64 protein-coding genes and 1 pseudogene (1 of these 65 running past the window's edge) are annotated in these 54,977 nt (G+C 45.4%); 38 read left to right on the forward strand and 27 right to left on the reverse strand.

The window, feature by feature from the left end; all coding sequences use genetic code 11:
* Positions 1 to 373 precede the first annotated feature (373 nt).
* Positions 374 to 607: a transposase gene (locus tag Q4Q52_RS12940; protein ID WP_006083078.1), complete on the reverse strand. Its 234-nt coding sequence runs from the start codon at positions 605 to 607 to the stop codon at positions 374 to 376.
* A gap of 935 nt (positions 608 to 1,542) precedes the next feature.
* Between Q4Q52_RS12940 and Q4Q52_RS12945 the strand changes: the two genes are divergently transcribed.
* Complete coding sequence (locus Q4Q52_RS12945) at positions 1,543 to 2,232, forward strand: OmpA family protein (RefSeq protein ID WP_311990848.1); 690 nt, start codon at positions 1,543 to 1,545, stop codon at positions 2,230 to 2,232.
* Positions 2,233 to 2,382: 150 nt separating this feature from the next.
* On the opposite strand, the gene Q4Q52_RS12950 is transcribed toward Q4Q52_RS12945, so the two are convergent.
* On the reverse strand, positions 2,383 to 2,508 hold the full coding sequence (locus Q4Q52_RS12950) for a hypothetical protein (protein WP_311990786.1): 126 nt from the start codon (positions 2,506 to 2,508) through the stop codon (positions 2,383 to 2,385).
* Between Q4Q52_RS12950 and Q4Q52_RS12955 the strand changes: the two genes are divergently transcribed.
* Positions 2,494 to 3,330, forward strand: a complete 837-nt coding sequence (locus tag Q4Q52_RS12955; protein WP_311990787.1) for a molybdate ABC transporter substrate-binding protein — start codon at positions 2,494 to 2,496, stop codon at positions 3,328 to 3,330. The two genes, Q4Q52_RS12950 and Q4Q52_RS12955, sit on opposite strands and share 15 nt — an antisense overlap.
* A gap of 112 nt (positions 3,331 to 3,442) precedes the next feature.
* Here Q4Q52_RS12955 and mgtE read toward each other — a convergent pair whose 3' ends face one another.
* The 11 genes from mgtE to Q4Q52_RS13010 all read right to left on the reverse strand — a co-directional run bounded on the left by mgtE (position 3,443) and on the right by Q4Q52_RS13010 (position 11,962).
* On the reverse strand, positions 3,443 to 4,807 hold the full coding sequence (gene mgtE / locus Q4Q52_RS12960; protein ID WP_115335537.1) for a magnesium transporter: 1,365 nt from the start codon (positions 4,805 to 4,807) through the stop codon (positions 3,443 to 3,445).
* Positions 4,808 to 5,146: 339 nt separating this feature from the next.
* On the reverse strand, positions 5,147 to 5,422 hold the full coding sequence (locus tag Q4Q52_RS12965) for an HPr family phosphocarrier protein (protein ID WP_106649412.1): 276 nt from the start codon (positions 5,420 to 5,422) through the stop codon (positions 5,147 to 5,149).
* Positions 5,409 to 6,263, reverse strand: coding sequence for an RNase adapter RapZ (rapZ, locus tag Q4Q52_RS12970; RefSeq protein WP_006083072.1), 855 nt, complete (start codon positions 6,261 to 6,263; stop codon positions 5,409 to 5,411). Before rapZ ends, Q4Q52_RS12965 begins: the two co-directional genes overlap by 14 nt.
* Complete coding sequence (gene ptsN, locus Q4Q52_RS12975) at positions 6,260 to 6,703, reverse strand: PTS IIA-like nitrogen regulatory protein PtsN (protein WP_006083071.1); 444 nt, start codon at positions 6,701 to 6,703, stop codon at positions 6,260 to 6,262. The genes rapZ and ptsN overlap by 4 nt, the downstream gene beginning before the upstream one ends.
* Positions 6,704 to 6,705: 2 nt before the next feature.
* A complete protein-coding gene (gene hpf, locus Q4Q52_RS12980) occupies positions 6,706 to 6,993 on the reverse strand; it encodes a ribosome hibernation promoting factor (RefSeq protein WP_006083070.1) in 288 nt (95 codons plus the stop codon).
* A 28-nt stretch (positions 6,994 to 7,021) separates the two neighbouring features.
* Positions 7,022 to 8,500: an RNA polymerase factor sigma-54 gene (locus Q4Q52_RS12985; protein ID WP_311990788.1), complete on the reverse strand. Its 1,479-nt coding sequence runs from the start codon at positions 8,498 to 8,500 to the stop codon at positions 7,022 to 7,024.
* 107 nt (positions 8,501 to 8,607) lie between these two features.
* Complete coding sequence (gene lptB, locus Q4Q52_RS12990) at positions 8,608 to 9,339, reverse strand: LPS export ABC transporter ATP-binding protein (protein ID WP_006086073.1); 732 nt, start codon at positions 9,337 to 9,339, stop codon at positions 8,608 to 8,610.
* A complete protein-coding gene (gene lptA, locus Q4Q52_RS12995) occupies positions 9,336 to 9,890 on the reverse strand; it encodes a lipopolysaccharide transport periplasmic protein LptA (protein ID WP_261272392.1) in 555 nt (184 codons plus the stop codon). Before lptA ends, lptB begins: the two co-directional genes overlap by 4 nt.
* Complete coding sequence (gene lptC / locus Q4Q52_RS13000) at positions 9,877 to 10,437, reverse strand: LPS export ABC transporter periplasmic protein LptC (RefSeq protein WP_220591973.1); 561 nt, start codon at positions 10,435 to 10,437, stop codon at positions 9,877 to 9,879. The genes lptA and lptC overlap by 14 nt, the downstream gene beginning before the upstream one ends.
* Positions 10,434 to 10,985: a 3-deoxy-manno-octulosonate-8-phosphatase KdsC gene (kdsC, locus tag Q4Q52_RS13005; RefSeq protein WP_028759542.1), complete on the reverse strand. Its 552-nt coding sequence runs from the start codon at positions 10,983 to 10,985 to the stop codon at positions 10,434 to 10,436. Before kdsC ends, lptC begins: the two co-directional genes overlap by 4 nt.
* Positions 10,985 to 11,962 carry a KpsF/GutQ family sugar-phosphate isomerase gene (locus Q4Q52_RS13010; protein WP_107946538.1) on the reverse strand — a complete coding sequence of 326 codons (978 nt, stop codon included), beginning with the start codon at positions 11,960 to 11,962 and terminating at the stop codon, positions 10,985 to 10,987. Before Q4Q52_RS13010 ends, kdsC begins: the two co-directional genes overlap by 1 nt.
* A 643-nt stretch (positions 11,963 to 12,605) precedes the next feature.
* On the opposite strand from Q4Q52_RS13010, the gene mlaF reads away from it, so the two are divergent.
* Genes mlaF through murA form a run of 7 tightly spaced genes read left to right on the forward strand, consistent with a single transcriptional unit; the run spans position 12,606 to position 17,237 of the window.
* Complete coding sequence (gene mlaF, locus Q4Q52_RS13015; RefSeq protein ID WP_063882287.1) at positions 12,606 to 13,424, forward strand: phospholipid ABC transporter ATP-binding protein MlaF; 819 nt, start codon at positions 12,606 to 12,608, stop codon at positions 13,422 to 13,424.
* Positions 13,421 to 14,206, forward strand: a complete 786-nt coding sequence (gene mlaE, locus Q4Q52_RS13020; protein WP_006083062.1) for a lipid asymmetry maintenance ABC transporter permease subunit MlaE — start codon at positions 13,421 to 13,423, stop codon at positions 14,204 to 14,206. Before mlaF ends, mlaE begins: the two co-directional genes overlap by 4 nt.
* A gap of 56 nt (positions 14,207 to 14,262) precedes the next feature.
* A complete protein-coding gene (gene mlaD, locus Q4Q52_RS13025; RefSeq protein ID WP_006083061.1) occupies positions 14,263 to 14,736 on the forward strand; it encodes an outer membrane lipid asymmetry maintenance protein MlaD in 474 nt (157 codons plus the stop codon).
* Positions 14,737 to 14,747: 11 nt separating this feature from the next.
* The gene (locus Q4Q52_RS13030; protein ID WP_006083060.1) at positions 14,748 to 15,410 is read left to right on the forward strand and encodes a phospholipid-binding protein MlaC; all 663 of its coding nucleotides are present in this window, start codon (positions 14,748 to 14,750) and stop codon (positions 15,408 to 15,410) included.
* Positions 15,407 to 15,691 (forward strand): lipid asymmetry maintenance protein MlaB, encoded by a 285-nt coding sequence (locus Q4Q52_RS13035; protein WP_006086066.1) that lies wholly within the window; start codon positions 15,407 to 15,409, stop codon positions 15,689 to 15,691. Before Q4Q52_RS13030 ends, Q4Q52_RS13035 begins: the two co-directional genes overlap by 4 nt.
* A 19-nt stretch (positions 15,692 to 15,710) precedes the next feature.
* Positions 15,711 to 15,968 carry a BolA family protein gene (locus tag Q4Q52_RS13040; protein WP_006083058.1) on the forward strand — a complete coding sequence of 86 codons (258 nt, stop codon included), beginning with the start codon at positions 15,711 to 15,713 and terminating at the stop codon, positions 15,966 to 15,968.
* A 9-nt stretch (positions 15,969 to 15,977) separates the two neighbouring features.
* Positions 15,978 to 17,237, forward strand: a complete 1,260-nt coding sequence (murA, locus tag Q4Q52_RS13045; RefSeq protein WP_006083057.1) for a UDP-N-acetylglucosamine 1-carboxyvinyltransferase — start codon at positions 15,978 to 15,980, stop codon at positions 17,235 to 17,237.
* Positions 17,238 to 17,369: 132 nt separating this feature from the next.
* On the opposite strand, the gene degS is transcribed toward murA, so the two are convergent.
* Together degS and degQ are read right to left on the reverse strand one after the other, a co-directional pair.
* Positions 17,370 to 18,452: an outer membrane-stress sensor serine endopeptidase DegS gene (gene degS / locus Q4Q52_RS13050; protein ID WP_311990789.1), complete on the reverse strand. Its 1,083-nt coding sequence runs from the start codon at positions 18,450 to 18,452 to the stop codon at positions 17,370 to 17,372.
* 115 nt (positions 18,453 to 18,567) lie between these two features.
* Positions 18,568 to 19,920, reverse strand: coding sequence for a Do family serine endopeptidase DegQ (gene degQ, locus Q4Q52_RS13055; protein ID WP_006083055.1), 1,353 nt, complete (start codon positions 19,918 to 19,920; stop codon positions 18,568 to 18,570).
* A gap of 412 nt (positions 19,921 to 20,332) precedes the next feature.
* On the opposite strand from degQ, the gene zapE reads away from it, so the two are divergent.
* The 8 genes from zapE (at position 20,333) to rlmB (ending at position 28,254) form a co-directional block, all read left to right on the forward strand.
* The gene (zapE, locus tag Q4Q52_RS13060) at positions 20,333 to 21,445 is read left to right on the forward strand and encodes a cell division protein ZapE (RefSeq protein ID WP_311990790.1); all 1,113 of its coding nucleotides are present in this window, start codon (positions 20,333 to 20,335) and stop codon (positions 21,443 to 21,445) included.
* 290 nt (positions 21,446 to 21,735) lie between these two features.
* A complete protein-coding gene (gene rplM, locus Q4Q52_RS13065) occupies positions 21,736 to 22,164 on the forward strand; it encodes a 50S ribosomal protein L13 (protein ID WP_012088240.1) in 429 nt (142 codons plus the stop codon).
* 14 nt (positions 22,165 to 22,178) lie between these two features.
* Positions 22,179 to 22,571, forward strand: a complete 393-nt coding sequence (gene rpsI, locus Q4Q52_RS13070; protein WP_006083052.1) for a 30S ribosomal protein S9 — start codon at positions 22,179 to 22,181, stop codon at positions 22,569 to 22,571.
* Between the two features lie 153 nt (positions 22,572 to 22,724).
* Positions 22,725 to 22,913: a DUF2065 domain-containing protein gene (locus Q4Q52_RS13075; RefSeq protein WP_311990791.1), complete on the forward strand. Its 189-nt coding sequence runs from the start codon at positions 22,725 to 22,727 to the stop codon at positions 22,911 to 22,913.
* A 72-nt stretch (positions 22,914 to 22,985) separates the two neighbouring features.
* Positions 22,986 to 24,281, forward strand: coding sequence for an adenylosuccinate synthase (locus Q4Q52_RS13080; RefSeq protein ID WP_006083050.1), 1,296 nt, complete (start codon positions 22,986 to 22,988; stop codon positions 24,279 to 24,281).
* 112 nt (positions 24,282 to 24,393) lie between these two features.
* Positions 24,394 to 25,050: a flagellar protein MotX gene (motX, locus tag Q4Q52_RS13085; protein ID WP_011847814.1), complete on the forward strand. Its 657-nt coding sequence runs from the start codon at positions 24,394 to 24,396 to the stop codon at positions 25,048 to 25,050.
* Between the two features lie 39 nt (positions 25,051 to 25,089).
* Entirely contained in the window at positions 25,090 to 27,513 is a 2,424-nt protein-coding gene (gene rnr, locus Q4Q52_RS13090; protein WP_311990792.1) for a ribonuclease R, read from the forward strand.
* Positions 27,514 to 28,254 carry a 23S rRNA (guanosine(2251)-2'-O)-methyltransferase RlmB gene (gene rlmB, locus Q4Q52_RS13095; protein ID WP_106649431.1) on the forward strand — a complete coding sequence of 247 codons (741 nt, stop codon included), beginning with the start codon at positions 27,514 to 27,516 and terminating at the stop codon, positions 28,252 to 28,254.
* A gap of 144 nt (positions 28,255 to 28,398) precedes the next feature.
* On the opposite strand, the gene Q4Q52_RS13100 is transcribed toward rlmB, so the two are convergent.
* Positions 28,399 to 29,841, reverse strand: coding sequence for an MFS transporter (locus Q4Q52_RS13100; RefSeq protein WP_311990793.1), 1,443 nt, complete (start codon positions 29,839 to 29,841; stop codon positions 28,399 to 28,401).
* A 240-nt stretch (positions 29,842 to 30,081) separates the two neighbouring features.
* Positions 30,082 to 30,825, reverse strand: a complete 744-nt coding sequence (locus Q4Q52_RS13105; protein ID WP_012088245.1) for a YdiY family protein — start codon at positions 30,823 to 30,825, stop codon at positions 30,082 to 30,084.
* Positions 30,826 to 31,037: 212 nt separating this feature from the next.
* Between Q4Q52_RS13105 and rpsF the strand changes: the two genes are divergently transcribed.
* From rpsF to rplI, 4 genes are read left to right on the forward strand one after another with little or no spacing between them, the layout of a single operon-like run.
* On the forward strand, positions 31,038 to 31,433 hold the full coding sequence (rpsF, locus tag Q4Q52_RS13110; RefSeq protein ID WP_006083044.1) for a 30S ribosomal protein S6: 396 nt from the start codon (positions 31,038 to 31,040) through the stop codon (positions 31,431 to 31,433).
* 8 nt (positions 31,434 to 31,441) lie between these two features.
* Positions 31,442 to 31,747, forward strand: coding sequence for a primosomal replication protein N (priB, locus tag Q4Q52_RS13115; RefSeq protein WP_311990794.1), 306 nt, complete (start codon positions 31,442 to 31,444; stop codon positions 31,745 to 31,747).
* A 12-nt stretch (positions 31,748 to 31,759) separates the two neighbouring features.
* Positions 31,760 to 31,987 carry a 30S ribosomal protein S18 gene (rpsR, locus tag Q4Q52_RS13120; RefSeq protein ID WP_006083042.1) on the forward strand — a complete coding sequence of 76 codons (228 nt, stop codon included), beginning with the start codon at positions 31,760 to 31,762 and terminating at the stop codon, positions 31,985 to 31,987.
* A gap of 36 nt (positions 31,988 to 32,023) precedes the next feature.
* Positions 32,024 to 32,476 (forward strand): 50S ribosomal protein L9, encoded by a 453-nt coding sequence (rplI, locus tag Q4Q52_RS13125; RefSeq protein ID WP_006086059.1) that lies wholly within the window; start codon positions 32,024 to 32,026, stop codon positions 32,474 to 32,476.
* Positions 32,477 to 32,729: 253 nt separating this feature from the next.
* Here the strand turns inward: rplI and Q4Q52_RS13130 are convergent, their stop codons facing one another.
* Positions 32,730 to 34,928: a S46 family peptidase gene (locus Q4Q52_RS13130; RefSeq protein WP_311990795.1), complete on the reverse strand. Its 2,199-nt coding sequence runs from the start codon at positions 34,926 to 34,928 to the stop codon at positions 32,730 to 32,732.
* A 125-nt stretch (positions 34,929 to 35,053) separates the two neighbouring features.
* On the opposite strand from Q4Q52_RS13130, the gene dnaB reads away from it, so the two are divergent.
* Entirely contained in the window at positions 35,054 to 36,460 is a 1,407-nt protein-coding gene (dnaB, locus tag Q4Q52_RS13135) for a replicative DNA helicase (RefSeq protein ID WP_106649436.1), read from the forward strand.
* A 103-nt stretch (positions 36,461 to 36,563) separates the two neighbouring features.
* Positions 36,564 to 37,640, forward strand: a complete 1,077-nt coding sequence (alr, locus tag Q4Q52_RS13140) for an alanine racemase (protein WP_107946544.1) — start codon at positions 36,564 to 36,566, stop codon at positions 37,638 to 37,640.
* A gap of 564 nt (positions 37,641 to 38,204) precedes the next feature.
* Here the strand turns inward: alr and Q4Q52_RS13145 are convergent.
* Positions 38,205 to 38,669: a chemotaxis protein CheX gene (locus tag Q4Q52_RS13145; protein ID WP_006083037.1), complete on the reverse strand. Its 465-nt coding sequence runs from the start codon at positions 38,667 to 38,669 to the stop codon at positions 38,205 to 38,207.
* Between the two features lie 555 nt (positions 38,670 to 39,224).
* Here Q4Q52_RS13145 and Q4Q52_RS13150 point away from each other — a divergent pair.
* The 7 genes from Q4Q52_RS13150 (at position 39,225) to Q4Q52_RS13180 (ending at position 46,144) form a co-directional block, all read left to right on the forward strand.
* Positions 39,225 to 41,417: a TonB-dependent siderophore receptor gene (locus Q4Q52_RS13150; protein ID WP_311990796.1), complete on the forward strand. Its 2,193-nt coding sequence runs from the start codon at positions 39,225 to 39,227 to the stop codon at positions 41,415 to 41,417.
* Between the two features lie 99 nt (positions 41,418 to 41,516).
* The gene (locus tag Q4Q52_RS13155; protein ID WP_311990797.1) at positions 41,517 to 42,191 is read left to right on the forward strand and encodes a Fe2+-dependent dioxygenase; all 675 of its coding nucleotides are present in this window, start codon (positions 41,517 to 41,519) and stop codon (positions 42,189 to 42,191) included.
* 437 nt (positions 42,192 to 42,628) lie between these two features.
* Positions 42,629 to 43,114 carry a hypothetical protein gene (locus Q4Q52_RS13160; RefSeq protein ID WP_311990798.1) on the forward strand — a complete coding sequence of 162 codons (486 nt, stop codon included), beginning with the start codon at positions 42,629 to 42,631 and terminating at the stop codon, positions 43,112 to 43,114.
* 280 nt (positions 43,115 to 43,394) lie between these two features.
* Positions 43,395 to 44,204 carry a hypothetical protein gene (locus tag Q4Q52_RS13165; protein WP_311990799.1) on the forward strand — a complete coding sequence of 270 codons (810 nt, stop codon included), beginning with the start codon at positions 43,395 to 43,397 and terminating at the stop codon, positions 44,202 to 44,204.
* Complete coding sequence (locus tag Q4Q52_RS13170) at positions 44,194 to 44,583, forward strand: HEPN domain-containing protein (RefSeq protein WP_311990800.1); 390 nt, start codon at positions 44,194 to 44,196, stop codon at positions 44,581 to 44,583. The genes Q4Q52_RS13165 and Q4Q52_RS13170 overlap by 11 nt, the downstream gene beginning before the upstream one ends.
* 74 nt (positions 44,584 to 44,657) lie before the next feature.
* The gene (locus Q4Q52_RS13175) at positions 44,658 to 44,831 is read left to right on the forward strand and encodes a hypothetical protein (protein WP_311990801.1); all 174 of its coding nucleotides are present in this window, start codon (positions 44,658 to 44,660) and stop codon (positions 44,829 to 44,831) included.
* A 227-nt stretch (positions 44,832 to 45,058) separates the two neighbouring features.
* A complete protein-coding gene (locus Q4Q52_RS13180; RefSeq protein WP_311990849.1) occupies positions 45,059 to 46,144 on the forward strand; it encodes an IS4 family transposase in 1,086 nt (361 codons plus the stop codon).
* Between the two features lie 234 nt (positions 46,145 to 46,378).
* Here Q4Q52_RS13180 and Q4Q52_RS13185 read toward each other — a convergent pair whose 3' ends face one another.
* On the reverse strand, positions 46,379 to 47,182 hold the full coding sequence (locus Q4Q52_RS13185) for a DUF5694 domain-containing protein (protein WP_311990802.1): 804 nt from the start codon (positions 47,180 to 47,182) through the stop codon (positions 46,379 to 46,381).
* 179 nt (positions 47,183 to 47,361) lie between these two features.
* Between Q4Q52_RS13185 and Q4Q52_RS13190 the strand changes: the two are divergent.
* From Q4Q52_RS13190 to Q4Q52_RS13210, 5 genes and pseudogenes are all read left to right on the forward strand, one after another.
* Positions 47,362 to 47,580 (forward strand): annotated as a pseudogene (locus tag Q4Q52_RS13190) (IS4 family transposase); the annotation flags it as partial.
* 369 nt (positions 47,581 to 47,949) lie between these two features.
* The gene (locus Q4Q52_RS13195) at positions 47,950 to 48,207 is read left to right on the forward strand and encodes a hypothetical protein (RefSeq protein ID WP_311990803.1); all 258 of its coding nucleotides are present in this window, start codon (positions 47,950 to 47,952) and stop codon (positions 48,205 to 48,207) included.
* Positions 48,208 to 48,443: 236 nt separating this feature from the next.
* Entirely contained in the window at positions 48,444 to 48,713 is a 270-nt protein-coding gene (locus Q4Q52_RS13200; RefSeq protein ID WP_012586779.1) for a DUF1778 domain-containing protein, read from the forward strand.
* Complete coding sequence (locus Q4Q52_RS13205) at positions 48,710 to 49,240, forward strand: GNAT family N-acetyltransferase (protein WP_311990804.1); 531 nt, start codon at positions 48,710 to 48,712, stop codon at positions 49,238 to 49,240. Before Q4Q52_RS13200 ends, Q4Q52_RS13205 begins: the two co-directional genes overlap by 4 nt.
* 450 nt (positions 49,241 to 49,690) lie before the next feature.
* Positions 49,691 to 50,464 carry a DUF559 domain-containing protein gene (locus tag Q4Q52_RS13210; protein ID WP_311990805.1) on the forward strand — a complete coding sequence of 258 codons (774 nt, stop codon included), beginning with the start codon at positions 49,691 to 49,693 and terminating at the stop codon, positions 50,462 to 50,464.
* An 83-nt stretch (positions 50,465 to 50,547) separates the two neighbouring features.
* Here the strand turns inward: Q4Q52_RS13210 and Q4Q52_RS13215 are convergent, their stop codons facing one another.
* From Q4Q52_RS13215 to Q4Q52_RS13245, 7 genes are read right to left on the reverse strand one after another with little or no spacing between them, the layout of a single operon-like run.
* Positions 50,548 to 50,868, reverse strand: coding sequence for a hypothetical protein (locus Q4Q52_RS13215; RefSeq protein WP_311990806.1), 321 nt, complete (start codon positions 50,866 to 50,868; stop codon positions 50,548 to 50,550).
* A complete protein-coding gene (locus tag Q4Q52_RS13220; RefSeq protein WP_311990807.1) occupies positions 50,865 to 51,095 on the reverse strand; it encodes a hypothetical protein in 231 nt (76 codons plus the stop codon). Before Q4Q52_RS13220 ends, Q4Q52_RS13215 begins: the two co-directional genes overlap by 4 nt.
* The gene (locus Q4Q52_RS13225; protein ID WP_006082043.1) at positions 51,092 to 51,370 is read right to left on the reverse strand and encodes a hypothetical protein; all 279 of its coding nucleotides are present in this window, start codon (positions 51,368 to 51,370) and stop codon (positions 51,092 to 51,094) included. Before Q4Q52_RS13225 ends, Q4Q52_RS13220 begins: the two co-directional genes overlap by 4 nt.
* Entirely contained in the window at positions 51,371 to 51,664 is a 294-nt protein-coding gene (locus Q4Q52_RS13230; RefSeq protein WP_311990808.1) for a hypothetical protein, read from the reverse strand.
* Positions 51,665 to 51,694: 30 nt separating this feature from the next.
* The gene (locus Q4Q52_RS13235) at positions 51,695 to 52,042 is read right to left on the reverse strand and encodes a hypothetical protein (protein WP_311990809.1); all 348 of its coding nucleotides are present in this window, start codon (positions 52,040 to 52,042) and stop codon (positions 51,695 to 51,697) included.
* A 25-nt stretch (positions 52,043 to 52,067) separates the two neighbouring features.
* A complete protein-coding gene (locus Q4Q52_RS13240; protein ID WP_311990810.1) occupies positions 52,068 to 52,328 on the reverse strand; it encodes a pyocin activator PrtN family protein in 261 nt (86 codons plus the stop codon).
* Positions 52,325 to 52,678 (reverse strand): hypothetical protein, encoded by a 354-nt coding sequence (locus Q4Q52_RS13245; RefSeq protein WP_012088262.1) that lies wholly within the window; start codon positions 52,676 to 52,678, stop codon positions 52,325 to 52,327. The genes Q4Q52_RS13240 and Q4Q52_RS13245 overlap by 4 nt, the downstream gene beginning before the upstream one ends.
* 637 nt (positions 52,679 to 53,315) lie before the next feature.
* Between Q4Q52_RS13245 and Q4Q52_RS13250 the strand changes: the two genes are divergently transcribed.
* From Q4Q52_RS13250 to Q4Q52_RS13260, 3 genes are all read left to right on the forward strand, one after another.
* Positions 53,316 to 53,741 carry a TIR domain-containing protein gene (locus tag Q4Q52_RS13250; protein ID WP_311990811.1) on the forward strand — a complete coding sequence of 142 codons (426 nt, stop codon included), beginning with the start codon at positions 53,316 to 53,318 and terminating at the stop codon, positions 53,739 to 53,741.
* A complete protein-coding gene (locus tag Q4Q52_RS13255; protein ID WP_311990812.1) occupies positions 53,741 to 54,385 on the forward strand; it encodes a hypothetical protein in 645 nt (214 codons plus the stop codon). Before Q4Q52_RS13250 ends, Q4Q52_RS13255 begins: the two co-directional genes overlap by 1 nt.
* Positions 54,386 to 54,507: 122 nt before the next feature.
* Positions 54,508 to 54,977: the 5' portion of a hypothetical protein gene (locus Q4Q52_RS13260; RefSeq protein WP_311990813.1), read on the forward strand. The gene runs 247 nt beyond the window's last position; only the first 470 of its 717 coding nucleotides appear in the window; its start codon is at positions 54,508 to 54,510; the stop codon falls past the right edge of the window.

The following is a 54,977-nucleotide window of genomic DNA, read 5'->3' on the forward strand; positions in this document are numbered from 1 at the left end:
TTGCTACAAACAAGCTAGCAATCATAGAACTGTGAATAAAATGACAAGACCAGAGAGAGAAATATGTTCATGACTTGGGGGAGCACAATTCACATATTTGATCTTGGGGGAGATAACTCCCTCCCCAGTCTTGCCGAAACTTTTGCATTGTCTCTGTTCGTTTCGTTTGTCGGTTTTAATACTATTTTCCAATCTTCGCTGGGTTCATCAATTTGGACGACAAGGCCGGACTAAAAAGGGCGCTGTTATTATTGTTGTTAGCACATCTTTTACATCCTTAGCGTTATCAGCAGGGCGAAATGCAATCTCGTCCGGCCTTGTCTATTCGGGCACGTTTAGCTTGTTATAAAGGCACTCAATTGCCATGCAGCGCTTAACCTATAGTGCGTAGCTCGTTATTGAGCTGTTTAATCCTTTTCTGTAGTTGGGCAATCTCGCTCATTAATGCGCATTCTCTTTGCTGGGGTTGCAGATCGCTTTCCCGCACCCATTGGTAAACTGCCTTGGCAGATAAACCGTATTGACGTGCAACATCCGACAGTAAGCGACCTTGCACTTTAACCTCGGTGATAACATGTAGCTTGAGACTATTTTCTGCGATTCCCATGAGCGTTCCCTCTTTTACTGCTTTCTAACTAAAATATGACCGTTTGCATTGCCTTTTATTGATGATATTGACGCTGTTCTAAATCCCACTGGCTCAGACCTAGGTGGCGCAAACAAATCCATTCGTGGCGACATAGTGCGATAAAGTTCATGACTGTTTTCATACTTCCTCCTTCATGACCCTAAATACTCGAGTTCATTTTCTGTCTCGATAGGTCCATTTAATTTGGATTAATCCTGTTGAAGTCGACTTGAGTTTTCGGCGATTTATACCGCGTCTGACTGTCTACTCACTTAGTAGTATGTAAAATTCGTGCCAATATTCTAATTTTTATTTTATTCATTAAAATCATTATGTTGTATATTCGATTAAAACAGTGTGATTTTTTAGTGCTGCCAAAAACAGTGCAAGACGCACTATTTCGGTGCCTTCGGCTTGATATGGAACAGGGCTGTCTAAGGCACGATTGCAACCCGAAATCTGTATCTTTGCTGACTACAATCTGGATTAGCAGAATTGAATATGGATAAAGGATTGTCTCAAGCGCAATTGTCTATATACCCAAGCTACCTGAAGATACGAGTTTCAGAGCGCCTAGGGTGCTTCAATTCAAGGCGCATCAATGACGGAATGTCGGCCACCTTTTGAATTGATGCAACACGGAAGTGGAGTGCCCTAGGCGCTCCGTCCCGGCGGGTTTTAACGCACTTTATGCTGCGTTGGTTATTTTTAACTTAGTCCACTAGGTCCGCAAATAACCGCCTTGCCTAAAGTGCGTTAAACTCCCGCTGAATCCTGCATCTTCAGGTTGTTTGGGTATATACTGCCTGCCTTGTGGCAATCCCTAGGTCATTCGTATTACCTAGTGTGAAGTGATATTTCGTGCCCTTTGAGCAGTATTCACAGTCATCAATCATATAAAGAGGTTATAAATGATGAAGTGTTTTCAGGCAGCGCAATCTAAACCATCCCTGTTAGCCATAGTGGTATTAACGACCGCGTTAGTTGCATCGGGTTGTACAACAATCAATCCCTATTCAAACGAAGAGCAAACCGCTAAAGCGACCAGTGGCGCATTGATTGGTGCTGTTGCAGGGGCTGCCATTGGCGTCGTCTCTTCGAGCAAAAGCGACCGTGGTAAAGGTGCGTTAATTGGTGCGGCATCGGGCGCTGCAGTCGGTGGTGGTATTGGTTATTACATGGATGTGCAAGAGACCAAATTACGCCAACAACTCGCCTCAACGGGCGTGAGTGTGACCCGTAGCGGCGATAACATCATTTTGAATATGCCTAATGAAGTCACCTTCGGCGTTGATCAAACCGAGTTAAGCGACGGCGCTAAACGCGTGCTGAACTCAGTGGCGGTTGTGGCCAAGGAATACAGCAAAACACAGCTTAACGTATTAGGTTATACCGACAGCAGTGGCTCAGACTCTTACAATTTACGTCTGTCACAAGTACGTGCGGGTGAAGTGGGTAATTACTTGATGAGCAAAGGCGTCGCCTCTGCCCGTGTAAAATCAAAAGGCATGGGTGAAGCGAGTCCTATCGCATCAAATGCTAATGCCAATGGCCGCGCCCAAAACCGCCGCGTTGAGATTGTATTAACGCCGACGGGTCAATAGACATTAAGTATTCTAGTTTTACAAAAGTCGCCTGAGGGCGACTTTTTTGTTTCTGTGATAGGTATATTTAGCGGTAAGTGCCCCGCAGATTTTAGCTAGACAATTTGTCCTCTCTAACCTGTGTTTTGGGTGATCTGCACCACAATCACATCACAGCGGTTTGCCTTGGGATGAGTTCAGCTTGATCCCTTTACCGATTTCACGTTCTGTATGGGGATAAGTCACCAGAATGACTTTTAGCGCCCAGAGGAGAATATGACTATGACAAGCAAACACGTGTTAGTCGCCTTGAGTTTAAGCCCTGTCATCACGGTGGCTGCTGTACAAGGAATGCCGATGAAAGCCGAAGTGACCACAGGAGCGGCGCCGATAGAACTGCGCGCCGCAGGCAGTTTAAAGACTGCGATGAAGGATATTATTGCCGCTTATCAAGCCGAGTCGCAAACGAGTGTTGCGGCACAATATGCGCCATCAGGTTTATTGTTAAAACGCATTCAAGAGGGTGAAAAAGTCGATATTTTTGCCTCGGCAAATATGAAACATCCGCAGGCGTTAGTGGATGCGGGTCAGGGGAAAGCGGTGCAAATGTTTGCCCGTAATCAACTCTGCGCGGTTGCCCAGGATAATGTTCAGGTGACGAGCGCAACGCTACTCGATACCTTGTTAGATCCTAAGGTCAAAGTTGGCACCTCAACCCCGAAAGCTGATCCGGCGGGTGATTATGCCTGGGCCGTTTTTGCTAAGGCCGAAGCGGTAAAACCCAATGCGAAAGCCGCGTTAGAGATCAAGGCATTGCAACTGACTGGCGGCCCTGAGAGTGCTAAACCACCTAAAGATCGCAATCCTTATGGCTGGGTGATGGAAAACAAACAAGCAGATATCTTTTTAACCTATTGCACTAATGCTGTGCTGGCTAAAAAAGAAGTGCCGAGTCTACAAATCATCGACTTACCGCAGGAACTCGCCGTGGGGGCTGACTATGGTTTATTGGTTTTGCAGGGCGCCAATGCTGCCGCAACGCCGTTAGCTGAGTTTATTCTATCGGCAAAAGGCCAAGTTATACTGAGCAGTTATGGCTTTCAACCACCGGCAAAATAGCCTTTTCTAGTTTTTCAGCGAGATAAAAAAACGGCACCCTTTCGATGCCGTTTTGGTTATAAACTCAAACTGTTAAAGCGTTAAAGCGTTAAAGCGTTAAAGCGTTAAAGCATTAGTGCATCAGATAGAGCGTCGCTAATCCGAGGAAGGCGAACAGACCAACCACGTCAGTGACTGTGGTGAGCACCATGCCGCCAGCGAGGGCGGGATCGATTTTAAGGCGTTTTAAAATCAATGGAATACTCGCACCTGCAAGGCCAGCCACTGTCATGTTGATCAGCATGGCACTGCCAATTAATCCCGCCAGTGCCATATCATCCTTCCACAGCAACACGGCAACAAAGACTAAAATCGACCACATTAAGCCATTGAGAAAGCCAATCGATAATTCTTTACCGATAAGCCAACGGGCGTTGCTTTGGCCGATATGGCCTAAGGCAATACCGCGGATCACGAGCGCTAAGGTTTGATTACCAGCCACACCGCCCATGCTAGGGACAATTGTCATCAAGATAGCGATAGTGGCAAATTGCTCGATAGTGCCTTCAAACATATTGCTGACAGAGGAGGCGAGCAGTGCAGCGAACAAGTTAATCGTGAGCCAGAGTGAGCGACGTAGGGTACTTTTTAGCACTGGGCCAAAAGTATCCTCGTCATCGTCCATCCCCGCCATCCCCATCATGGAATGCTCGGCGTCTTCGCGGATAACATCGACCACGTCATCGATTGTTATTCGTCCTAGCAGCTTGCCATCGCTGTCAACGACGGGAGCTGATACCCAGTCATTGCGTTCGAATTTCTGCGCCACTTCACTGTCGGACATGCTCACAGGAATACTTTGGATATCGGGGTCCATGATGTTGCGAATTGTGGTGCTTGGCGCGCAAGTCAGTAGATCTGCCAGCCTGACACCGCCGAGCACTTTGTCCTGTTTATCGACCACATATAAGGTATCTGTGGTGTCTGGCAGGTTGCCCCTTTGGCGAAGATAGCGCAGCACCACATCGATATTCACATCGGGTCTTAGAGTAACGGTATCTGTGTTCATCAAGCTGCCGGCGGTCTCATCGGGATAGGATAAGGCCTGTTCTACCCGCTGGCGGTTTTGTTCTGTCATCGACTGCAACACTTGCTTGTAAACGGCATCGGGAAGGCTACGCAGGATATAGGCGAGATCGTCGGTGTCCATGCTCGCCGTCGCTTTTGCGACTCGCTCAGGACTCATGCTGCGGATCAGCGGATCTTTGAGTTCTTCGCTTAACTCGTCGAGTATGTCGCCTATTTGTTCCTGATCGATAAGCTGCCACAGCACTTGTCTGGCGCTGGGTGGTGAGGATTCTAAGATCAGCGCGATATCTGAGGCGGCCATTTTTTGCAGCATGTTACGCACGTGCACAAACATGCCACTGCTAAGCGCTTGGTTTAACTGGTCGAGACTATGTCCGGTGTGATCGTTTTCTGAATTATCTACGGGCATTTGTCCTCCATAGTTGTCCGCCACTGTGCGGCAAATTGGTTCGAGAGTGCGCTGCTTGGCGCAGGGCTAGACTTAGCGGTGACTTCGCGATAGTTATGCTTCAGTCACAGATAGAGAGCTCTGGCATAGATCATGCGTTTTACGCATAGATTAAGGCGGCTAAGACTAAGGTGAGTCAGCGGTAATGCTCGCTAGTGTAATCGCCTATGGTTCGTGCCGTCGAGCGACAAATATGTCGCCAAGCTTTTGAAACGAGATGTGAACTGCACAAATAAGCAGTGCTAAGTGTGATGTGTACTGATCTGAGTGCCTGTGTGGAACACTGAGTATGAAATGAAACTAACAGGCTTCGTCAAACTTAGCGTCGATTAAGGCACAAATGGCATCCAGAGCGGGCTCTGCATCTGGGCCTTCGGCGATAAGCTTAATGGTTTTACCCATGCCAGTTTCAAGCATCAGTAAGCCGAGCACGCTGGCGGCGGATGCCTGTTTATCGCCTTGTATCAAGGTGATGCTTGCATCAAACTCGGATGCCAGTACCACGAGCTTTGTGGCGGCACGGGCATGTAATCCCAGTTTGTTACAGATGGTGATCTGACGTTCAAGCTTTGGCATTATTCAGCTCTCGATGGCGGGCATAAACCTTATGTTTACCGTTACTAAAGCGTTTAGCCAATTGCTCAGCGACGTAAACCGATCTGTGTTGCCCACCCGTGCAGCCAATGGCCACAGTCAAATAACTGCGATTGTTGCGTTCGAGATGCGGCAGCCAAGTTTCCAGCAAATTCTCGATTTGCCAGATGAACTTATTGACCAGTGGTTGGCGATTTAAGAACTCAGCTACGGGCTCATCTAAGCCAGTCAATGGACGCAGCGCCAGTTCCCAGTGTGGGTTAGGCAGGAAGCGCACATCAAACATAAAGTCGGCTTCGGTGGGCATACCGTGCTTAAAGCCAAAGGACTCAAAGTTGATCACTAATTCTTTATCGACACTGCCGAGCAGAATTTGTCTCACTTGATCGCTTAAATCATAGATATTCAGGTTCGACGTATCTATGTAGTGATCGACCAGTTTTGACATAGGCTCGAGCAGTTTCCCTTCCAGTTTTATTGCTTCTTGCAAAGAGACTTGGCTCTTCGACAAAGGGTGCAAACGGCGGGTTTCGCTGTAACGCTTGAGCAGAATTTTATCGCTGGAATTGAGGAAGAAGCTGGTTAACTCAGTATCAGGAGGCAGGCTCGCGAGTTGCTTCACTAAGACTTTATCCTGCTCAGGCATGTTACGCACGTCGACACTGATGGCGACGAGATCGTTACTGCCTTTGAGTTGCTCAAGCAAAGTGCCGATTAAGGGCAAGGGAAGGTTATCGACACAATAATAGCCGAGATCTTCGAGTACCCTTAGGGCGACAGATTTGCCTGAGCCTGAGCGGCCCGACACTATGACCAGTTTCATCCAGTGATTACCTGATAGAGTTCCGTTTCATCATGCGTCTTGCGTAATTGCTTTAATATTTGCTTGTCGCTCAGCTTTTCGGCCATGCAAGACAAGGTACTTAAGTGCTGCTGACATTGGTCTGCAGGCACCAGTAGTGCAAATAAAATATCAACAGGTTGCTTATCGATAGCATCGAATGCTATCGGCTCTTCACACTTAATGAGTATGGCAATGGGCTGATCTATATCGGCTAGTCGACCATGTGGAATGGCGATGCCGTTACCTATACCTGTGCTCCCCATCTTTTCGCGCGCCACTAGGCTTTCGAATATCTCTTGAGATGAGAGGGTCGGGTACTGGGCAGCGACTAAGTCGCTGATGAGTTCCAGTACCTTTTTCTTGCTGCCCGGAGTGGCGCAGGTAGTGCACTCCGGCCGCAGTATGGTACAAAGTTCCATTATTAGTGTTTTGTTAACTTCTCTTTGTGTTTAATAACCTGACGATCAAGCTTGTCAATCAGGGCGTCTATAGCGGCATACATGTCAGCATGCTCTGAAGTAGCAAAAACTTCACCACCGATAAGATTTATTCTCGCTTCGGCAATCTGTTGCATTTTCTCGACATTGAGCACAACGTGCACATTATTGATCTGTTCGAAATGGCGTTCAAGTTTTGAAAACTTTTCTTCTACATATGCGCGTAACGATTCGGTAATTTCGACATGGTGTCCACTCAGGTTTATTTGCATAGAAACGTCCTCCGATATCCACTGTAGGTTATAAACTTTTACGCTGATTAGAAGGCGGAATGAGCATAGCCTCTCGGTACTTCGCAATGGTTCTGCGGGCTACGTTGATCCCTTGTTCTGCCAGAAGTTGTGCCATCTTACTGTCGCTCAATGGTTTTTTCTGGTTTTCCGCTGCAACCAGTTTCTTAATGAAGGCTCTGATTGCTGTGGATGAGCACTCCCCACCATCGTCAGTACCGACGTGGCTAGAGAAGAAGTATTTTAGTTCAAAAAGTCCCTTAGGGGTATGCATGTATTTCTGTGTCGTCACCCGTGAGATGGTCGACTCATGCATTTCTACCGCTTCGGCAATATCGTTAAGCACCATAGGTTTCATGGCTTCTTCACCGTATTCAAAGAAACCTTGCTGATATTGGACGATACAGTTCGCCACCTTCAACAAGGTATCATTACGGCTCTCTAAACTCTTGATAAACCATTTAGCCTCTTGCAGATGGCCACGAATAAATTGGCTATCGGCTTGGCTTTTAGTGCTGCGCGCCATCGAGGCATAATGTTGGTTTACATTGATTTTTGGCATGCAGTCAGGATTCAGCTCAACCACCCAGCGGCCATTTTTCTTCGACACTGACACATCTGGGATGACGTATTCGTCATCGTTGGGCGTAATCAATAAACCTGGGCGGGGATTGAGGGTTTGGATAAGCGCTATGCCGTCTCTTAACTCATCCTCTTTTAATTTAGTCTTACGCATCAACAATCTAAAATCGCGGGCGGCGATCAGATCTAAATGATCTTTGATCAGCATGCGGGCGTTTTCTAGGTTGGGCGTGTCAGCGGCGAAATGCGACAGTTGGATCAACAGGCACTCGCTTAAATCGCGGGCGGCAACACCAATGGGATCAAAGTGTTGAATGCGCTTGAGTACGGCTTCGACTTCGTCAAGCTCAACCTCAGGATTGCCCATAGCTTCGAGAATTTCTTCAGTGCTTTGGGTGAGATAGCCCTGATCGTCAATGGCATCAATAATGGCGGTGGCAATGGCTAAATCGGTTTCAGAAAACGGCGTGAGGTTTTTTTGCCATTCTAAGTGCTCATACAAGCCTTCACTGGTCTCACCTTGGAAGGGCATATCATCTTCACGACTGCCACCGGGGCCAGAATTGGGGGAGGCGGTGAACACTTCATCCCAGGTGGTGTCCATGGGGAGTTCGTCGGGCATGGATTCTTTGGTTAAGGACTCTGCCGTGTCTATGGTGGAGCTGTCTTTCTCTGGCGGCAGAGTGCTCGATTCACTGAAATCCGTATCGGATAGCGTTTGGTTTACAGGGGCTTTAGTGGCGTCGAATTGATCCTCTTCCAGCTCGAGAAGGGGATTAGAATCTAAGGCTTGCTGGATCTCTTGCTGCAGTTCTAATGACGACAGTTGCAACAGACGTATGGCCTGTTGTAATTGTGGCGTCATGGTTAACTGTTGACCCAGTTTGAGCTGGAGTGACGCTTTCATGTTACCGCTGATCCCTACGTTATTATTGTTGGATGAGGTCGCTTGTTATCATCTTGAGTGGAGTCCAATGGTGGCATAAATTACCTGCATTGGCTCCGCTTGATTAACTATAGCCTGAATTGTTCACCTAAGTACACAGCCCTAACTTGCTGATTGTCTAAGATCTCTGCGGGTGTCCCCTCGGCAATCAAGTTTCCGTGACTCACGATATAGGCATGTTCACACACATCTAATGTCTCACGGACATTGTGGTCTGTGATCAACACGCCAAGGCCACGACTTTTGAGCTGTTCGATAATCTTTTTAATGTCGATAACCGAAATCGGATCGACACCAGCAAAGGGTTCATCGAGCAAAATGAACTTAGGATTTGCTGCTAACGCCCGCGCAATTTCGACACGGCGACGTTCACCGCCCGACAATGACATGCCTTGGCTGTCACGGATGTGGGTAATGTGGAACTCTTCGAGCAGATGCTCTAGCTCTTCTTCCCTTTGCTCTTTTTTTAATTCTTTACGCGTTTGCAGCACGGCCATGATGTTGTCATGGACGGTCAGTTTACGGAAGATACTGGCTTCCTGCGGCAAGTAACCTATACCTTTGCGGGCACGCAGGTGCATAGGATCTGCGGTTAAATCATCATCGTCGATAAAGATGTGGCCTTTATCGCTTTTAACCAGACCGACGACCATGTAAAAGGTGGTAGTTTTACCCGCGCCGTTCGGGCCGAGTAGGCCAACGACCTGACCGGTTTTTACCGTCAGACTGACGTCTTTAACCACTTGGCGACTCTTGTAACTCTTCGCCAGATTTTGTGCTCTTAGGGTGATTTGGGTCATTTAGAGTCCTGCTTTTTCACAGGTTTATCTGCTGGCGCGTCTGGTTTGGCATCATCTTGATAGCTTTCAGGCTGAATAATAGTGATCACGCGATCGTCACCACTACCTGTGCTCTCAGCAATCAATTTTTGCTGGATGATGTTATAGCGGATCACATTACCCGTCACTTGGCTACCCGCTTGATCTAACGAAGCTTGGCCTTTCAGTGTTAGGGTACGGCTTGCCATATCGTAACGAATTTCTTTCGCGCTCGCCGAGGCTGGACGACCATCGTCTAACACTTGGCTGTAAGTTGCTGGGTTACCAGTGGCCACTAAAATTTTGCTATTTTCACCTTCGGCAGAAAATGCACGCAGTTCATTTGCTTGGATTTTTATCGAGCCTTGGGTAACTTCCACCGGGCCAAAGAAGATGATCTGGTTGTTCTTGATATCTGCCGTTTGGCTCACTGCTTTGATTTTAACTTCCTGCTTTAGGTCGTCGACTTTAGCAAAGGCGCTCATGCTCATTATTAGCATTAGGCTGGCAAGTAATACGTTATTTTGCTTCATATGTTCCTACTACCTGACTGGTCAATTTCACTTCTTGCGCGTTGAGGTCGGCATAAAGGCCTTGGCCTTGAATATTAAAATCTTTCCCTGTGACGTAAATGGTACGGTCAGAGGTCATTATCATAGTATTGAGATCGAGTTCCAGATAACTAGTGGACAAGGTCTGGATCGGTTCTTCTGCGCTAATGGCATCAATAATAACATTGTTTTCGAGTACAACCTTGCCCGTTTCCTTGTTTAGCTTGCCCTGATCTGCACTGAGTTGCCATTGTGCTTTACCTTGGTCTGGATAAACAAGATAAACAGGTTGAGTAAAGTAAGTTTGATTCGTTGAATCATAATGTTCCATGTGTTTCGCCGTCACACGGCTATTGACTAGCCCTTGTTCATTGAACTCAACACTGCGCAGATCTTCAATGATGAAATCTGGGGTATTTTGATCTTTAACTCTATTATCGGTATCACCGCTGTGCTTGTTCTGCACTTGCCAATACAGCACTAATGCAGTTCCAAAAAAAGCAATAATCGCGAGTGTCACACGACTCATATACTCATTCCATGGGCCGAAGTGAATTTATTTTGACTGAGTAGCAACAGATCTGTGAGTTCACGCAGTGCACCGTGGCCACCATTGAGCGTAGTGACAAAGTGGGCGTGCTGACGCACATAGGGATGACCATCGGCCACACTGACCGCTAAACCGACGACATTCATCACGGGTAAATCGACAATATCATCACCGATATATGCTACTTCTTCCGGGGTGACACCATAGAGTGCGAGCAATGCTTCATAGGGCTCGAACTTATTATCTACGCCTTGGTAAATATGGGTAACCCCAAGGGCTGTCATACGGTTTTCAACGATTTTGGATTGACGTCCAGTGATAACGGCGAGATTAAAACCGCTGGTGAGTAGTGAGCGCACACCATAGCCGTCGCGGGTGTGGAAGGCTTTTAGCTCTTCGCCGCTATTGCTTAAGTAGATACGGCCGTCGGAAAACACTCCATCGACGTCACAAATCAACAGTTTAATCTTTTGCGCGCGTTGCCACACATCATCACTGATTGGGCCGTAAAATCCTTGCTGTGGCATTAAATGACTCCTGCTTTAACCATGTCTAGCATGTTAAGAGCGCCGATAGGATGGCGGTCTTTATCGATAACAATTAATCCGTTGATGTTTTTGGAATCCATCACTTGCAGCGCTTGGGCGGCCAACACACCGTCTGTGATGGTCACGCAGTTACGGGTCATCACATCGGCGATGGGCGTTGTACGCAGATTCACTTCGGCATCGATAACGCGGCGTAAATCACCATCGGTGAAGATACCGACCAGTTTGCGCTGATCATCAATAATCGCCGTCATGCCTAAGCCTTTCTTGGAAATTTCGTACAGGGCTTCTGTGATGCAAATATCGTGGTTAACGAGCGGTAAGTCATCACCGCTGTGCATCACATCGCAGACTTTTAACAATAACTTGCGTCCTAAAGCACCGCCAGGATGGGACATTGCAAAATCATCACGGGTAAAGCCTTTGGCTTGTAGCAGCGCAATGGCAATGGCATCGCCCATCACTAAGGTCGCTGTGGTGCTTGATGTTGGAGCGAGTCCCAGTGGGCAAGCCTCTTCTGGAACTTCAATACATAAATGCACTTTAGCTAAGCGCGCCATGTTCGATTCGGGTTTACCTGTTACCGCAATAACGGGTACCCCCATACGTTGGATGACGGGCATTAAGGTGAGGATTTCGCTCGACTCACCGGAATTTGAAATCGCTAAAATCACATCGTTATCGGCTAATACACCGAGATCACCGTGGCTGGCTTCACCCGGATGCACAAAAAATGCGGGCGTTCCTGTGCTGGCGAGGGTGGCAGAAATCTTATTGCCGATATGGCCCGACTTGCCCATGCCCATGACAATCACTTTGCCTGTGCAGTTGAGGATCAACTCGCAAGCTTCTGCAAATTCAGCCGAATCAACATATTGATAAAGATTGTCTAGGGCTGACTTTTCAATGTCGATAACTTTACAGCCCCATTGGCGCAGTTGTGATTTGTCTACCATGTCTATCTCTCTTTTTGCATTGTCTTTGTCGCCCCATGATGGGATTGGAATAGCACAATTTGGTACGCGATAAAGATGATATGTAATAGGCTTTCTGCCAAGTTTTAGTTTGTTTTCAGACGATTTAGCTTATGTCTCGTTGTGGTGAGTTTCCTAAAACAACAAAACAATTGCGGCAGGCTAGAGTGATTGATCTGACTCGTCAAGTTCAGATGCGGCAGCTATGCATGCACAATAACCCGTTAAGCAACTGAAGGCCTTGAGCAATATCATCGTCTTTGTCGTTTATTTCAATGGATTTATCCCGTATCGCAGTGGAGATTACCGCACGGGATGCCTCGATTTCACACTCGTGTATCGACTTATCACACCTTAAAAGTGGACGAAGAGCGAGCTAAGTGCGAACGAATTAGCCAATATTGCCAATTATGCAACTAGGTTGAAAACATTAAGTAACATTTTACCTATGCAGAGTGAAAACTTAGGGCGCATTTTCGCTGTAAATGAGGCAAATTGAAAGTATCACTGGGCGATAGTGTCGATTCGGTTGTAGGTTAAAGCGCAATTACGTACAATTTGCGGCTCTTCGATTGGTCAGTCTAGGAAGACTAGGATCACCTCTTTGCAAATGTCGGAATCAAGCATGACTCAAGAACAAACTCCGTTGGTTGAGATCCGTAATTTGGGGTTTAGCCGCGGTCAGCGTGTGATATATGAAGATATTAGCCTGTCCATTCCAAGGGGCAAGGTGACGGCGATCATGGGGCCGAGCGGCATAGGCAAAACGACCCTGTTAAAGTTGATCGGCGGCCAATTAACGCCTGACCACGGACAAGTGCTATTTGATGGCCACGATATCCATGGCGTGAGTCGCAATGAATTATTTAGCCTGCGTAAGCGGATGAGCATGCTGTTTCAAAGTGGCGCGCTATTTACCGACATTAATGTGTTCGATAACGTGGCGTTTGCGCTGCGCGAACATTCTGGTCTGCCAGAAGACATTATTCGCACTATCGTGCTGATGAAGCTTGAAGCCGTAGGCTTGCGTGGCGCCGCCCAGATGATGCCAAGTGAGTTATCCGGTGGTATGCAACGCCGCGCAGCATTGGCCAGAGCCATAGCGCTTGAGCCTGAAATGGTGATGTACGATGAGCCTTTTGCCGGCCAAGATCCAATCTCTATGGGCGTGTTAGTGAAGCTTATTCGTGAGTTATCCGATGCGCTGAATCTGACCTCCATTGTGGTCTCCCACGATGTGGATGAAGTCCTCGGTATTGCCGATTATGTGTATGTGGTGGCCGACAAAAAAGTCATCGCCCATGGCACGCCAGAAGAATTGAAGTACGCCGACAATCCGCAACTTAAACAGTTTATTCAAGGCGCACCGGATGGCCCTGTACCCTTCCATTATCCGGCGAATGATTACCAACAAGAATTAATGGCAAAAGGAGTTGGCAAGTGAAGTTAATAGACAGTATTGCCGACTTGGGCCGTAGCGCGATTGAGTTAGTGCTCGGTTTTGGCCGTGCAGGGCTCATGTTGTGGGGGGCGATTTTTCGCTGGCCACGGGTGCGCAAAGGTTTTCCACTATTAGTGCGCCAGATTTATGTGGTCGGCGTGCAATCTATGGTGATTATTTTAGTCTCAGGGCTTTTTATCGGCATGGTGTTGGCGCTGCAAGGCTACAACATCTTAGTTGGCTTCGGCACCGAAGAAAGCTTAGGCCCTATGGTGGCGCTCAGTTTACTGCGTGAGTTAGGGCCCGTGGTTACCGCACTTTTGTTTGCGGGACGTGCGGGCTCAGCCTTAACCGCTGAAATTGGTTTAATGAAAAGTACCGAGCAGCTCTCGAGTTTAGAGATGATGGCTATCGACCCATTAAGGCAGATTATTGCACCGCGCTTTTGGGCTGGGGTGATCAGTATGCCATTGCTGGCGTTAATGTTTACCGCTGTGGGTATTTACGGTGGTCACATTGTGGGCGTGGAATGGAAAGGAATCGACAGCGGGGCGTTTTGGTCGATTCTGCAGGCGTCGGTCGAATGGCGTCAGGACATAGTTAACTGCCTGATCAAGAGTGGTGTGTTTGCCGTAGTGGTGACTTGGATTGCGTTATATCGCGGTTATCAAGTGATCCCAAATCCGGAAGGCATCAGCCGTGCAACGACTCAGACTGTGGTTCAGTCGAGCCTCGCTGTATTGGCATTAGATTTTTTACTGACAGCCCTGATGTTTGGCCGCTAACGGAACACTGCGGATTTCGACACAGGTAAGATGGATTAACAGAGTGGTAGCCGAACATGTTGACACGAAAAATTGAATTATTAGTGGGTGTGTTTCTTTTAACGGGATTGGCCGCTTTTTTGGTCTTAGTCTTTAACGTCGCCAATATTGAAGTGAAAAGCAGCGATAGCACTTATACCATAAAAGCCAATTTCACCAATATTGGTGGCTTGAAGGTACGTTCGCCCGTTAAGGTCGGCGGTGTTGTGGTTGGCCGCGTCAGTGGCATTGATTTAGATCCCGTTAAGTTAGTGGCTGTGGTCACCTTAGTGATGGATAAACGTTACGATAAATTCCCAGAAACCAGTAGTTTAGCAATTTTAACTTCGGGTTTATTGGGCGAGCAATTCTTAGGGTTAACACCGGGTTTTGTCGACGATGATGTCAGTATGCTCAAAGATGGCGACAAGATTGATGACACGCGCTCGGCATTAGTATTGGAGGAACTGATTGGTCAGTTCTTATATAGTATGGGTTCGAAGGATAAATAGGGGTTACCGCTATGTTTAAAAACTTATCTCGTTTTTTACTGCCGTTAGTGATGGTTTTAGGGACAACGAGCGCTGTCGCCGCCGATGTGGTAGTCGACACTAAGGACCCGTATGCCATGGTGAAAGCCGTTGCTAATAAAACCTTTGATCGTTTTCATAAAGATAAAGCGTTAATCGATGCTGACTCAGATCATTTAAAGGTGATCGTTCGTGAAGAGCTGATGCCTTATATTGATTATAAATACGCTTCTTACAAAGTCTTAGGCCAATATCTTAAGGATTCAACCGAAGATCAGCGTAATCGTTTCGTCGATGCCTTTGAAGGTTATTTAGTGTCGACTTATGCCCAAGCTTTTACTGAATACACCAATCAAAAAGTGGAATTTTCACCTGGGGTTGATTTCAGTAAAGAGAAAATGGTCGATGTGAACGTGCAGATCATCGAAGCCGGCCGGCCGCCAATCAAACTGCTGTTTAAGGCACGCCGTTTGAAAGATGACTCATGGAAGGCATTCGACTTAGTCGCCGAAGGTGTGAGCTTACTGTCTTCTAAGCAGTCTGAAATCTCGAATCTGATTCGCCAGCAGGGTATCGATCCTGTGATTAAGATGCTCGAAGATCGTACCAAAGAAAAAGTGACCATCAAGGCTAAATCAGGGAAGTCGCAGTCGTGATTGAATTTGTGCAACAAGGCACAGTTTGTCATCTCAAAGGGCGCATAACCCAAGCCGATGTCATTACACTTTGGCCACAGCGGCAACAACTGCTGGGCGAGTCTACTCAGATATTGTCTTTATCTGGGCTTGAATACAGTGATAGTGCTGGTATGGCATTTTTGCTGGCGTTAGTGCGTGAACATGGCAGCCAACTTGAATTGAGTTCTGCCTCACCACAACTTAAAAAACTCATCGATTTATATGATTTACATGCCTTCTTTACCGAAGAAGCGCATTGAGAATAGGGTAATAGATTTCATGGAATGCAGCTTAATCGAACAGATTTTACGTGATGCGTTAGGGCTTGAAGAAGTTCACGCTAGCTCGGATGGTAGCCATTATAAAGTGATCGCCGTAGGCGAATGCTTTGATGGTATGAGCCGAGTCAAACAGCAACAAGCCATTTATGCACCGTTGGCGGCACACATTGCCAGCGGTGAATTACATGCATTAACGATCAAAACTTTCACGCCGACTCAATGGAAACGCGAAAAAGTTTTCAACATGCCTAGCTAGTGAGGAAAAGTGGATAAACTAACAATTCAGGCAAGCCCCCCGCTTGCCGGTGATGTAATCATTTCAGGTGCTAAAAATGCGGCTCTGCCTATTCTGATGGCAGGCGTATTGGCCGAAACCGATTTTGTGGTTTCTAACGTGCCGAATCTTCGCGATGTGACTACTAGCTGTAAATTATTACGCTGCCTCGGTGCTGAAGTGACTGAGCTTGGCGACGGACAGATCCGCATTTCAACCACGAATCTAAATGAGTTTTGCGCTCCCTACGATCTCGTGAAAACCATGCGCGCGTCTATCTTGATCTTAGGGCCGTTATTGGCGCGTTATGGTACCGCAGATGTGTCATTGCCAGGCGGCTGCGCCATTGGCGCAAGACCGGTGAACTTACACTTACATGGCCTCGAAATGATGGGGGCCAAGATTGAAGTGAAAGAAGGCTATATTAAAGCCCGTGTTGATGGTCGTCTTAAGGGCGCACACATTTTCATGGACATGGTGAGTGTCGGCGCAACTGAAAACTTACTGATGGCTGCGGCGTTGGCCGATGGCGAAACCGTGATTGAAAACGCGGCGCGCGAACCTGAAGTGATTGATTTGGCGAATTGCTTGATTGCTATGGGTGCAAAAATCACCGGCGTAGGCAGTGCAACCTTGCGTATTCAAGGGGTTGAGCGTTTACAGGGCTGTAATTACCGCGTGATGCCAGATCGTATCGAGACCGGTTCCTTCCTGGTTGCTGCTGCGGTAACTCGTGGGCGTATTCGTTGCCTAAAAGCCGATCCTGCATCACTTGAGTCAGTTATCGCTAAGCTTGAAGATGCGGGCGCTAAGATTACGACGGGCGAAGATTGGATTGAGCTCGATATGCAAGGTAAGCGTCCAAAGGCGGTCAATATCAAGACGGCACCTTATCCCGGTTTCCCAACGGATATGCAGGCGCAGTTCTGTGTGCTTAATGCCTTAGCGCAAGGCACGGCAACGATTACCGAGACCATCTTCGAAAACCGCTTTATGCACGTACCAGAGCTTATTCGTATGGGTGCAACCATGGAGCTTGAAGGTAATACCTGCATCATCCAAGGGATTGAATCCTTAAGTGGTGCGCAGGTGATGGCGACGGATTTACGCGCGTCAGCGAGTCTAGTGATTGCGGGTTTAGTGGCCGATGGTAAGACGATTGTCGATCGTATCTATCACTTAGACCGTGGTTACGAGCACATTGAGAATAAGTTCCAAGGTTTAGGCGCGCAGGTTGTGCGTACTCAGTAACGAGTTATTGAGCTGCTATTGAGCTATTGAGTTAGGCCTGAGGGATTAAATCTCGACCCATTAAAAAACCAGCTTAAAAGCTGGTTTTTTGTTGTCTGCGTTTTAGTGTGCTATGCAATGAGGGGCGCGACTCTAGTTATCGACCACAACCTTCTCATCGATAATCACAGGAAACTCCTGTTGTTTACCTTGGCGTATCACAGTCATCATTACTTTCTTACCCGGTGTGGTTTCAGCGATGCGGTCCATCAGCATTTCAACACCTGGCACATCTTCACCATCGTATTTAATAATTACATCCCTTGGCATTAAGAGGGCTCGCGCCGCTGGGCCATTAGGATCGACACCCGTAACAAGCACACCTTTTAGGTCGGGTAGATTAAGGATCTGCGCCACAACAGGGTTAATTGGCTCGCCAGAAATACCCAAAGCACCACGGATCACGCGGCCGTTTTTAATCAACTTACCCATAATGCTGTGGGCCAATTTAATTGGGATAGCGAAGTTAATCCCATGGCCGCCGCCTTCTTCACCCACTTGGAATGCTGCGGTATTAATACCGATAAGGCTGCCGTTAGTGTCAATGAGCGCGCCTCCAGAGTTACCGGCATTAATCGCCGCATCGGTTTGCAAAAAGTCTAAGTAACCAGAACTTAAGCCGTTACGACCTGTGGCACTTATGATGCCTTGGGTAATGGTTTGGCCTAAATTGTAGGGATTACCAATGGCGAGCACGACATCACCGACTTGAGGTGGACTGTCGAGGTTAACGGGGACAATCGGTAAGTTATCGCCTTCAATCTTGAGCACCGATAAATCGGTTTCAGGATCGAAGCCAACCACTTCAGAGGTAAATTTGCGTCCATCTTGCAGGGCGACAACAATTTCGTCGGCCTTTTTAATGACATGATAATTCGTGAGAATATAGCCTTCTTTACTCATTATCACCCCAGAACCTAGGCCCTGTAGCGAACCCGAGTTAAGTGGGCGGTTCTGATCTATGCTGAGGCTATAAATGTTAACAACGGCAGGGGCTGCGCGGCGGACCGCCTTGGCAAAGGAGAGCTCGACTGTGTTGTTGGCTCGGGTTTGTAGCAGGCTATTACCGAGGGATTGGTTATCGAAATAACGGGTTACCAATAAAAACATGGCCGCCATGATAAGACCGAAAAGGGTGGCTTTACCGAGATATAATAGTGTGTTTTTTATCGTCATGGCAGGATGGATCTTGAAAAAGGTGAGTTAGATTAACATGTTTAATCTATGTAAGCATAGGGAACCTAAGCTCCCTATGCTTATGTGTGGCAGAAAAAATGACCTATTTAGTCGATTAACGTAGGACTAAATACAACATGCTCTTATCACGCATGATCTTCAGTGCCACCGCACCTTCTTGATCTTTTAGCTGTGCTTTAAGTGCCTTAAGATCTTTAATGGCAGTACGGTTAATACCGACAATCACATCTCCTTTTTGCAAGCCACTCATTGCCGCAGGTGAACCTTGGGCGACATCGGTTATTTCAATGCCCTTAGATGAGTTTTCTAAGGATGCACCTTGCAACATAGGATGCACGGCGCCCGCCGCAGATTCACTGGTTTGGCTTGCTTCACCTAAGGTCACCTTAACGGTTTTCTTATCACCGTCGCGGATGAGTCCTAGTTCAACCTTAGCACCCGCGCCCATAGTGGCGACTTTGGCACGCAGTTCTTGGAAGGACTTAATGCCACGGCCATCGACGCTGATAATGATATCACCCGCTTTAATACCGGCTTTCTCGGCGGCACTGTCTTTAGCGACTTCATTCACGAAGCCGCCGTGCTGGGTGTCTAAACCAAAGCCTTGGGCGAGTTGGCTATCAAGATCGCGTCCCGAAATCCCCAGTACTCCGCGGCGTACTTCACCGTGTTCGGCAATTTGCGCGACCAAGTTTTTCACCATATTGGCTGGGATCGCAAAGCCGATACCAACGTTACCACCTCCCGGCGCTACGATTGCGGTGTTAATCCCAATCAATTCCCCGTTTAAGTTAACGAGTGCACCACCCGAGTTACCACTGTTAATCGCGGCATCGGTTTGAATAAAGTTTTCCAGCATTTCTATGCCTAAACCGCTACGGCCTAAAGCACTGACAATACCTGAAGTCACGGTTTGCCCTAAACCGAAGGGGTTACCAATGGCAACGGCAAAGTCACCAACACGCAAGTCGTCAGAGTTTGATGATTTGATTGCGACAAGATTTTTTGCCTCAATTTGCAGCAATGCAATATCCGATTCTGAGTCAGTACCAATGAGTTTGGCCTTTACTTCACGACCGTCATGTAGACCAACTTGAATATCATCAGCACCGTCAATCACGTGGTTGTTAGTGACTATGTAGCCTTTTTCGGCGTCAATAATAACGCCTGAGCCTAAGCCTCTAAAAGGACGTTCCTGCACTTGCTCCTGTGGCGCATTGGGGCCAAAGAAGTAACGAAAAACATCAGGCACTCTTTGTTTTGAAACATGAGTACCCGTAACGGCTACGGACACAACAGCAGGTGTCGTACGCTCAAGCATGGGCGCAAGACTTGGAATGGATTGTCCCTCAACCGTCTGTGGAATGGCGGCCTGTGAGACGACAGGCATCATAGTCAGGGTCGCGGCTAACATTGCGGCTGAAAGTACAGATAATTTTGTTTTCATCTATTCATAACTCCAAATAAGGGTTGAACGATCTGGATGTAATGCATCAGCTATTGTGCGAGTGCCAGATCAAATCTGTATCGGTACCGGCTATTTGCCTAGGTAACCATTCGGACACGCACCTAATTGAAAAAGTTCATCATATTAACAAATGTTAATTTTTTTGAGCCTATTTTATCGGCTGTTTCATACTCGTTGCTGAGTGGAAAACTGTGGGCAAAATACTCATTTTCAAGCCCTGATATCAGCAAATTTTGCCGATTTAAATGACCTACAGCATAGAGGTTTATTCGCCGTTTGTATGCTGTTTAACGTTGAGGCAAATGTCGTGTTCAGCATTAATATATCCTGCGCCACATTGGCCGTGCTAATATCATCGCAGTTTTAATAAAGGACATAAGAGAATTAAAAAGTGCCTCAGTTAAGCCCTTGGCAGCATTATCAAAAAGATCTTACCCGTGACGGTTTTTCCCATGATCCGGCCCAAGAAATTGCGGTCAAAGCATTACAACGTGTCTATGAAGACTTAACGGCGGCGGAAGAGCCGAGTTCTATCGTAGGGAAATTGTTTAGTGCATTAGGCTTAAAATCGGCGCCTGCTTCACCTAAAGGCCTGTATCTTTGGGGCGGTGTGGGGCGCGGTAAAACCTATCTGATGGATACTTTTTTTGATGCCTTGCCTGGCGATCAAAAGCTGCGGGCTCACTTCCATCGTTTCATGCATCAGCTACATTTAGATTTAGATGAGCTGAAAGGCGTGCGCGATCCCTTACTGGTGATTGCGAAAAAGATGGCCGTGAAATATCGCGTTATCTGCTTCGATGAATTCTTTGTCTCAGATATTACTGATGCCATGTTGTTAGGCACGCTGTTTCAAGCGCTATTTAAAGAAGGCGTCGTGCTGGTTGCTACGTCTAACATTACCACCGATGACTTATATAAAAATGGCCTACAGCGCGCACGTTTCTTACCTGCGATAGCCTTAATTAATCAGCATTGTGAAGTACTCAATGTGGATTCTGGCATTGACTATCGGCTGCGAACCCTTGAGCAAGCGGAGATTTATCATCATCCGTTAGATGCACAAGCCGATGCCAATCTAATGCGTTATTTTAGCCAGTTAGCGCCTGAGTCTGAGGTGCATACCGCCGATATTGAAATCGAAGGCCGTAGCATCAGTATTCGTCAGCAAGCACAGGGCGTATTATTGGCCGATTTTAGAGCGCTGTGTGATGGTCCACGAAGTCAGCGTGACTACATGGAATTGGCGCGGATTTATCATACTGTGCTGGTCAGCGGTATTGAACAAATGGGGGCATTTTTGACCGGTGATGATATCGCCAGACGATTTTTAGCTATGGTCGATGAGTTTTACGAGCGCAATGTAAAGCTTATCGTATCGGCTCAAGTGCCACTCGAAGATATCTACGCCGATGGCTTGCTTAACTTCGAATTTAGACGTTGTCGCTCGCGTCTTATTGAGATGCAATCCCACGATTATTTGAAAACAGAGCACCTGCCTTAACCCTGCGGCGCAAGAGTTTTGCTTTAACTCCCGTGTTAAATCGCCAGTGGCTTGTTAATCCTTAGGATGACAAGCCAGATTGGTCGATATTTTATAATTTTTATCAAAATATCAGGTGATTTTTAACTCAGCTTTGTCTATACTCCGCCACCTGCCCACGTTACTCCGCCAATTGGGCGGAAGTTGTAAGCCGAAGTCAGTGCTCGAAGGGGTACTAAAAGGCAATTTTGTGTTGTTTGCAAATGCAGGCAGCATGTGAGACAGAAAATTAACTTTGGGTTTTTGTAATAATGAAGACTTTTACTGCTACACCAGAAACCGTAACTCGTGACTGGTTCGTCGTTGATGCAGACGGCAAAACTTTAGGTCGTATCGCTACTGAAATCGCTATCCGTTTACGCGGTAAGCATAAGCCAGAATACACTCCACACGTTGATACCGGTGATTACATCATCGTTGTTAATGCTGAAAAAGTGACTGTTACTGGTAACAAAGCGAAAGGCAAAACGTACTACTCGCATTCAGGCTTCCCTGGTGGCATTAAGCAAATCAGCTTTGAAAAGCTGCAAGCGCAAAAGCCAGAAATGATCATCGAGAAAGCAGTTAAGGGTATGTTACCAAAAGGTCCTCTGGGCCGTGCCATGTTCCGTAAACTGAAAGTTTACGCTGGCGCAGAACATAACCACACTGCACAACAACCTCAAGTTCTTGATATCTAAACGGGATTAAGCAAATGGCTGCAACTCAGTACTACGGCACTGGCCGTCGCAAAACCTCTACAGCTCGCGTTTTCGCTAAAGCAGGTAGTGGCAACATCGTTGTAAATCAACGTCCTTTGGATCAGTATTTTGGTCGTGAAACTGCTCGTATGGTTGTTCGTCAACCTTTAGAGTTAGTTGAAATGACTGACAAGCTGGACATCTATGTAACTGTTAAAGGCGGTGGTATCACTGGCCAAGCAGGCGCAATCCGTCACGGTATTACCCGTGCTCTGATGCAATTAGATGAAGCACTGCGTCCATCACTACGTTCTGCTGGTTTCGTTACCCGTGACGCTCGTAAAGTTGAGCGTAAGAAAGTGGGTCTACGTAAAGCACGTCGTAAGCCACAATTCTCTAAGCGTTAATTCGTTTTTGGAATATCAAAAAACCCAGCCTATGCTGGGTTTTTTATTGGCTAGATTTACGGTACTGGCGAATTCATTTAAAGAAGAGACTCTGTTGTTGGAGTGGGCTGATATACAATCAATGTGTATTGAACGACTGAGTTTGAGGTGCGCATGACTTTTCAAGTTTTTATGCTGGCAGTGGCACTTGTATTACTTTTAGAGGGCGTCGGGCCCTTACTCTTTCCGAACAAGTGGCGTCGTTATTTAAATGAACTCTCCCATAAAAATCAGCAGGTTATCCAGCGACTCGGTGGCGCATTAGTCACGGTAGGAGTGGTGATTCTGGTGATTTTTGCGTAAAAAACAGCCTGCTTGCCCTTGCTTACTAAGATCTGTTAAAATTCCTTTTTAACCGCAACCTTGCAGCAAATAATGGGCAAAAACGTAGTTGTTCTCGGCACCCAATGGGGTGACGAAGGAAAAGGTAAGATTGTCGACCTTCTAACAGAACAGGCAAAATATGTAGTTCGCTATCAAGGCGGCCACAATGCTGGTCATACCTTGGTTATCGATGGTGATAAAACCGTTCTTCATCTGATCCCATCGGGTATCCTGCGCGATAATGTGAAATGCATTATTGGCAACGGTGTGGTGCTTGCACCTGACGCCCTGATGAAAGAGATCAACATGCTGAAAGATCGTGGTGTTCCTGTTGAGGAACGTCTGTTGATCTCTGAAGCGTGTCCGCTGATCCTACCATTCCATTGCGCCTTAGATATCGCCCGTGAAAAAGCACGTGGCAATAAAGCTATTGGTACAACTGGCCGCGGTATCGGACCTGCGTATGAAGACAAGATCTCCCGTCGCGGTCTGCGAGTAGGCGACTTGTTCAATGCTGAACTGTTTGCTGAAAAGCTGAAAGAAGTTATGAAATACCATAACTTTATGCTGACAGAGTACTATCAAGTCGAAGCTGTTGATTACGAGCAAACGCTAGCAGATGCTTTGGCTATGGCCGATTATCTGAAGAGCATGTGTGTTGACGTGACTGAACTGTTGGATACTGCGCGTAAAGCCGGTGAGCCAATCCTGTTCGAAGGCGCTCAAGGTACATTACTCGACATCGACCACGGAACTTATCCTTTTGTAACCTCTTCAAATACCACTGCCGGTGGTGTTGCGACGGGTTCAGGTTTTGGTCCACGTCACTTAGACTATGTCTTAGGTATCATGAAGGCTTACACCACTCGCGTGGGTGCAGGTCCATTCCCAACTGAACTATTATGTGAAGTTGGTGATCATTTAGGTACTAAAGGTCATGAGTTTGGTGCGACAACGGGTCGTAAGCGTCGTCCAGGTTGGTTGGATGCTGTGGCAATGCGCCGCGCAGTTCAAATCAACAGTGTGAGTGGCTTCTGCTTGACTAAGTTAGATGTACTTGATGGTCTGAAAGAAGTGAAAATTTGTGTGGGTTATCAGAATCCTGATGGCACTATCTCTAAAGTGACCCCGCTTGCGGCTGAAGGTTATGAACTGGTTACGCCTGTTTATGAAACTATGCCAGGTTGGAGCGAGTCGACTTTTGGCGCGACATCCATTGAGCAACTGCCACCGGCAGCGATCAATTATATCAAGCGTCTTGAAGAGCTATTAGAAACACCAATCGACATTATCTCTACAGGTCCTGACCGTAACGAAACCATGATTTTGGTTAATCCGTTCAATTAAGACCTGTTAAGGCCGTGTTTCACGGCCTTTTTCTCTGCTTCTTTATGCCTTTCTCTGTTTAATTCTGCGGTTAGAAATTCAGCTCAAGCTCAAGAAATAGGTTATACTGCCGATGCAAGTATTCACCCTATTGTCATTGAGAGTCGTTATGCTACGTACAGCACTAGTTGCGCTACTGCCCTTAGTATCTTCAATGTGCTTTGCTGAAACGCAGGCGGTGGATATTTATAGCCAAGATCAATTGCTTGATTTGATCCGTAGCGATCAATATTTAGCGAAAGTGAAGCGTGATGATTGCCAGTTAGTCCAAGACATTGAGGCGCGAGCCCAAGTCTTAAAACAGCCTTTATATCAATTCCTGTGGGGCGAAATGCTCAATTATGGAACCTGTGTAAAGGCAAACCCTGTGAAGGGTATTGCTTTGTTACGTGACTCGGCCGAACAAGGTAGCTCAGAAGCGATGTTAAAGCTTGCCGAGTATTATCAGAGTGGGAAATTTGTCATCCGCAATAAAGACAGAGCAGTGCATTATTTACTGCCTGCGGCTGCAAGTGGTGATTTACCCGCTCGTATGATGTTAGTGCGTTTATTCGGTGAAGGTTATGGTAGTCCTAGGGATTACGAGATGGCCTATCACTGGTTATATAACGATGTATTTGCGGACGAGGCGACGAAGAAAAAAGCCTTGTCTTTACTGCAGGTGTTAGCAGCTAAAATGCCCCCCAGTGCAGTGGCGCGGGCCCAGCAAGAACAGTTGCGAACCCGTTAAGTGGTCTCTTAATCTAGAGACACATTATTTGGATATGGAATGATCAAAGACCCTCATTTTGAGCGTGAACAGGATAAGTACGAAAACCCTATCCCAAGCCGTGAGTATATTATCGATTACTTACGTTCTCAGAAATCACCTATCACTCGTGACAGTATTGCCGCGGCGTTAAACATCCAAGAGGAAGAACAACTTGAGGCCCTGCGCCGTCGCCTACGTGCGATGGAACGCGATGGCGAACTCGTGTTCACCCGTGGGCAGAGCTATGGCTTGCCCGAGAAAATGGATCTTATCCCCGGCACTGTACTCGGACACAGAGAAGGCTTCGGCTTTTTCAAACCCGATGAAGGCGGTGATGACTTATTTATTTCGAACCGCGATATGCTGATGTATTTCCACGGTGATAAAGTGCTGGCGCAAAAAGCGGGCACAGATCGTCGTGGCCGTCGCGAAGCGCGTTTGGTGCGTCTGATCCAGCCGCGCAGTGCCGCGATTGTCGGCCGTTATCATGTTGATAGCGGTATGGCATTTGTCATTGCCGATGATAAGCGTATTACTCAAGAAATCTTAGTCGCGAATGAAGATCGCAACGGCGCCCGTCAAGGCGATGTGGTTGTGGTTGAATTAACGCGTCGCCCAGGTCGTTTTGTTAAGGCTGCGGGTAAAGTGACTGAAGTGCTTGGTAAGCAAATGGCGCCGGGGATGGAAATCGAAATCGCCCTGCGTAACTATGACTTGCCCCATACTTGGTCACCTGTGATCGAGAAGAAACTGCGCCGAATTCCCGATGAAGTGACCGACGCCGATAAAGTTGGCCGTGTGGATTTACGTCATCTGCCATTAGTGACTATCGACGGCGAAGACGCCCGTGATTTTGACGATGCCGTGTATGCGGAGAAAAAAGCCGGTGGCGGCTGGCGTTTATGGGTTGCGATTGCTGACGTTAGTTATTATGTTCGCACCGATTCAGCCTTAGATACTGAAGCGCGTGCCCGTGGTAACTCAGTGTATTTCCCATCGCAAGTGATCCCTATGCTGCCGGAGAAAATCTCCAACGGCCTATGTTCGCTTAATCCTCACGTCGACCGTTTATGTATGGTCGCCGAGATGACAGTGTCTGCCAAAGGCAAGTTGTCGGGTTATAAGTTTTATCCGGCTGTGATGTATTCCCATGCCCGTTTTACTTATACCCAAGTGGCGGAGATGTTAGAAGGCGGCCCAATTGCGCCTGAGCATGAAGCCTTGTTCCCGCATCTACAGTGTTTACAGTCATTGTATTTAGCGCTAGATGAGCAAAGAGCCGAGCGTGGTGCGATTGCGTTTGAAACCATGGAAACGCAGTTCATTTTCAATGAGCAGCGCAAGATTGATAAAATCGTACCGCGTGGCCGTAATCAAGCCCATAAAATCATTGAAGAATGCATGATTTTAGCTAACGTTTCTGCAGCTAAGTTTGTGAAGAAACACAAAGGCGAAGTCTTGTATCGTGTGCATGAAGCGCCATCCGAGCAAAAATTGGCGAACTTTAAAGAGTTCCTTGCTGAGCGTGGCTTGACTATGACTGGTGGTCTTGAGCCAACGCCGTCTGATTACCAGAACGTTATGCTGCAAATTGCTGACCGTCCCGATGCTGAACTTATCCAAGTGATGTTGCTGCGCTCTATGCGTCAGGCCATTTACACTCCGGATAACGAAGGTCATTTCGGTCTAGCCTTAGAAGAATATGCGCATTTTACCTCGCCCATTCGCCGTTATCCGGATCTAGTGTTACATAGAGTGATCCGATATTTACTGGCGAAGGAAAGAGGCGAAGCCACAGAAAAGTGGACGCAGGATGGTGGCTATCACTATCAACTCGATGAGCTCGACCAATTGGGCGAAGAGTGTTCGACCACAGAACGTCGTGCCGATGAAGCGACTCGCGATGTTAGCGATTGGCTCAAGTGCGAGTTTATGCAAGATCACGTCGGTGATACCTTTGAAGCTGTGATTGCCTCAGTGACGAGCTTTGGTTTGTTCGTGCGCTTAAATGAGCTGTTTATCGATGGCTTAGTGCATATCTCAAGTCTAGGTAGCGATTACTACCAATTCGACCCTATGCGTCAACGCCTTATCGGTGAGCATACAGGCCAAGTCTATCAAGTGGGCGATCCTGTGACGGTTAAGGTCGCTGCAGTTAACTTAGATGACAGACAGATTGATTTAGTCATGCTGGGTGATGACGGCAAAGGTGGTAAGCGTAAAGCATCTGCCAGCTGTGATAAGCCGATGACTGCCCGTGAGCGTGTTAATCGCGAAGGTGCTAAGCAAGGCAAAGCGGGTAAAACCGCAACCCCTAGCGCTAAGGCTGAAGCTGGCAAAGCCAAACCTAAGGCTAAAGCGGGCAATAAAGCGAAAAAAACAGCAGTAAAAGATCCGGCTAAAAAGCCAAAAGCCGCTAAGCGGAGTACGAGAAAGAAATAAATGAAAAAACAAGATATTATTTTTGGGATCCACGCAGTTGAAGCCCTGTTAAAACACAGCCCTGAGCGCATTATCGAGTTATGGCTGTTACAAGGCCGTGACGATGAGCGCTTAACTGTGCTGGCCAATCAGGCCAAAGCTTTTGGCACGACGATTCAGGTCGCTTCTCGTAAAGCCTTGGATGACAAAGCGGAAAGCAGCCAACATCAAGGTATAGTCGCGCGCGTTAAAGCGGCGAAAGTGTTGAATGAGCAAGATTTAGATGTGCTGCTTGCTAACACTGAGCAAGCATTTCTGCTGATTTTGGATGGCGTGACGGATCCCCATAACTTAGGCGCTTGTCTACGTAATGCCGATGCGGCTGGCGTACAAGGTATTATCGTGCCTAAAGACAATTCAGTTGGCTTAACGGCGACTGTGAGTAAAGTGGCATGTGGCGCTGCGGAAACAGTGCCTTTATTCCAAGTGACTAATCTTGCGCGCACTATGCGTCACCTGCAGGATAAAGGTGTATGGATTGTGGGGACGGCGGGCGAGGCAGATTGCGAGCTTTATCAAGCCGATCTTAAAGGGCCATTAGCGATTGCCATGGGCGCGGAAGATAAAGGTTTACGCCGTTTAAGCCGTGAGTCTTGTGATTCACTGATCTCTATCCCTATGGCGGGTAGTGTGTCGAGCTTGAACGTATCGGTTGCGACCGGTATTTGCTTATTTGAAGCTGTGCGTCAGCGCCGCAGTTAATACGCTCACTCTTGCCTGATTTCGCACATGCGGTCAGGCTTGCAGTAACGATTTGTTGCAGTAACTATTTGTTTTAGTCAGCACTTGCAGTAATAAAAAGACCGATTAACTTTAAACAGTTAATCGGTCTTTTTATTGGTCTTTTTATATCAGTACTTTGTCTAGGTTAACCTGATGGCTATCGGCTTCATCCGTTTGAACGGCTTCAGGCTCTGCTTGCTCGATATCGAAACTGAAGGCGAGTTGCTCCTCATCACTGTCATTTGCGTCGATAATATCGTCATCGACACCATCAGCCCCTAAATCATATTCCGCTTCATCTAGGTTAGCACTGGGTGTCATATGTTCTTGAATCGATTCGACATCAACTCGTGGATCCAGCGCTGCCGCCAGTGGTGAAGAGACTAAGTCGCCCGTCGCCATTATGTAGTCTTGGGTGACATTGGTTTCGGCTTTTTGTTGTGCATGTACATAGCGTAGCCGCACAAACAAGATTAAGGTACAGGCAGACATAAAGCCATATAGCATGCTGTTACCAAACCATTGCATTAACGTTGAGGCGATCAGTGGACCGATACTGGCTCCTAAGCCGAAGGTCAATAAGATAGTGGCGGATAAACCGACCCGCTCATTCTGTTCGACTCGCGAGTTCGCCAGTGCTGTAGCAAGGGGATAGAAGGTGAAGCCTAAAATACCGAAGAGGAAAGTCATCACCAGCGAAATCACCGGATGATAGGGCGTTAAGGCGATGGCTAAAGCTAAAATGCCAAGCAATATGCAGTTAATACGAATCAGGCGGCTGCGGGACATAATGTCGGACAGTTTCCCCATAGGCCATTGCGCCAGTAACCCCGCTAAAATCGTTGCCGTCATATAAGTAGCAACTTTTTCAGGCGGTAAACCTAAGTTGCTCGCATAGGCGGGCGCGAGACCATAAAACGAACCCACTATCATGCTACCAATTGCGATGGTTGTGAGTGCTTGCGGCGCTTTTTTCCAGTAATGGGCAATTTTGAGTGGGGCAGGAACCAAAGGCGCAGGGTGAAGACGACGCGTGAGTGAAATAGGTACGATACAGAGTGAGAAACAAATCGCGATAAGCAGTAACGGTTCTAGACCTAATTCGGGGAAGATACTGATCGCGCCTTGGCCTAAGATCAAGCCGAAGTAAGATACGATCATATAACTCGCGAACACTGTACCCCTTTGGTTACTTTCGGCCTGTTCGTTAAGCCAACTTTCGAGCACCATGTATTGGCACATCATGCCCATACCGACAACGAGCCTGAGGAGCAGCCAAACTGCTAGTTCATCCACAAGTGCATGACCCAATGCAGATGCGGCGACTATGCCAGCACTGGCAACAAAGGCGCGGATATGGCCCACTTGGGCAATAAGTCTATGACCAATCTTAGAGCCCGCCACTAGGCCAACATAATAGGCCGACATCATGCCGCCTATCCATATCTGTGGCACGTTCATCACCGAGAGCCTGAGCCCAAGGTAAGTTGTGAGCAAACCGCCGGCCAGTACCATTAACAAGGTGGTGCTATATAAAGAGGCGAAAGTGCGCAGCGGATTAGTCATATACAACTCCGAAAACACAAACAAGATTGATAATAAACCGTGAGTATATCAGGGGTTGGTGTTTATGTTGTGTTGCAAATTATTGGTAAATCTTGATTAATTGCGCATTTTTGCTCAAAAAATTCTTAGATTATGCTGAAATAACTTGGGCGAGGGCGGAGGAGCTTTAACGTCGCCGCCAGCCAAAGATGACTTTGGCGACGTGTACTTGCTTGTATTGCTACGGATTATCTAAAGCGGTTATCTAAAGGTATAAAGCAGGTTGAAGGTGGTGATGGTATCTGTCTGTTGGCTACCCTCTGGTACCACTTCAGTGTATTTGATGTTCATGCCGATTTTAAACGCCCAATCTTGGAACACCAGATTCTTGTAGTTCATGTCTAAGGTGAGGGTATTGTTGTTCTCGCCGACTTCCGCAGTTAAATCTGCATTGAGACTGCTGTATTCCTGCAGTTTTTGAGAAAACTTTGCAGCGGTACGCAAAATGACGTCTTTCTCAGCATCAGGATTGGGAATATCCACAGATTCTGCAGGTAAGTTATATCGGTAACCGGGGCCGATTTCAAGACTGAGTTTGGTCTTGTAGCTGCTGATGGCATTAAAACCGTAACCACTAGAAATAGTTGAGATTTGCGTGTAACTACCGAATTGATCCCAAGTAAAATCACCGCGTCCGAAGATGTAGCCTTTGGTCAGTTTATAGTTCGACTGGAGTTGGAGTTCGTATTTTTCGGAAGTTGTCTTGCTTTTTTCTGAGGCAAAGTAGGCTTTGAGCGTGGCTTCTTGCTTGGTTTGCTGGGTGTCGTAAATCAGTTGGGTTCGACCGTTAAAACTGCTGGACTCGGTATTGCCTGTATTCAGTTGCAAACCCGCTTCGATTTCTGCGGTAAAATCGCTGGGCGGTTCCTGGTAATCCGGTGGAACAAGCGCAAGCGCAGGAAATGAAAGGGAAAATAAAAAAATTGGCGCAATAACTTTTAGCATTATGTTTATTCTTGGTTAGCCGATGTCTGATGTCCGAATGTAGATGAAGCGCCATCATACCTGTATTGATTGGCGAGGCAAAGTTATTGCTTGAGTTTCTGGCTTGCTTTCTGTACTATCTCGCGCTCAAATCAGTCACTATTTTTCGTTCCTTGCCTCCATTTGGTTTGACTGAGCCAATACCGAGGCTACATAACCGTAAGGAGCAATAAATGCGTCATTACGAAATCGTATTTATGGTTCACCCAGATCAAAGTGAACAAGTACCAGGTATGATTGAGCGTTACACAGGTGTTATCACCGAAGCTAACGGCACAATCCACCGTTTAGAAGATTGGGGCCGTCGTCAACTGGCTTACCCAATCCTTGATCTGCATAAAGCTCACTACGTTCTGATGAACGTTGAAGCTAAAGCAGAGACGATTGAAGAGCTAGAAACAGCTTTCCGTTTCAACGACGCAGTTCTGCGTAACATGGTAATGCGTACTAAAGTTGCCGTTACTGAAGCATCTCCAATGGCTAAAGCTAGAGATGAGCGCGATTCACGTCGTGGCCCAGCTGGCGAACGCTCATACGATGAAGCTCACGCTGAAGAAATCGCTGAGTAAGGTAATCTGTGACCACCAATAACTTGGTGTTGTCAGGAACGATAACTCGTTCAAGACGCTTTAAAAGCCCAGCAGGTATTGCACACAGTGTGATAATGTTGGAACACAAATCGCAGCGTTATGAAGCAGATATGTTCCGCAACGTCTACGTACAAATTCAAGTGATATTGAGTGGCCCACGCTTTGAAAGCGTAGCAGAAGATCTGAAAGCAGGTGTGGAAGTACAAGTGCAAGGCTTTATGACGCTTCAACAGGGGCGCAATGGTCAAAACCGCTTAGTTATCCATGCCGAAAATGTCGAATTGAAAACTTAGGAGACTGTCAACATGGCACGTTATTTCCGTCGTCGCAAGTTCTGCCGTTTCACCGCTGAAGGTGTTGCAGAAATTGATTACAAAGATATCGTTACTTTAAAGAACTACATCACTGAAAGCGGCAAGATTGTTCCTAGCCGTATCACTGGTACTAGTGCTAAATATCAGCGCCAACTAGCTCGCGCTATCAAGCGTGCTCGTTATCTTTCTCTACTGCCATATACTGATTTACATCAGTAATTGCAGTATTCCTAATCGAATATAGAGGATTTGATAATGAACGTTATTCTGCTTGATAAAATCGCTAACCTAGGCAACTTGGGTGACCAAGTATCAGTTAAGGCTGGTTACGCACGTAACTTCCTTTTGCCACAAGGTAAAGCTGTTGTTGCTAACGAAAGCAACGTTAAAGTATTTGAAGCTCGTCGCGCTGAATTAGAAGCTAAATTAGCTGCTGAATTAGCTGCTGCTAACCTACGTGCTGAGAAAATCACTGCACTGGAAGCTGTTGTAATCGCTTCTAAAGCTGGTGATGAAGGCAAACTGTTTGGTTCAGTTGGCAACCGTGACATCGCTGATGCAGTGACTGCTGCTGGTGTTGAGCTGGCTAAATCAGAAGTTCGTTTACCATTAGGCGCTCTGCGTACTACTGGCGACTTCGAAGTTGAAGTTCAGTTACACACTGAAGTTAAAGCTGTTGTTAAAGTATCTGTGGTTGCAGAAGCTTAATTACGACTCGCTTTAAATATAAAAAGACACCGCCTCGGCGGTGTTTTTTTATGGCTGAAATTTATGATTTGGGTGTATTTAGGTTTGGATATCGGCTCTGCGATGGATTTAAGCGCTAGGTAATATGCGCCTACTCATTCAATCTCATCATCTCAAAGTGCATTCGCTGCTAAAATACGAGCCCAAATAAAAGCCGCTTACTGCAGAACAGTGAGCGGCTTTTGGTTTAGAGCAACGGATTTAGCTCAAGGTATTAATTTCTGACTAAATCCAGTTCTTGGATTAGGTTATCGGCATGGTCGACTTCGTCCATCATCCACAGGATATAGCGGATATCCACGTGTACTGCGCGGGTGATGCTTGGGTTGAAGAACCAATCTTTAGTGATCGCCTCGTAGGTGGAGTCGAAGTTAAGACCTACTAACTCACCTTTACCGTTGAAGACTGGTGAGCCGGAGTTGCCGCCTGTGGTGTCCACGCTCGATAAGAAGTTAACCGGTACAGAGTTAAATTCTTCGGGTTTGTCTAAGCAAGAGAAGAGTCTGCAAATCCAGCCGCGAGGATCTTGATAAACCGACTTCACTAAATGATTGCCAAAACGCTGCTCGGCAATCGCATCGAGGAGCTTTTTCGGTGCATTGTAGGGCTCAACGCCTGTGTGTTTCGCGACTATGCCATCTAGACGAGTAAACGGCTGTTTGTAGAGTGCATCACGTGATTGATAACCATCGACCATACCGTAGCTGATACGCAGCGTACCGTTGGCGTCAGGGTAGACTGGCCAGTTGTTGGCTTTATAGTATTCGATCACTGCGGCCATATAGTCTGGGCGAGCAGTTGATAACTTACCGTCTAAGATTTTTTCCGTTTTTTCCTGCGCCATATTAGTGTCGTAAAGTGCTACGGCTAAACGAATAAAGGGATCGGCACTGGTTTCGAAGGCGTTAACATCGGCATTCATCCACGCCAGACGTTGGGCTTGGTCTGTGAGCGTAGTGAGTGAATACAAACCATCGAGTTTAGCCGCAAGATCTACGTCTTTACTGTTTACACTTAACATTTTATCGAGCGCTGCCACGCGATTCGATTGGCCTAGGTAAGCGTTTAAATCTTGTAGCCATAATGTCTTATCGACTTTGACATCGAAACTCGAATCGATACGTTTAAGACGCGAGCTCAGCATCGCTAAATCACGCTCTTGATAGCCTTGTTCACGTTCGGCATCGGGCTTTTGTTTTTCTTTCGCAAGACGATACAAGCTGTTTGCTGCGGTTAACAGGGTGCTTGATTGGGCATTAGTAAAGTAGTAATTACTTTGGAACGCTTGTTGTTGCTCGGCAAGTAGCACTTCTAACTCAGCGATGAGGTTTTGATTTAGCTTAGGATTTTGTTTAAGCCAAGCTAAAAAATTATCCTCTCGGCTTTGTTTAATGCCCACGATATCCGTGGCTTTAAAACCCGCTAACAGGCCATTTAGTTTTTTCATCCGGTTGGCCATTGATGCCATATTGCCAGCGTACTTAATGGCGATGTCGGCATCTTTCTGTCCCATAGCCTCGATAGTATCAATCTGTAATTGATAGCGTTTAGCTTGGGTGGGATACAGCCAGTCGCTGGCAAACTTAAGCTCACTAGTGAGGTTATAGCGACTGGTAGAGCCTGGATAACCTGCGACGAACACGCCGTCACCGGCTTTCACGCCATCGGCGTTGATTTTAAGGTAACTCTTTGGCTTGTAAGGGATGTTATCGTCGCTATAGGCAGCGGGTTGGCCGTCTTTTCCGACGTAAGCTCGCAGGAAGGCAAAATCACCCGAGTGGCGTGGATATTCATAGTTATCGATATCGCCGCCAAAGGCACCGACACTTTCTGGTGGTGCATAGACTAAGCGTACATCGCGGATCATCAATTGTTTGATTAAGTAATATTCTAAGCCGTTATGGAAACTGCGGACATTACAGCGATAGTTCGCATCGGCTTCACAGCTTTTGATCAGTTCTTTGCTGTGATTTTGAATGTCTTCGTAACGGCTCAGCGGATCTTGGCTTAGGCCTTGATTGATTTGGGCGGTGACATCGGTCACTGCCTCTGTGATGTATAAACGTTCGTTAGGACCGGCAGAGGGTTCCTTGTCCATTGATGTCGCTAAAAAGCCTTGTTCGAGATAGTTATGTTCTTTCTTGGTGTTATATTGTATCGCCTTGAAGGCACAATGGTGGTTTGTCACAACTAGCCCTTGGGGGGAGACAAAACTGGCGGTACAATAGCCCAGCCCTACCACGGCGTTCATGGGATAACTTGTCAGATCGGCCAGTTTTTCGGCAGGAATATCGATTCCGCGTTCACTGAGTTTGTCTGCAATAGAAGGCATTTGATAAGGTTGCCATTGTCCTTCGTCGGCAGTTGCTATGCCGGATGTCATTACTAAGGCCGCAACCAATGCAATACGCATGTTCTTTCCTTATTGATTATTAGAGTGTCCGTTGGAATGAGATAACAGGCGAGTGTAAACATCCTGTTTGCTTGACGCGGGTTTTATATCATATTTTGTTAAGTTGTTGGAAATCGGGAGCGTTAATGTCACAACAAGGTGCTTTTAAGCCTAAAAGTAAGCCAAGAGATTTGCAGCTTGATGGACTCAAGCTGCCACCGCATTCCATTGAGGCTGAACAATCGGTATTAGGCGGCTTGATGTTAGATGCCGAAGCGTGGGACAGGGTAGCTGAGGCCGTCGTAAAAGATGACTTTTACTCCCGTTCACACAAGATGATCTTCTCTGCCATGCACAGATTGGTCGATTTGGGGCAGCCGATCGATTTGATCACGGTTTCTGAACAGCTCGAAGTTGAAAATCAATTAGAAGATGCCGGTGGTTTTGCCTATTTAGGTGAAATTGCCAAAAATACTCCCAGTGCGGGCAACATTTTATCCTACGCTGAAATCGTCCGTGAACGTGCCGTAGTACGTGACATGATCCGCGTCGCGCACGAAATTGCCGATGCGGGTTACAACCCAGAAGGCCGCGACTCGGGTGAATTACTCGACCTTGCTGAGAGTAAAGTCTTTAAGATCGCTGAGATGCGAACCAATGCCAACGAAGGTCCCGAAGGCATTAAAACCATTCTAGAAAAAACCGTCGATAAGATTGAGCAGCTTTACAATAACCCCCACAACGGTGTGACTGGGGTGTCGAGCGGTTTTAACGATTTGGATAAGATGACCGCTGGTTTCCAGTCCGGTGACTTGATTATCGTTGCGGCGCGTCCTTCTATGGGTAAAACCACCTTCGCGATGAACTTGTGCGAACAAGCCGCAATGAATGAAGACAAACCTGTGCTTATCTTCAGTCTCGAGATGCCGTCAGAACAGATTATGATGCGTATGTTGGCCTCCTTGGGTCGCGTCGATCAAACCAAAATCCGTACCGGTCAGCTCGATGATGAGGATTGGGCGCGGGTTTCATCGACCATGGGGATTATGCTCGAGCAAGGCAAAATGTATATCGATGATGGTTCGGGCTTAACGCCAACTGAAGTCCGTAGCCGCGCGCGTCGTATCGCCCGTGAATACGGCGGCCTGTCGATGATCATGATAGATTACCTGCAGTTAATGCAGGTGCCCGCCTTGAAAGATAACCGTACCTTAGAGATTTCTGAGATTTCACGCTCGCTCAAGGCATTAGCTAAAGAGTTGGAAATTCCGATTATTGCCCTGTCGCAGCTTAACCGCTCGCTCGAGCAAAGGGCCGATAAACGTCCGGTAAACTCGGATTTGCGTGAATCGGGCGCTATCGAGCAAGATGCGGATCTCATCATGTTTATTTATCGCGATGAAGTGTATAACAACGATTCTCAAGATAAAGGTACGGCTGAAATCATTATCGGTAAGCAACGTAACGGCCCGATTGGTCGAGTGCGACTCACCTTCCAAGGGCAATTTTCGCGCTTCGATAATTATGCCGGACCTCAGTTTGAAGAAGACTAAATTCATGTTTGAAAATAGTAAATTTGCGTATGCAGAAGACGTGCTGTGTTGATGTATTTTTTATCTCCGTGACTTTTTATTTCCTGAGTAAGCAAGGTAAATTTTGAACCCTTTTCCCCGAGCAGAAATTAGCAGTAGTGCACTGCAAACCAATCTCGCTGCGTTGCGTCAACAGGCCCCAGCGAGTCGCGTGATGGCCGTCGTTAAAGCCAACGGCTATGGCCATGGATTATTGAATGTCGCCCATTGTTTAGTCAGTGCCGATGGCTTTGGCTTAGCCCGATTAGATGAAGCCTTAGAATTACGAGCGGGCGGTGTGACAGCGCGTTTGTTATTGCTGGAAGGTTTTTTCCGTGCCACTGATTTACCTTTGCTCGTCGGGCATGATATCGACACTGTGGTGCACCATAGTTCTCAGCTGGAGATGTTGGAGCAAACTGTATTGTCTAAGCCTGTGACTGTTTGGCTGAAAGTGGATTCAGGCATGCACCGCTTAGGCTTTACGCCTGAGCAATTTTCAACGGTTTACGCAAGGTTAATGGCCTGCCCCAATGTGGCAAAACCGATTCATTTAATGACGCATTTTGCCTGTGCAGATGAGCCTGATAATAGTTATACCTCAGTGCAGATGGCGGCTTTTAATAGCTTAACGGCTGGCTTGCCCGGATTTAGAACCTTAGCCAACTCCGCGGGTGCCTTGTATTGGCCGCAAAGCCAAGGCGATTGGATCCGTCCAGGAATCGCCCTCTATGGTGTCTCACCCGTCACGGGGGATTGCGGTGCGAATCACGGACTCGTACCTGCGATGGAACTGGTATCACAGTTGATTGCGGTGCGGGATCATAAAGCCAATCAGCCAGTGGGTTATGGTTGTTTTTGGACCGCGAAGCAAGATACTCGTTTAGGTGTCGTCGCAATTGGTTATGGTGATGGTTATCCCCGTAATGCACCGGAAGGTACACCTGTGTGGGTCAATGGTCGCCGTGTTCCTATTGTTGGCCGCGTCTCTATGGACATGTTGACGGTCGATTTAGGCCAAGATGCGCAGGACAAGGTTGGCGATAGCGCTTTGTTGTGGGGTAAAGCATTACCCGTAGAAGAAGTCGCTGAGCATATTGGTACTATCGCTTATGAATTAGTCACTAAGCTCACTCCAAGAGTCGCGGTTTGTTTGGCTTAGTTGAGCTTTGATAGCTTTATCTCGTGATGTTACCTCCATGAGTTAGACTCACGGGTTTCGTCTTCTCCTAGGCATGGTTTCGTCGACCTAGTCTCGTGAAATAAACCGCCTTGGCTTAAGCGAGTTAAGCTCAAAATGCAGCATTATAAAAACGGTGTCTTAAACACCGTTTTTTTTATTTGTGGTAATCCTAGAATAAAGTTCCGTGATGAATCACTAGCATTATCCTTGTATTGGCTGACAGCAGTGAATAAAACCCTGTTACCTGCTAGTCCCTAGTTTGTTATTTGTTGAACGAGTAGGGCTTAGATAAGCGAATTTCACTTAAGTATTCATGTGTTGGCAGGGTGACTCGATATGTTTACGGATAGAGCCGTGCGAGTTGAACAGGTCTTAGACACAAATGAGAAAGTAGATAAACAGTAGCGGCATATTCAGATGATGTTAAACCAGCCGTTCTGATCTTTGTTATCTGGCTTTAAATAAGCGAATGAAACATAAGAACCAGAGCGACAGGAGCGTTAATGCCATTTGAGCCATCTTGGCTTAGTACATTATAAGTTATTAGTTTTCAAAACATATTTCGATATAAGCAGTCCCATGTGGGCTGGTAAATGGCATAATAATCTTAGTGCCATTGGCTTTATGGGAAATGGTGTGGCCTTTTCCTGACACGACCATAGGGGTGGCCATTTCAAATTCATAGCCTTTTTGACCCAATAGATTTTTTGCGCCACCAGTCACCATATTGGTAATTTCACCCACTAAGTCAGTCACTTCCTCGTTAATTTTACCCGGGTTTTCGCCCAGCATATTCTGCATTATCTGCAAAACTAGCTTTTGTTCGAAGGTAATCGATAGTGATCCTTTTGTTTGAGGGCCAACGAGTCCAATAAGGCCTGACACATCCCCCTTTGCTAAGTTATCTGATTTGATTTGAGGTTTGCCCGGCGTCAAATCCATACTCGCCATAGTTGAGATGACATTGAGCAGAGATTGGAGGAAAGGATTAATAAAATTAACGTTCATGCCTAAGTTTGTCCTCTTTTGAGCCTAAACCATGGAGTAATGGCATGGCTTAAGGCTATTAGAAAAGTTGCTTATTGACAGCAATCTTGATCACACTCTTCAGCTTAGATGACACAAATGGAAATGTGAGGTTAATTTCACTATTTTCTTGTTATTTAGCGTAAAGAGCTTTCCATGAAAATGCTTAAAACGATACTGCAACAGCACATTTTTACATGATATCCACTCAGGTTAGAAGATGAGTTTCAATCTAAAGGCTGATAGTGCTGGTTATTATACTGCAAATTGAGGATCACGGTCATTTCAGTAGACGTTTAAAGTTTAAATGTTAAATTTCTTTATTTACAAATAATTATTAAATTTTAACCATAAATTTAGCTCAAATGATGCCTGTAGCATTTAACGATGATAAAAGCTGAAACTGTGATTTACATTAAACTTGAATGTAAATGATAATAATTATTGATCACAAAAATGATTTTACATATATTAGCGGGCGATTAACAGGTGGGGGACATCTGTTACAGGGTTTAGTCCGCAACAGGAATGCTTTTAATGAAATTTGCAAAACGCCGCAATGGCCGAGTCGCACTCGGCGCCCATGTTTTAGGTTCATTAACTATAGGTATGGCTATATCAGCTACCCCTGCGATAGCAGCGGAGCAGGCACAAGTCGCTGGTAAGAAAGTCGAACATATTGAGGTTAACGGCGAATATTTGGGCTACAACACGCGCAAAGTACAATCCGGTAAATTTACTGATGATCTGCTCAATAGCGCTAAAACTGTCACTGTGATTAATCAAGATCTGATCAAAGACATGGGGGCACAAAGTTTTACTGATGCTCTGCGTGCAACACCTGGTATTACGCTTGGTACGGGTGAAGGTGGTAATCCCTATGGTGACAGGCCGTTTATTCGTGGTTATGACGCTCAATCTTCAACGTTTATTAACGGTATGCGGGATGTGGGCTCCCAGAGCCGTGAGACTTTTAACATCGAACAAATTGAGGTGCTAAAGGGGCCGAGTTCTGTTTATAACGGCCGTGGTGCAGTTGGCGGTAGTATCAATATCGTGACTAAAAAAGCGCAAGCTGAAGATTTTATTAATGCGGATGTGGCGATTGGTACTGATGCTTTAAAACGCGCCAGCCTTGACGTTAACCATGTGATTGCAGATGAAGCTGCGGTGCGGGTGAATCTAATGGCGCACGATGCCAATACACCGGGTCGTGATGAAGTCTCTGGTAATCGCTGGGGCATTGCACCCTCAGTGACCTTTGGTTTGACGACACCCACTAAGGTGACGTTGGAATACTATCATTTTGAAAACCATGACATACCTGACTATGGGATCCCCTATGATCAAGCGACAGGTAGGCCTGCCGATGTAGATCCCAATAACTTCTATGGCTTATTGTCGCGGGATTTTCGCGATAATAATGACGACACAGCTTCAGTGCTGATAAGTCATGACTTCAACAATGACATGCAATTTACCTCGACCTCAGTGTATAGCCGTAATACCAATTATTACATTGTGACCAACCCCGATGACACGACAGGCAATGTCGCCAATGGTTATGTCTGGCGTAATACTAAATCGCGCCACTCAGTGACTAAAACGCTCGCAACCCAATTACAGTTGGCGGGTGAGGCTAAACTAGCTGGATTCACCAACCGTTTTGCGATTGGTACTGAGTTTAGCAACGAGCGCACCAGCAACTTAAGTTATACGGTCGATACGGGGAATGGTCGTAATGCGGGTTGTAATGATGCACTGCTGGCTAATTACAATTGTACTTTGCTATCGAAGCCTAATCCTCACGACCCTTGGGTCGGCAGCGTGACGCTAGGAACAGATGCCACTGTGACTGAAACGGACACTCGCTCAGTTTATGCCTTTAATACCATAGAGTTGAATGAGTCTTGGATGATTAACGGCGGCGTGCGCTGGGATGATTACAGCACTGCTGCACAGAACTCGACTTCGTCACTATCCAATGACGATGACTTTTTAAACTACCAATTATCAGTACTGTATAAACCTGCAGTCAACGGCAGTATCTATGCGGCGTGGGGCACATCTTCGAATCCGCCAGGAACATCTAATGGCGATGGTTCAGATCGTCTTGGTAGTAACAATGAAGATTTAAAGCCTGAAGATACTGAAAGTTACGAGCTAGGTACTAAGTGGGATTTCTTCAGTGGCCGCTTATCGCTTAATGGTTCAGTATTCCAAATCGAGAAGAACAACGCTCGCGTTGCGACTTCTGCCGATCGCAATTCACCGCAAGAAAACGTTGGTGAGCAGAAAGTGAAGGGCTTCGAAATTGGTTTTTCAGGTGATATCACTGAGCATTGGCATGGATTTGGTGGATACACCTTTCTTGATGCTAGCCTAGAAAGTAACGGATTTAATGCCGCTTACGATGGTAATCGTTTCCCTAATACGGCCAAAAACAGTATCAGTTTGTTTACCACTTACGACATTACGGAACAGTTAAATGTCGGAACTGGCGCGTACTATATGGGGCAGGTTTACGGTAATACCGCCAATACGTTATCGATTCCTTCATACTGGCGTTTTGATGTGGTTTCATCTTACAAGATGAATGACTTTCTGACGTTGCGCTTGAATGTGCAAAACCTAACGGACGAGCGTTATTACGATAAAGCCTATACCGCGCATTTTGCTAACATGGCGCCTGGACGTTTGGTCATGTTAAGTGCTGATATGCATTTTTAATGTTAGGCATTAGCTAATGTTACGGCAGCCTTCGGGCTGCCTTTTATGTTTTATAAACGCTATAAGTCATATTGTATTTTTGCCCTATGGAACCCTGAGATGCTGATTGAAATTCCTAATGTTTTCTCAAAACAAGAAGTGAGTCACTTACGCGAACAGTTAGATGCCCGCCGCTGGATAGACGGTAATCAAACCTCTGGCGCAATGGCGACAACCCGTAAACGGAATCAACAGTTAAACAAAGACGATCCCGTGGCTATTCGCATTGGTGAGCTGATTATGGAACGCTTACTGGCCCATCCATTATTTGTATCGGCGGCCTTGCCATTACAGTTTTATCCTCCCTTATTTAACCGTTATCAAGGCGGAGAAACTTTTGGTTATCATATTGATAATGCAATTCGCTCGACAAACGAGGGTATGGTGCGTACCGATCTTTCTGCGACCTTGTTTCTCAGTGAACCAGAAAGCTATCAGGGCGGCGAATTAGTAATCCAAGATACCTATGGTCAGCAAAGTATTAAGCTTGCTGCCGGCTCATTAGTTTTGTATCCCTCGACGAGTTTGCATCAGGTAACTCCTGTAACCTCGGGAGAGCGTACCGCTGCCTTTATGTGGTTGCAGAGTATGGTGCGTGATGAAGGTCAGCGCCGTTTGCTATTTCAACTTGATCAATCGATTCAATCTTTGACAGCACAAACCACGGCAGAACAAGAGTTGTTTAATTTGACGGGGATTTACCATAACTTACTCAGGCGTTGGAGCGAGCTATAGTTTTGGCTCAGGGACAGGCTTCAATTCCAGCTTAAACTCCCCAAAGTGGTCAGTTTAGGATATAATCCGCTAGCTCTGAGGGGCAATAAAACAGTAAACGTTAACTCGTTTACTGTTTTTCCATTTTTAAGCTTAAGGTTTATTGGTAATCTGCGGCCTTAAATTAAGGTTATTTATCCTTCTAAGCGATAACTTACTGGCAAATTTTAATTACTTGAGTCGATAGTAACGTGTTGAAAAATAATCTTAATGATGGCTTACTGCTCGACCGCACCTTTTCCATTGCGCCCATGCTGGATAGGTAAGATTTTAATTTAACCATTTGATTTATATAAGGTGGTTAAAAGTGTGGTTCACTATAGGATCACCGATTTTAAAAAGTTGTTTTATGGTTCCCCGCTGGTGATATGATTACTCAATAAACATTGAGGTGATCTATGGATAGAAAATCTTTAATAATACTCGCGCTGGTGTTAACGGTCGGTCCTACTTTTTCGGCCTTTGCCGAAGTCTATAAATGTGCTGATGGAAAATATCAGGCCGATCCTTGCGATGAAAACAGTCAGCCAGTTGATTTAAGTGGCGTCGGTAGCTTTATTAAAAGCAGTGACAGTATTTCTCAATCAAGCGTTAGTTCAAACGCAACTTCTGATAAGAAAAAAGAAATCAGTACCTATATCGAAAAACAACGCATTGCCCGAGAGATCACTCGGCTTGAGGCTGACCGCAAGCGGGTGATTGCGGCGCGTGACCAGCGCTTACGTAACTTACGTGAAAGTCGGCGGTATGCGAATAACAACCTAGCCGGTGCAACGTGGCAGCAAAGCTTAGCTCAGGAACAAGTCGCTGCAGCGCAAGAGGCCGACACGTTGGTGTCATCTATCGATCGGCAGATAGAGCAATTGCAAAAAAACTTTGAATGATAAAGATTTTGAATGGATTTGATCGGTGTGACAAGCCGCGAAACAGTTGCAACTTGTCAGGGATACTTAAGAGTAGATGCAAATTCTCGTTTGAACAAAACTTAGTATTTGCCAAGTTATTAATTTTGAACTATAAAAATCTATAAATACTAGTATTCACATTTTGAACTTGCAGTTTAATTGCACAAATTATGTAGATGAGTAATAATTCAGCGCCCAGAGCGAGTGCTGGAAAATCTTTTGAACAGCTTAAATTTTAACGTGAGTAGGGAGCTTTTGATTGACTCAACCAGTTTCTAAGGCGTCGGATTACTTTGATGTAATTAGTAGTCGTATTAAAAATAAAAATAAATTCAATGACTTTGAGTTTAGGCGCTTCCTGTTTGACGTTGATAAAATTGATTCTTACGCTATCAGAAGTGAGCTGATTGGTCTTGCACATGCTATTCAAGGCAACAAAGAAGAAGCTCTTTCAAGCTATAAAAATGCTTTAGCTAGCAATTTTGCCGGATTTAGTACAAAGAAAAATTATTACTCATTACTTCAGTTCTTTGGATTATATCGAGAAGCAAATGAGTATGGGACCGCAATTTCTGTTAACTGCGGTGATCATGAGTTTCTCAATGTTTTTTTCTTGGAAAATATCCTTACTCTCGATGTAGAAGTTGCTGAGAGGACTTTTGGTCAACTATCTCGAATGAAGAAGTTAGATCAAAAAGCTGTCACCATAGAGGCTACTAAAGAAATGGATTTGATGAAGACTGTTTGCGAGCATTTTATTGATAAAGCTCAGCTTTTGATGCTTAGTGAAGCAGCTTTAGAGGCTGCGCAAGAGCATGGTTGTAAACTTATTGGGAATAAAATAAGCCATAATAAGGAGAGCAATCACTTATCAGTTAGTTATATTCTTGATTGTGAAGAATATTCATCTGATGAGGTTTTTGATGTCAATATGTCATTAATTGACAATTTAATCAGTAAGAATTTGGATAAGTTACCAGCTGTAGTCCAATTTGTTAGGCTAAGTCAGTCTCAAATATTTGGAAAGGACTTGGTTTTGAAAGCGGAGGAGGAAACTGATGCCAGTTAGTCGTGAGTGTTTTTTAACATCTGCACAAGATTCCATGGCAACAGGCTCTGAAATTGGTTATAGGAATTGTATTAGTAGATCCTATTATTCAATGTACCACTCTGTTTTAGCTATTCTGGAAAATGAAATTCCACATTACTCTGATGGCGGAGTTCACGCGAGTCTTTTAAAATATTTAGAATTTTCTGGCAGTTGCGAACCACATTGTTCAAGGCAACTAAGAGCTCTCTCATATATTTTAAAATCTGCCAGAGACATGCGATGTAAAGCCGATTATGACATCGAATCGGACCAAATATCTAAGCCTAGTGCTGAAGATGCAATTACACGAGCTAATCGTGTAATTGAAATGTGTGATACTTTAAAAGCTGCAGCTTAAACACATGCTTCACGCATCATGATAATTATTGTATTAGTATTGTTTTTAGTAATGTCGTTGTGAGGTGTATGGCTATGAAACAAAGCGAAGCCTCTGCTATGAAAGCAACATTATCAGTTGATAAAGTCTATGGCCGATTAGACTTGGCTTTAAAAGGCTTAAAAAATGCCGCCCCTAAGCATTTGGATGATGCGAACAGATTCAAAGATCCTGAGATACATGGACGTCGTAAAGCAAAAGCTATGTAATCGCAGTTGTTAAAATTAAGGCACCGTTTAGGTGCCTTTTGTGTTTATGGGGCTCAGAGAATCTCACGCATTACTTGATAATTTGGTTATTTATATTCAACTCAGTGGCTGACGAATCCCCACAAAAGAATGAATAAAAATAATGAGATAGGTTAAAAACTGAGGAACATCCATGGCATTTGGTGATCAAATTTATCGCCAAACAAAAATTACCACGAGTAAATGCCATGAATGCGAAACACGTTTTATCAAAATGCCTCTCACTTGTCACCCCGTTAATGCACAAAACTCGCCGACAAAGTCTGTTCTCTGCAATTGAAAGCTCAATGAATGGTGGAGCATTATCAATCACAGGGCTTGGTCGTGAGATTGAGAGCAAAGCCATGGAAAAACATAAGATTAAACGCGTAGATAGGCTTTGTAGTAACACCTATTTACATCGCGATATCGAGTTCATTTATACCCGTATGACTTACCTGTTAGTGAGGACCAGTACAATACACCCACTTAATAAGAAAGAGAAACCAAGAACTCACCTATTATTTCTGACAAAATTAAAGGCTATGTTGCCCAATGGCTGCAAGCCTATCATCGTAACTGACGCAGGCTTTCGTATTCCTTGGTTTAAGCAGGTTTTGTCTCTTGGCTGGGATTATGTAGGCCGCTTTAGAAATCGGACACACTGCAGAAAAAGTTCGGTTCATCAGTGGTATCCAGTCAAAAAGCTTTACGCTCAAGCAAGCTCTATAGCCAAAAACCTTGGCGTATATCTTTTAGGTGAGCAGACTTCTTTCAGCTCTCGTTTAGTTATCTTCAAACGCGCTCCTAAAGGACGAAAAGATAGAACCGCAACAGGTGATAAAAGCAGGCGTAGTAAGCAGTCTCGTACGAGTGCCGAGCGAGAAAAAGAACCTTGGTTACTAGCGACATCACTTTGTAACTCAAACTTTAAGGCTAAAAGAATCGTTAAGATTTATGCCACAAGAATGCAGATAGAGGAAAGCTTTAGAGATGTTAAAACAGGCCTAAAAATGAATGATAGCGGCACCCGAGTAGTGAGCAGGCTCAGCGTATTGCTACTCATTGCCTGCTTGTCTCAATTTGTGCTTTATCTTTTAGGATTAGCGGTGAAAGCTGCTGGTAAACACTGGCAATATCAAGCTAACTCAATAAAGCACCGCAACGTACTCTCAAACCAATTCATAGGCTTGAGAGCATACAAAGATAGGAACTTGAAGCTGTTGAAATTGCATTGGCAGGTAGCAATCAAAACACTACAAGGCTTAGTTCGGGAGCCACAAGCATGCTATTAAATTCGTGGGGATCCGTCAGACTCTGACCCCATATATTATTGGTACTACATCACTACGTAGCACCAAGGATACAGCTAAAAGGGCAGTTAAGCGGCTGATAAACATAAGTCTTTGAGGCTGCTGAAGTCTCACTGCCACCCGTTATTCTGTTAGGTAAATACTCAAACCGAGAACCGCAGCATTGCCCAACCAGGTCAAAAACACAGCAACTTGGTTGAGTAAAATACGTGAATATTAGAAAAAACTGTCAACAAACACCGCTTTGCGCTGAGTGTCATTGGCCAGAAAATCTTTGATAACAGCAATATGGCCTTGTCCAGCAATCACCAAAACTCGCTTGCCCGGGCTGGCCGCTAGTTGAATGTTGGCATACATGCGAAAGTTTCTGTGCCACCAACTTGCCGAAGCATCTGCGCCAACAAAGTTATCCCCAGCACCCACTTCATTGCTGAGTAAGTAAATGGATTGATTCAGCCGATATTGTTGTTCTGAATTCATCGCACGCAACACGCCTGCCATGCTCAATGTCTGATGCATTTCGTTACTTTGGGCAGTAACCTCAGCAATCAAGGTATCAAAAGCCGCTTGAATGGCCGGTGCCTTTGTTGGCATTTGTTCAAACAGCTGCTCAGCATTCCAATGTATGTCCTGCTCGTCGAAGCAGCGAACGGCGCTACCGCCTGCGGCTTTAGCCACCCTGAATCCGAGTTGATAACTCTCATTCACTGGCAGTGTAAATTCGCCTTTTAAATACTGTTGATATTGCTCATTAAGCTTGCCCTGAAAGCTTATAGGACACTCCAGTAAAACATCTGTCGGGGCAAAATCCTTCGCCATCTTTTGGCTAAAGGCTTGTAAGTACTGCTGACTGTCAGCAGAGGTAACATCCAGCACTGATGTTTTTACCGTGTCTAAACCGGGGTTAGTAAAGTGGAAAGTGCCCAGCAACATAATTTGCGCCGGCTCTTCAGCATGAACAGTTTGAGCCCCAATAAACAGTGCGGTTGCCAGAAAGGCTAAAGCGGATAATTTTTTCATTGAAATAACCTTATGAGTTTTTGAAATTAAACATCAATAAGCGAAAACTATGCCAAATCTTAAGCGATTGTTTTATATATTATTACAAGATGGTGGTGCAAATTTCTGCTTTGTAGTTCGAGAGGAGTGAGTAGAATTGACCATTTTTTAGTGTGTCAGGCTAAGATAAGTGGGATCCCTCAGACTCTACCCTATACCTGTTAGGATTGGCAGTTAAAGCGGCTGATAAGCATAGACAATACCAAGCGAATTCAATCAAGCACCGTAATGTTTTATCAAATCAATTTATAGGACTAAGCGCTTACAAAGATAAGTTTTTGAGGCTGCTGAAGTCTCACTGGCGAGCAGGAATTAAGACGCTACAATCGTTAATCAAGGATCCACGAGCATGCTATTAAATTCGTGGGGATCCCTCAGACTCAGTGGCGACTTCGGGTTGTCCTAAATCATTTCCTATCTTGTGGTGATAACGCTGTCACCAGTCATGCGTATTCTTCATGAATATGATTATAAATACGAGCTTTTAGCATTCATGATGGCACACACTAGATGCTATTTTTTATAAAGAACTATTAAGTTAGATCACATTTTACGGAATAAAATGAAAATAGTTGTGCGCGTTTCTCTCTGATGGTGTATTTGAATATATGCTGATATATTATTTTAAATACAAATGGTTAACGATGCATGTTTTTACTGGGCTAATAGGTAAACGCGCATGACACTAATAAAATGTTTAAATTGATAATTCAGCATATGAGGTCAGGATGGATTTAAAAGAGAATGCGAGAGTTCACTTGTTAGAGCAGGCGTTAAATGATCTTAAAGAAAACGGAATCTATTGGAATGGCTCTATATCTCGTAACCAAAGGGGCTATCTATTAGAGCTATTACAAGAACATGGTTATAAAGTGCGTATGAACGAAGTTCCTCCTCATTGGGAACACGTTTATTACACATCAAAATACTCATACGATGATATTCTGAAGCTTGCAAAGCAAAGAGCTGAAGAAAGTGGTTTTTAAACATACAAGGCGCTTAAGAGGGACCGTAAGCTCTTGGTAGATTTAGTAAAAATTTAGGTTTTTGGTTAAGTCGGCTTGGTTGGGTTTTACGTTGTAGAGTTTCCTGTCCCTTAGGCGATAGCTCCCCATACAAACTTTAAATCGCATCCGTACTGTGTCCGTACAAGTTGCGCTGTGGTTGTTTAAACTTTATACTCCAATCCATTACGGATTCACTCCGTACGATAGGAGGTTTTATGGCTACTGCAAGACTTGATATCCGTTTGGATGAAGAGATCAAAGCTAAGGCTGAGAAAGCATCGGCTTTGCTTGGGTTAAAAAGCTTAACTGAATACGTTGTTCGCTTAATGGACGAAGATTCAACTCAGGTGATTGCTGAGCATGAAAGCATTACGGTTAAAGCTGATGTATTCGACCAATTCATAATGGCTTGTGATGAGGCTAAGGCCCCGAACAAGGCATTGCGTGAAGCGGCAGCATTTACTAAACGTGGTGAGTTTAAGTGAGTTATTCCAAAACTTTCAAAGAATTGGATAAATCACAACACGATAGAGCATCATTTGACTGTGGCGAAGTAGAGTTAAACGATTTTATCCAAACTCAAGCAGCGAAACACATGCAAGCAGGTATAAGCCGTACAATGGTTTTACCTGCTGCTACGCCATTACCCAATCAAAAATATCCAATTTGCTCATTTTATACTATCGCACCAAGTTCAATTTGCCGTGATACCTTGCCGCAAGCCATGGGTAAAAAGTTACCACGCTATCCCATTCCGGTCTTTCTGCTTGCTCAACTTGCTGTCCATAAAGAGTTTCATGGTAATGGGTTAGGTAAAGCTAGTTTAATCAAAGCACTAGAATATCTTTGGGAAATTAACGCTCACATGCGAGCTTATGCCATTGTGGTCGATTGCTTAACTGGCCAAGCTGAATCATTTTACGCTAAGTATGGTTTCGAGGTTCTTTGTGAAATCAACGGTCGTGTAAGAATGTTTATTCCAATGAAAACAGTCGGTCAGTTATTCACTTAGCTACCAGTTCCCCGCCTTGCCTGTCGTGCTGCTATTCCTCACATTCGAGCATAGAAACTGTCTTTTGTATTCATAACGACTCAGTCTTAGATGCTGTTATGTATACAGTATTATCGATTTGATCACATTTCACGAAATAAAACCAAAATAGTTTTGCTCGTTTACAGGGCTAGTGTCATTATATGCTATCTGTAATAAATGACTTATTTATCAACTGCTTGATGTAATAGGTTTGGAACTCGCGTATCTGTGTTTTCCGCATGGTTTATTTGTTAAATAACGGATAAGTTCCTTTTATTGCTGAGATCTAGGGGTAAGTGTATAGCACAAGACGTGTCATTTTACTGAGTGTAGCGTTTGCCTGACAAGTGGTTCCAAGTGACACCTGCGGTGCACCTGAATCAAACGTTAACAGGCTGTGAAATATTTCAATGTTTTGGAGTTTTATTAATGAGCAACACCGTAGAAAAGTTTATTTTTAATAATACGAGAACAAGCCACAAAAGGTGGGAGTCAATGGTTATGTATGCTCTGCACTACGCACTCAGAGATGTAAAACTTTTATCCCAATACCCTGTTAATCAATACTATATTGATGGATATATACCTGAATTAAAAATTGCTGTGGAAATAGACGAGCCATTTCATGAGCGCACTATGGAGCAAGATGCTATTCGTGAAGAACATATAAAGTCAGAGCTTAATTGTGAGTTTTTCCGAATTAATGTAAACGAGCCTGTATACGAGCAAGTTGACAGATTAGTCGATAAAGTTAGAGCTTTATCACCTCCAAAATGGGAAATAAAAGAACGGCCAGTTAGAACTATTAGTGGTGAATTCTCACAAGATAAAATAGATGGGCTAACAGCCGCAAATGCATTTGAGTTTTTAGACAATATACAAGAAGAGTTAGAGCAGTTGGGTATATCTGTGGATACTACAAAACTAAACCCAAATACTCTGCCAAATAATGGCATGATAGGCTTTGATGTGATTTTTGGTGAACTAAGGCTAACTGTATTCACTCGGAGCACATGCAAACCAAAGATTATTGTCGCCAAGTATGACGTTGACACTCTAAAAACGTTAGGTATACATTGTTCCGAACCTTCAAAAACAAAACCACCTTATTGGAAAATTTTAGATTTGGATAGACAGCTCACTAGAGAAGAAACAGTATCTTACTTGTTAAATCTTTCACGTTTAGTTAAAAACGAAATCTAACAAGGTATTTAAATGGTATTAAAAAAGTTGGTCTCGTTCTTTACAAATCTTAACCAACTGTTTTAATCCGCAAATGCAATACGTCACGCCGCTTCCTTGCCCTTCGGTGCAAAAAACAGTGCGACGGGGCCATCTTCGGTGTCGTGAATACTCAGCAAGAATGAGCCGGCCTTGTCGCAAACGGGGTTCCAATCGCTGATATCGTTATCGCCCTCGTCAAAGTAACGCTCGATGAGGTTTTCAGGCGCATCGAGTTCAAACCAAATCGCCACAAACTCGCCGCCTTGGCGTGCCGCCCATGCTTTACACTCTGCGCGGGTCACGCCTTCATCCCACTCGGGCAAATCAGGATGGGTCCAATAACCTTCTTCACGTTCTACAGTTGCTGCTTGTATCGGGTTCATGCTGCTTCTCCTTTTATCCTGAGTTTTGATTCTGCGTTGAGTGCGAATACTTCGGCGTCGGCTTGGCCGAAGTCGCTGCACTCGATGGCGTTAAAAGACTTACAAATGCCCCAGCCGTGGTAATTGTTGGGGGTGTATTTCACTTCGATTTGTTGCAGATCGCACATCAAGGTGAAGTAGGGCTTAGATAGCGTGACCACGCCCGCTTTAGTGCTGAATGTATTCATGCCGCCTCCTTGTTTTGGTTGTCGCTGGTTTGGCTGACAGGCGGGTGGCAGGGCAGGCGCATTGGGTGATATCGGTACGAATACACTATGGTGCGGCTAATGCCCTTGGCGAGGTTGGTTAAGCCGTTGCCCAATGCTTGCCAGTACAGGCAATCTAACGCGCCGAGCGCCAGCGCGATTTTGATGCTGTCGCCCGTTTTGGCCTTGAGTAACAGGCTTAATTTATGGCTGCGGTAATGATTTAACAGATGGCGAAACGCCGCTGATTGAGTCATTTAGGCCACCTGCTTCGGTTGCAAAGGGCTTGATTGCAAATGAGCCGATTGCAGCTTGGCCCAGTCGATGGCTTTAATGGCCTCGACCGTGGCGGCGATTTGCTCTAACTTCTTTTGCCCGCGCATAAAGTTCGACAGTTCAATACCGTGGCGAGCCGCCGCGCGTTCGGCGGGTAGGGCGCTGGTGTAATGCAGCGTTAACGCGGCAATCACCTCGGGCGAACTAATGCGGGTGAGTGACAGCAATAACGCAACGCGCTGCTTTGATTCAAAGCCCGGGAGTAAGTGGTTCATACGCTATTCCTTCCTTTTGAATCAGCAGGGCTAAGCTGCGGCTTCGCCGTTAAACACCACCAGATTGATGATGGGTTTCTTGGTTTTGGGGTTCACCTTGTCCGACAGCTTGTGATAGCGAATATGCACATCGCGGTGGGCTTCTTGGGTCATGGCTAACACGATATATTGCTGGCACAGCGCGGGCGTCGATAACGAATGCGACAGGCGTTGTGGCTTCATGGTTTCAAACAAGTGCTGCGCCATATCATCCAACTTAGCTTGGTACTCGCCGGGGCTCAGTTGACGGCGGTTAGGGTGCGCACCTACTGAGGTGCTGCACTTTTTGGCCGCTTGATTTTTCGCTAAGGTCATGGACACGCCGTAAACAAAAAACATAGATACCTCCCCACTGAGCCGCTGATTACGCTAAGTTGATTTGATCTTGCTTGGCGGCGTCGCGTTGCTTGTCGAGGTATTCGGCAAGATCAGTGACATTGACCATCCAAGGCGCTTTGTTGCTGTTACCGGTGCGAAAGGCGGCTAAGGGCAAGCGGCCGGCTTTGGCATAGTTGGCCGCGGTACGCGGTTCGAGGCCAAAATACTCTTTGCTGATTTGATCCAGTGGCACTATCACTTTGTTGAACTGGGCCATAAGCAAAAACGCGGTATTGATGCAGCTCATGTTGGTTGCTCCGCTTGGGTGAGTTGCAGCGGATGCACGTTAGTGGCCGCCTGTTCGTTACGCCACACCATCACCTTGCCGTACAAACCTTGTTGGGGCTCAGTGAAGCGCAGGCAGAAATTGAGCCCGAGTTCGCCCGTGTGGCGGATGAACTGGCGGTAAAACGCAGGGCTTGGGTGGTGATAGGCAAAATGCTTTACCAGTTCGGCGCATCGGGCTTGCACCCGTGGGCAATCCATCGGGTCGGTGTGGCCCTTGGCCAGCGCCATCAAGCTTGCAAAACGTATTGCAACTAGTAGACGAAACTCATCGCGTTGCTTAGGTGTGGTGTGAACTTTCGCTAGAATCATTTCCCTGTCCTCGGTAGTGGGTACAGGCCTAAAGATAAGTTAACTTATCTTTTTCGTCAATTAGAAAGATAACTTATTTTTAAGTGTTTTTGTTTTGATGGTTTTTTGAACAAGTGGTGAGGTAGAGTAAGCGATTGAACTAAGGAGGGTTTATGGTGTAACTAGATAAGGCTATTTTTAATGAGTAAGACAGATTGCTCTTTTATGCCCTAAAAGTGTTTTTGCTCGTTAGAACAATCGAAAATTCCCTCACCTGTTACTCTACAAATTCTCATGTATTTGGCTAATGTTTGGCCCTACCGTAAAGCGGCTAGCAATGTATGGGTATACAGTCGTATTTAAATTTAAATGTTTTTGAGTGTTTTTTAACTCATTTATTTGCGCGTTTTTCCAGTCTAAAATTAATAAACCATTTAAAATCATGTGGATATGCTTACCCCAAATTAGTTAATAGGTTTGGAAAACGCGCATGCGCGTTTTTCCGGATGGTGTATTTGATTAAAAGCTGATAAGTTCTTTGCATACAGAGAGTTAACTGTGCGCGTTTTCACTGGTCTAATGAGGTAAACGCGCATGCGCACTAATAAAATGTTAGATTTTTATCAGGCTTTGTGCCTACTAAACTTAAGGAAGAAAAATGGCTAAGAAAAAAGTATTTGTAAGCTTTGATTACGACAACGATAAACATTACAAATTTTTACTGGAGGCTTGGGATGCTCATCCTGACTTCGACTTTAAATTTAGTGATTTATCGTCAAAAGAAATAAATAGCTGGAAGATACCGACGGTTAAAGGTGCTCTTACCAAGAAAATCAATAGTGCAACATATACAGTTGTATTGGTCGGAAAAGAAGCGAATAAGAAACACGAAGATTCTGAAGAAATTGGATACAAAAATTGGTTGAACTTTGAAGTAGCAAAGAGCAAAGACAACAAAAACAAACTAGTGGCAGTAAAACTGGATAAAGGAAATGAGAGTCCTGAAGAAGTTCTGGGTGCAGGAGCAAAGTGGGCTATGTCTTTTAACAGAGATGCAATTGTAAAAGCGTTAAATGAAGCATAATGGAAGAAGCTAAATTTAATAATCTTTGTTCTCACTACAAAGATAGCTTTGATATTCATCGCACAACCATAAAACAGCGTGATACGCTGTTTTATGGTTTGCTAGTGATTTTGGCCGTTTTCACACTACAACTTTCATCTGCTGAAACCGTAGCAACAATAGTTAACGAGTATGTTGCTAAGGTCAGTGGAATTAAAGTAGGGAATAATGTTGATTTTATCTCTACCTTAATGTGGTTGCTGTTACTTGGGTTTTCGACACGTTATTTTCAAGTAGTGTTAGAGATTGAGCGACAATATGGTTATTTGCATTCACTTGAAGAACAATTGAGCAGTCATTACCCAGATTCATCAGCATTTACCAGAGAAGGTAAAACATATTTAAGTAAATATCCTCTATTTTCCAATTGGGTGTGGTTACTTTACACATTGTTTTTCCCTTCCCTAATTGTGTTTTCAGTAATTGCGAAAATCACTACTGAAATATCAGCGATGGATTCAATAGGGTTCAATCAACTCATAGACTTTGTTTGTTATCTCATTATTGGCACTAGCGCTATTTTATATGTCTATAGGTTACACGAATCGAGTCTAGAAAATCTAACAAGTCGCTTCATCGGACTTTTTACTCGCTGGCGCTCCTAAAAAGCCGCTGAGCGAAGCGTTAGCTGTCGAATCAGACTGAAAATTCGACGAAAGGAGAGAATAGCTCTACTATCACTGAGTGGTTCGTCTTATAAGAGCATTTCAACTTAAGGAGAAGTTAAATGAAAAAAACAATTGCTTTGATAGGTATCATAGCTTTATCCGGCTGTTCTATATTATCACCTCAGAAACCACAACAAATATCTTCAGAGGCTATTGGGGTTGATGGTGATCTATATTCCATTCCGGCGAACCTTCGAACAATCGACATCCGGAAAAAGAATGCAGATTATATAGTGTGTTCTGAACCTGTTCCTGACATTGCTATGTCTAACGCTTTAAAGTTAGCCTTGGATGCATCAAATACACAATCAGCTGAAACATCCTCAACAACAGGCGACGATAGTGCGTCGGGGAGTGTGTCTAACGCGCTGGGTCTAAAAGGTAGTTCTGATGCATCGACTACCGCCCTTGAGCTTGCAGGCCGAACACAAATTGTGTTGTTGGCTAGAGAATTCATATCAAGTAATTGTAAAGCTAGAGCTAATGGCTGGATCACCGATAAGGAATTCAGGGATGACCAAGCCAAAAT

The sequence above is a fragment of the Shewanella sp. SP1S2-4 genome, from assembly GCF_031932075.1.
Lineage (GTDB): Bacteria > Pseudomonadota > Gammaproteobacteria > Enterobacterales > Shewanellaceae > Shewanella > Shewanella baltica.

What these genes read in the sequence shown, in the direction of transcription:
- Q4Q52_RS13255 (WP_311990812.1), top strand. Translation starts at nt 53,741, where the DNA reads ATGGAAGAAGCTAAATTTAATAATCTTTGTTCTCACTACAAAGATAGC.
- Q4Q52_RS13240 (WP_311990810.1), bottom strand. Translation starts at nt 52,328, where the DNA reads ATGAGCTGCATCAATACCGCGTTTTTGCTTATGGCCCAGTTCAACAAA.
- Q4Q52_RS13210 (WP_311990805.1), top strand. Translation starts at nt 49,691, where the DNA reads ATGAGCAACACCGTAGAAAAGTTTATTTTTAATAATACGAGAACAAGC.
- rpsF (WP_006083044.1), top strand. Translation starts at nt 31,038, where the DNA reads ATGCGTCATTACGAAATCGTATTTATGGTTCACCCAGATCAAAGTGAA.
- Q4Q52_RS13160 (WP_311990798.1), top strand. Translation starts at nt 42,629, where the DNA reads ATGGATAGAAAATCTTTAATAATACTCGCGCTGGTGTTAACGGTCGGT.
- Q4Q52_RS13235 (WP_311990809.1), bottom strand. Translation starts at nt 52,042, where the DNA reads ATGTTTTTTGTTTACGGCGTGTCCATGACCTTAGCGAAAAATCAAGCG.
- hpf (WP_006083070.1), bottom strand. Translation starts at nt 6,993, where the DNA reads ATGCAAATAAACCTGAGTGGACACCATGTCGAAATTACCGAATCGTTA.
- Q4Q52_RS13195 (WP_311990803.1), top strand. Translation starts at nt 47,950, where the DNA reads ATGGATTTAAAAGAGAATGCGAGAGTTCACTTGTTAGAGCAGGCGTTA.
- Q4Q52_RS12965 (WP_106649412.1), bottom strand. Translation starts at nt 5,422, where the DNA reads ATGCCAAAGCTTGAACGTCAGATCACCATCTGTAACAAACTGGGATTA.
- Q4Q52_RS12985 (WP_311990788.1), bottom strand. Translation starts at nt 8,500, where the DNA reads ATGAAAGCGTCACTCCAGCTCAAACTGGGTCAACAGTTAACCATGACG.
- lptC (WP_220591973.1), bottom strand. Translation starts at nt 10,437, where the DNA reads ATGAGTCGTGTGACACTCGCGATTATTGCTTTTTTTGGAACTGCATTA.
- Q4Q52_RS12940 (WP_006083078.1), bottom strand. Translation starts at nt 607, where the DNA reads ATGGGAATCGCAGAAAATAGTCTCAAGCTACATGTTATCACCGAGGTT.
- Q4Q52_RS13185 (WP_311990802.1), bottom strand. Translation starts at nt 47,182, where the DNA reads ATGAAAAAATTATCCGCTTTAGCCTTTCTGGCAACCGCACTGTTTATT.
- rplI (WP_006086059.1), top strand. Translation starts at nt 32,024, where the DNA reads ATGAACGTTATTCTGCTTGATAAAATCGCTAACCTAGGCAACTTGGGT.
- Q4Q52_RS13155 (WP_311990797.1), top strand. Translation starts at nt 41,517, where the DNA reads ATGCTGATTGAAATTCCTAATGTTTTCTCAAAACAAGAAGTGAGTCAC.
- dnaB (WP_106649436.1), top strand. Translation starts at nt 35,054, where the DNA reads ATGTCACAACAAGGTGCTTTTAAGCCTAAAAGTAAGCCAAGAGATTTG.
- Q4Q52_RS13130 (WP_311990795.1), bottom strand. Translation starts at nt 34,928, where the DNA reads ATGCGTATTGCATTGGTTGCGGCCTTAGTAATGACATCCGGCATAGCA.
- ptsN (WP_006083071.1), bottom strand. Translation starts at nt 6,703, where the DNA reads ATGGAACTTTGTACCATACTGCGGCCGGAGTGCACTACCTGCGCCACT.
- rlmB (WP_106649431.1), top strand. Translation starts at nt 27,514, where the DNA reads ATGAAAAAACAAGATATTATTTTTGGGATCCACGCAGTTGAAGCCCTG.
- Q4Q52_RS13105 (WP_012088245.1), bottom strand. Translation starts at nt 30,825, where the DNA reads ATGCTAAAAGTTATTGCGCCAATTTTTTTATTTTCCCTTTCATTTCCT.
- Q4Q52_RS13080 (WP_006083050.1), top strand. Translation starts at nt 22,986, where the DNA reads ATGGGCAAAAACGTAGTTGTTCTCGGCACCCAATGGGGTGACGAAGGA.
- lptA (WP_261272392.1), bottom strand. Translation starts at nt 9,890, where the DNA reads ATGAAGCAAAATAACGTATTACTTGCCAGCCTAATGCTAATAATGAGC.
- degQ (WP_006083055.1), bottom strand. Translation starts at nt 19,920, where the DNA reads ATGAAAACAAAATTATCTGTACTTTCAGCCGCAATGTTAGCCGCGACC.
- Q4Q52_RS13250 (WP_311990811.1), top strand. Translation starts at nt 53,316, where the DNA reads ATGGCTAAGAAAAAAGTATTTGTAAGCTTTGATTACGACAACGATAAA.
- motX (WP_011847814.1), top strand. Translation starts at nt 24,394, where the DNA reads ATGCAAGTATTCACCCTATTGTCATTGAGAGTCGTTATGCTACGTACA.
- Q4Q52_RS13175 (WP_311990801.1), top strand. Translation starts at nt 44,658, where the DNA reads ATGAAACAAAGCGAAGCCTCTGCTATGAAAGCAACATTATCAGTTGAT.
- rapZ (WP_006083072.1), bottom strand. Translation starts at nt 6,263, where the DNA reads ATGAAACTGGTCATAGTGTCGGGCCGCTCAGGCTCAGGCAAATCTGTC.
- Q4Q52_RS13100 (WP_311990793.1), bottom strand. Translation starts at nt 29,841, where the DNA reads ATGACTAATCCGCTGCGCACTTTCGCCTCTTTATATAGCACCACCTTG.
- mlaF (WP_063882287.1), top strand. Translation starts at nt 12,606, where the DNA reads ATGACTCAAGAACAAACTCCGTTGGTTGAGATCCGTAATTTGGGGTTT.
- Q4Q52_RS13230 (WP_311990808.1), bottom strand. Translation starts at nt 51,664, where the DNA reads ATGAACCACTTACTCCCGGGCTTTGAATCAAAGCAGCGCGTTGCGTTA.
- rnr (WP_311990792.1), top strand. Translation starts at nt 25,090, where the DNA reads ATGATCAAAGACCCTCATTTTGAGCGTGAACAGGATAAGTACGAAAAC.
- Q4Q52_RS12955 (WP_311990787.1), top strand. Translation starts at nt 2,494, where the DNA reads ATGACAAGCAAACACGTGTTAGTCGCCTTGAGTTTAAGCCCTGTCATC.
- Q4Q52_RS12945 (WP_311990848.1), top strand. Translation starts at nt 1,543, where the DNA reads ATGAAGTGTTTTCAGGCAGCGCAATCTAAACCATCCCTGTTAGCCATA.
- kdsC (WP_028759542.1), bottom strand. Translation starts at nt 10,985, where the DNA reads ATGCCACAGCAAGGATTTTACGGCCCAATCAGTGATGATGTGTGGCAA.
- Q4Q52_RS13215 (WP_311990806.1), bottom strand. Translation starts at nt 50,868, where the DNA reads ATGAACCCGATACAAGCAGCAACTGTAGAACGTGAAGAAGGTTATTGG.
- Q4Q52_RS13030 (WP_006083060.1), top strand. Translation starts at nt 14,748, where the DNA reads ATGTTTAAAAACTTATCTCGTTTTTTACTGCCGTTAGTGATGGTTTTA.
- Q4Q52_RS13150 (WP_311990796.1), top strand. Translation starts at nt 39,225, where the DNA reads ATGAAATTTGCAAAACGCCGCAATGGCCGAGTCGCACTCGGCGCCCAT.
- Q4Q52_RS13180 (WP_311990849.1), top strand. Translation starts at nt 45,059, where the DNA reads ATGAATGCGAAACACGTTTTATCAAAATGCCTCTCACTTGTCACCCCG.
- Q4Q52_RS13075 (WP_311990791.1), top strand. Translation starts at nt 22,725, where the DNA reads ATGACTTTTCAAGTTTTTATGCTGGCAGTGGCACTTGTATTACTTTTA.
- degS (WP_311990789.1), bottom strand. Translation starts at nt 18,452, where the DNA reads ATGACGATAAAAAACACACTATTATATCTCGGTAAAGCCACCCTTTTC.
- Q4Q52_RS13145 (WP_006083037.1), bottom strand. Translation starts at nt 38,669, where the DNA reads ATGAACGTTAATTTTATTAATCCTTTCCTCCAATCTCTGCTCAATGTC.
- rpsR (WP_006083042.1), top strand. Translation starts at nt 31,760, where the DNA reads ATGGCACGTTATTTCCGTCGTCGCAAGTTCTGCCGTTTCACCGCTGAA.
- Q4Q52_RS13225 (WP_006082043.1), bottom strand. Translation starts at nt 51,370, where the DNA reads ATGACTCAATCAGCGGCGTTTCGCCATCTGTTAAATCATTACCGCAGC.
- Q4Q52_RS13010 (WP_107946538.1), bottom strand. Translation starts at nt 11,962, where the DNA reads ATGGTAGACAAATCACAACTGCGCCAATGGGGCTGTAAAGTTATCGAC.
- rplM (WP_012088240.1), top strand. Translation starts at nt 21,736, where the DNA reads ATGAAGACTTTTACTGCTACACCAGAAACCGTAACTCGTGACTGGTTC.
- mlaD (WP_006083061.1), top strand. Translation starts at nt 14,263, where the DNA reads ATGTTGACACGAAAAATTGAATTATTAGTGGGTGTGTTTCTTTTAACG.
- Q4Q52_RS13200 (WP_012586779.1), top strand. Translation starts at nt 48,444, where the DNA reads ATGGCTACTGCAAGACTTGATATCCGTTTGGATGAAGAGATCAAAGCT.
- Q4Q52_RS13040 (WP_006083058.1), top strand. Translation starts at nt 15,711, where the DNA reads ATGGAATGCAGCTTAATCGAACAGATTTTACGTGATGCGTTAGGGCTT.
- lptB (WP_006086073.1), bottom strand. Translation starts at nt 9,339, where the DNA reads ATGACCCAAATCACCCTAAGAGCACAAAATCTGGCGAAGAGTTACAAG.
- Q4Q52_RS13245 (WP_012088262.1), bottom strand. Translation starts at nt 52,678, where the DNA reads ATGATTCTAGCGAAAGTTCACACCACACCTAAGCAACGCGATGAGTTT.
- mgtE (WP_115335537.1), bottom strand. Translation starts at nt 4,807, where the DNA reads ATGCCCGTAGATAATTCAGAAAACGATCACACCGGACATAGTCTCGAC.
- Q4Q52_RS13220 (WP_311990807.1), bottom strand. Translation starts at nt 51,095, where the DNA reads ATGAATACATTCAGCACTAAAGCGGGCGTGGTCACGCTATCTAAGCCC.
- Q4Q52_RS13170 (WP_311990800.1), top strand. Translation starts at nt 44,194, where the DNA reads ATGCCAGTTAGTCGTGAGTGTTTTTTAACATCTGCACAAGATTCCATG.
- rpsI (WP_006083052.1), top strand. Translation starts at nt 22,179, where the DNA reads ATGGCTGCAACTCAGTACTACGGCACTGGCCGTCGCAAAACCTCTACA.